Below are 55,822 nucleotides of genomic sequence, written 5' to 3' on the forward strand. Positions count from 1 at the left end.
CTCCCCCCAGTTCACCCCCCGTTCAGCCCCGGATTGCCGGATGTCACCGGGGGTGGCGGTGGCGCTCTGGTAGATTGGTCTATACCACACGACCACTCTCCAGATCGGCAGGCTCAGCGTGGAAGTTGTCATCGTCCCGGACGCCAAGGCAGGCGGCGAGCTGATCGCGGAGGCCATCGCCGCCCTGGTCCGTCGCAAGCCCGAGGCGCTGTTGGGTGTGGCCACCGGCTCGACTCCGCTGCCCGTCTACGAAGCGCTGGCGGCCAAGGTCCGCGGTGGGGACGTAGATGTCTCGCGTGCCCGCATCTGCCAGCTCGACGAGTACGTGGGGCTGCCCGCCGGGCACCCCGAGTCGTACCGGTCCGTGGTGCTCCGCGAGGTCGTGGAGCCGCTGGGGCTCGGCGAGGACGCGTTCATGGGGCCGGACGGCACCGCCGAGGACGTCCAGGCGGCCTGTGAGGCGTACGACCGCGCGCTGGGCGAGGCCGGCGGGGTGGATCTCCAGCTGCTGGGCATCGGCACCGACGGGCACATCGGCTTCAACGAGCCGTGCTCCTCGCTCGCGTCCCGTACCCGGATCAAGACGCTGACGCAGCAGACCCGGGAGGACAACGCCCGGTTCTTCGACAGCCTGGACGAGGTGCCCCACCACGTCATCACCCAGGGCATCGGCACCATTCTGGAGGCCCGCCACCTGGTGCTGCTGGCCACCGGCGAGGGCAAGGCGGACGCCGTCGCGCAGTCCGTCGAGGGCCCGGTCTCGGCGCTCGTACCCGCCTCCGCCCTGCAGCTGCACCCGCACGCCACGGTCGTCGTCGACGAGGCCGCCGCGTCCAAGCTCAAGCTGGCCGACTACTTCCGCGCCACGTACGCGGCCAAGCCGGAGTGGCAGGGCCTGTAGGGGGCAGCCGGACGGCCACCCCGTACGGCCACCCCGTACGGCACAAGCACGCACACGACCCGGGTGGGGCGCCTCCGCAAAGACGCCCCACCCGGGTCGTTTCGTCCATGGGCCGTTCAGCCCACCCACCGTTCAGCCCACCGCCATTCAACCCACCGACCATCCACCCCACTGGCCGTTCAACCCACCGGCCATCCATCCCACTGGCCGTTCAACCCACCGGCCGAGCCGTCCGCACCGCGCCATCCGCACCCGCACCGCCCACACCCGTGGCGCCGTCCACAACCGCTCTGCCACCACCCGCACCATCCGCCCCCCACTCATGCCCCCCACCGGACCACCGGCTCCCCTCCGCGGCCCGGTGGGGGATTCATCCACCCGCGATGACCTCGGCGGCGGCGCGTCCGCAGACGCGGGCCGCGCCGTGGGTGGCGATGTGCAGGGCCCCGCGCGGGGGCGCCTGGGGCAGGCCCATTTCGACGACGACCGTGTCGGGCCGGGCGTCGAGCAGGGCGTCGAGGGCATCCGTCATCCAGGTGTGCCGATGTGCGTCGCGGACGACGGCGACGATCCGCCGCTCCCCCGCCGCCCGCAGGATCTCCTCCGTCCGGGCGGACGTGTCGGCAGCGACGGCTCCGGCGTTTCCGTACGTGCCCGTCTCCGTCCCCGGCAGCAGCCGCCCCAGTTCCGCGGCGACCCCCCACGGCGTCTCGTCGCCGACGGCGATATTCGCGACGGGCGTGAAGGCCGCGACGTACGCGGGCGCGCGGAGCGGCTCGTACGGGCCGTTGCGGGTGATCCGCAGCGCGCGGCGGGCCGCCACCAGGCCGGCCTCGGGTGCGGGCGCGACCCCTCGCTCCCCAGAGAGGGTTCCCTGCGCCGCGCCCGCACTCCGGGTCCACCGTGCCAGGGCGCGGACCCGCGCCGCGGCGTCGGCGAGCCGCTTCTCCGACAGCTCGCCGTCGCGTACCGCCCTCACCAGGGCGTCGCGCAGCCGCAGCACGGTGGCTTCGTCGGCCAGTCCGCCGCCGACGCAGATGGCGTCGGCACCGGCGGCGATGGCCAGGACGCTGCCCCGCTCGATGCCGTACGTCGCGGAGATGGCCCGCATCTCCATGCCGTCGGTGACGATCAGGCCCTCGAAGCCGAGGCCGCCGTCGGCGACGGGGGCGCGCAGCAGGCCGGTGAGCACATCGCGGCTGAGGGTGGCGGGCAGCGTGCCGTCCAGGGCCGGGAGCAGGATGTGCGCGCTCATCACGGCCTTGGTGCCGGCGGCGATCGCGGCCCGGAAGGGCACCAGTTCGCGTTCCTGGAGGGTACGCAGGTCGGCGGCGATGCGCGGCAGGTCGTGGTGGGAGTCGACGGCGGTGTCGCCGTGGCCCGGGAAGTGCTTGGCGCAGGCGGCGACGCCGGCGGACTGGAGCCCTTGGACGTACGCGGCGGTGTGCCGGGCGACCAGCTGCGGGTCGGCGCCGAAGGACCGTACGCCGATGACCGGGTTGGACGGGTTGGAGTTGACGTCGGCGGACGGCGCCCAGTTGAGGTTGACGCCACACTCGGCCAGCCGGCGGCCCAGTTCGCGGGCCACGTCGTGGGTGAGCTGCGTGTCGTCGACGGCGCCCAGGGCGAGGTTGCCGGGGAAGGACGAGCCGCCGCGCACTTCGAGGCGGGTGACGTCGCCGCCCTCCTCGTCGATGGCGACGAGGATGTCCTCCCGTTCGGCCCGCAGCTCGGCGGTGAGCGCCGCGAGCTGGTCCGGCGAGGCGATGTTGCGGCCGAACAGGCCCACCGAGGTCAGCCCCTCGCCGAGCCGGCGCAGCAGCCAGTCGGGCGCCGAGGTGCCGGTGAAGCCGGGCTGGAGAACGGTGAGCGCGTCGCGGGTGAGGGTGCCGGACGGGCGTACGAGTGTCGTCATGGCGCGCGTCATCCCTTCACTGCGCCGGCGGTCAGTCCGCCGACCGCCTTGCGTTGCAGGAACAGGAACAGGACGAGGATCGGCAGGGCGAAGAGCGAGGCGGCGGCCATCGTGGCGCCCCAGTCGTCGCCGAACTGGCTCTGGAACTGGGAGAGCCACAGCGGCAGCGTGCCCTTGTCCGGCTCCTTGTTGAGAACCAGCACGAGCGGGAATTCGTTCCAGGCGGTGATGAAGCCGAACAGCGAGGTGGCCATCAGGCCGGGTGCCAGCAGCGGGAAGATGATCTTCACGAACGCCTGGGTGCGGGTGCAGCCGTCGACCATCGCGGACTCCTCCAGCTCCTTGGGCACGGCGGCGACGTAGCCGCGCAGCGTCAGGAGGGTGAAGGGCAGCACCATCAGCATGTAGAAGAAGGTCAGCGGCACCAGGCTGTTGAGCATGTCGGCGTCGCGCACGATCATGTAGATCGAGATGACCAGGACCTCCCAGGGCGCCATCTGGGCGACCATGAAGGTCAGGATGATCCCCTTGCGGCCCTTGAAGCGCATCCGCGCGACGGCGAAGGACCCGCACAGCGCGATCAGCAGGGAGAGCCCGACGGCCAGCACGGTGACGGTGACCGAGTTGCCCACCAGGGACCAGAAGTTCGGCGCGCTGACGGCGGTCGAGAAGTGCTCGAAGGTGCCGTTCAGCGGGAACCACACCGGGTCCTCGGTGATGATGTCGCCGTTCGGCTTGAAGGCCGTGGTGAACATCCAGTACACGGGGAAGACGAATCCGAGGGCGAGCACGAGCGCCGCCGCGTTGGGCCAGATGCGGCCGAGCAGGGAGCGCTTCACGCCTCGTCCTCCTCTTGCTTGAGGGTCAGTCGCAGGTAGTACGCGGTCATGGCGAGCAGTACGACGATCGTCAGCAGCGAGATGGCCGCGCCCATGCCGAAGTGGAGGTTGCCGACGCCCTCGGTGAAGGCGTAGATCGGCAGGGTCTCGGTGAGCCGGTCCGGGCCGCCCTCGTTGATGGCGAAGATCTGCGGGAACGCCTTGAAGACCCAGATGATCTCCAGGAACGTGGTCGCCAGGAAGAACGGCTTGAGGAACGGGAAGGTGACGCTGGTGAAGACCTTCCAGGTGCCGGCGCCGTCCATCCGGGCCGCCTCGTACAGCTCCTTGGGGATGGTGGTGGTCGCGGCGTAGAGGTTCAGCGCCACGAACGGCAGGGACTGCCACACGATCAGTACGGTGATGACGAAGAATGTGGACAGCTGGCTGCCGACCCAGTCGTAGTGGGCCATCGAGTGCCAGCCCAGCTGGTCCAGGACCCAGTTGACGATGCCGTAGCGGGAGTCGAAGAGCCACTGGAAGACGGTGGTGGCGGCGATGACGGGCATCGCCCAGGCCAGCACCAGCGCGACCGACAGCACCAGGCGCATCTTCTTGCCGAGCCGGGCCAGCAGCAGGCCGATCAGCACGCCCAGCACCATGATCAGGACGACGTTGACGGCGGTGAAGACGATGGTGCGGACGGTGACCCGCCAGAACTGCTCGCCGCCCAGGATGTCCGCGTAGTTGCCGAACCCGCGCCACTCGGTGAGGTGCTGGATCAGCTGCTTCATGTTCAGGTTCTGGAACGAGAGGATCAGGTTCCGCACCATGGGCCAGCCCAGGAAGACCGCGGTGGCGGCCAGGGCCGGGATCAGCAGCAGGTAGGGGGCCTTCCCGGCGGCCCGGCCGGTTGCGCGGCGGCGACCGGGCGGCGGGGCGCCGCCCTTGCCGATCCGTGGCGCGGAATTCTGCACCGCGTCCTCGATCTGCACTGACATGTCCCGCTTCTCCCCATCACCCGGTCGTGCTCGTGCTGGTGGTTCCGTACGGGGGCCGGGACGGCCGGCTCCCGTACGGAACCCGTTGGTGGCGGTCCCCCGCGGCTAGGTCGCGCCTTTCGGATCATCCTGGGCCCGCGACGCTCCCCCAGCTGCCGCTGGGAGGTGCCCCCAGGCACGGCACCTCGCGGCGTTGTCGCATCACCCACGGACACCGCGGGCTGCTCCAGGCTGATCCAAAAGACACGACCCGCCGCCACGGAGGACCGCGGTCACTGGTGCCGGCGCGCGCCGCGCGGTTCCGTACGGGCCGGACCGCCGGACGCGCCGCCGGTCACTGCTTCTGCGCCAGCCGCTTGTTGATCTCGGCCTCGACGTCCTTGGCGGCGTCCGCGGGGGCCTTCCCGCCCAGAACCGCGGTCATGTAGTTCTTGATCGGGTTCGGGGTGTTCTCGACCTGGGCCCACTCGGGGATCAGCGGCGTGGTGCCGCTGGACTTGGCGGCGCCGGGCGCGGCGGCCTCGGCGGCCGGGTTGCCCTTGGCGGCGTCCGCGAGGTCGGGGGACTTCGGGCTCCAGCCGACCTCCTTGACCATCTGTCCGTCGTTCTTCTTGGACAGCGCGACCTTCAGGAATTCCTTGGCCAGCTCCTGGTTCTGGCCGCCGCCGGCGACGGCGAAGTTGGAGCCGCCGAGGAAGACGCCCTCGGGCTTGTCGGCGGTCTCGCCCGGGATGGGGAAGAAGCCGATGTCGTCCTTGATGGCCGGGTTGGCCTTGACGGCGGTGGGGCCCTCGTAGCCCATGGCAATGATGGCGCCGGTCTTGCCCTTGGAGAAGATCTCCGCCTGCTGCGGGGTGGCCTCGTCCTTGTTCTTCGGGGCGGTGCTGAACGCCTGGTACTGCTTGTAGATGTCCATGGCCTTGGAGACCTTGGGGTCGCCGAGGTTGGAGACCCACTTGTCGCCCTGCTTCTTGACCAGGTCGGCACCGGTGCCGATGGTCAGGCCGTCGAAGAAGTACCAGTTCTGGCCGGGCAGATAGAGCGGCTCGGCGTCGGTCTTCTGCTTGATGGTGTCGAACGCCTTGAAGAGTTCCGAGCGGGTCTTGGGCAGTTCCTTGATGCCCGCCTGGGCCCAGATCTTCTTGTTGTACATCACCACACGGTTGCCGGCGTACCAGGGGAGCGCGTACTGCTTGCCGTCGACGAGGGACGCCTTGTTGAAGGAGTCGTTCCAGTCCTTGCCGATTTCCTTCTTCAGGTCGCCCAGCTCCGCGAGCGCGCCGGCCTTGGCGTACGCGGCGGTCTGGGTGTTGCCGATCTCGACGACGTCCGGCGGGCTGTCCTCCGACAGGGCGGTGGTCAGCTTCTGCTGGATGCCGTTCCACTGCTGGACGCGGAATTCGACCGTGGCGCCGGTCTTGGCCTTGAAGTCCTCGGCGACCTGCTTGGTCCACTGCGCCGGGTTGGAGCCGTCCATCACCCAGACGATCAGCTTCTTGCCCTTGAAGCTCTCGGCCCCCGCCGAGCCGCTGCCGCTGGACCCACAGGCAGCGACACTCACCAACATTCCCGCGACTGCCGTCGCCGCTATGAGTCCACGCTTCATTGCGCTCTCCCCTAAAGGCTGGCTGGTGGTCTTTAATGGTTTAGACCAGTGCCCGCAGCTTGGCCTAGACCTTTTGGGGTGTCAAGGGTGTATAAGAGTCGCTGTCAGGTCCGTTACCGGACCGACATCTGGGGCCTGTCGCCGCGGTAGCGGCGTGTGCCCGCGAGGCAGACGCTACGTTGGCGTCGGGCCCCGCGAGCGGGCACGGACCAGCAAGGGAGCATCGGGACCCCACCCGTGCCACGATGTGAGCCGCTACGTACGGAGGAGCCGGTGACGGCAGCGCGACAGGAGTCGGAGAGGCGGGTCATGGAGACCGACGGGGGCAGCGCGGACAACGGCGGCGGCGCACGCACCGCCCGCGTGCCGAAGTACTACCGCCTCAAGCGCCACTTGCTGGAGATCACCGAAACGCTGCCGCCGGGCACCCCGGTACCGCCCGAGCGGACCCTGGCCGCGGAGTTCGACACCTCCCGCACGACCGTTCGCCAGGCCCTCCAGGAACTGGTCGTCGAAGGACGGCTGGAACGCATCCAGGGCAAGGGCACGTTCGTCGCCAAGCCCAAGGTCTCGCAGGCCCTGCAACTGACCTCCTACACCGAGGACATGCGGGCCCAGGGCCTGGAGCCCGCCTCGCAGCTGCTGGACATCGGCTATGTCACCGCCGACGACCGGCTGGCCGGGCTGCTGGACATCGCGGCCGGCGGCCGGGTGCTGCGCATCGAGCGGCTGCGCCTGGCCAGCGGGGAGCCGATGGCCATCGAGACGACCCACCTGTCCGCGAAGCGCTTTCCCGCGCTGCGCCGCAACCTCGTCAAGTACACCTCGCTGTACACGGCGCTGTCCGAGGTCTACGACGTCCGCCCGGCGGAGGCCGAGGAGACCATCGAGACCTCGCTGGCCACCCCGCGCGAGGCCGGGCTGCTCGGTACGGACGTGGGCCTGCCGATGCTGATGCTCTCCCGGCACTCGCTCGACGCCGAGGGCGCCCCGGTGGAGTGGGTGCGCTCGGTCTACCGCGGCGACCGCTACAAGTTCGTGGCCCGGCTGCGGCGTCCGGCGGACTGAGGGCCCCGGCGGCGGGCCTCCCCTTCCGGCGCCCCGCCGCCCGGTCGCGTCGCGGTATGGCGCGATCCGCCCCGCTGCCTCTACGGTCCTTCCGTCGTCGCGTCGACGGGAGGACGTACCGGTGCGCCCAGCAGGCCAGCCCCGAACCACCGCCAGCCCCCGCAAGATCGCCGTGTGGACGGCCGTGGCACTGGTCGGCGCCGCCGGCTGGACGCTGCTCGCCCTCTCCCGCGGGGAGGAGGTCTCGGCCGCCTGGATGGTCGCCGCCGCGCTCGGCTCGTACGCCATCGGCTACCGCTTCTACGCGCGCTTCATCGCCACCCGCGTGCTGCGCGTCGACCGGACCCGGGCCACCCCCGCCGAACGGCTCAACGACGGCGTGGACTTCCACCCCACCGACCGCCGGGTGCTGCTCGGCCACCACTTCGCGGCCATCGCGGGCGCCGGGCCGCTGGTCGGGCCGGTGCTCGCCGCCCAGATGGGGTATCTGCCCGGCACCATCTGGATCATCGTCGGCGTCGTCTTCGCGGGCGCCGTGCAGGACATGGTCGTACTGTTCTTCTCCACCCGGCGCGACGGCCGGTCGCTGGGGCAGATGGCCCGCGAGGAGATCGGCGTGTTCGGCGGGGCCGCCGCGCTGCTCGCCGCCTTCGCCATCATGATCATCCTGCTCGGTGTGCTGGCGCTGATCATCGTCAACGCGCTGGCGCAGTCCCCCTGGGGCACCTTCTCCATCGGCATGACCATCCCCATCGCCCTGCTGATGGGCTTCTACCTGCGGGTGCTGCGCCCGGGACGGGTCACCGAGGTCTCGCTGATCGGCGTCGCGCTGCTGGTGCTCGCGCTGGTCGCGGGCCGCTGGGTCGCCGACTCGTCCTGGGCCGACACCTTCACGCTGGAGCCGAAGACGCTGGTCATCTGGCTGGTGGCGTACGGGTTCATCGCGTCCGTACTGCCGGTGTGGACACTGCTGGCGCCGCGCGACTACCTCTCCACCTTCATGAAGATCGGCACGATCGGACTGCTGGCGGTCGGCGTGCTGGTCACCCTGCCGAACCTGAAGATGGACGCGGTCACCCGCTTCGCCGGGCGCGGCGACGGCCCGGTCTTCGCGGGCTCGCTCTTCCCGTTCGTCTTCATCACCATCGCCTGCGGCGCGCTCTCCGGCTTCCACGCCCTGATCTCCTCCGGCACCACGCCCAAGATGGTGCAGAAGGAGACCCAGATCCGCATGATCGGCTACGGCTCGATGCTCATGGAGTCGTTCGTCGCGGTGATGGCGCTGGTCGCGGCGTCGATCATCGACCCGGGGCTGTACTTCGCGATGAACGCGCCGGCCGGCGTCATCGGCGACACCGTGCAGTCGGCCTCGCAGGCCGTCGCGCACTTCGGATACAGCATCTCCCCCGACCAGTTGGCCGCCGCGGCGAAGGCCGTCGAGGAGCACACGCTGCTGTCCCGTACGGGCGGCGCGCCCACCCTCGCCGTGGGGGTGGCGGACATCTTCTCGCAGGTGTTCGGCGGGGCCGGGATGAAGGCGTTCTGGTACCACTTCGCGATCATGTTCGAAGCGCTGTTCATCCTCACCGCGCTGGACGCGGGCACCCGGGTGGGCCGCTTCATGCTCCAGGACATGCTGGGCAACGTCTACAAGCCGTTCCGCAGGGTGAGTTGGAAGCCGGGGCTGGTGCTGTGCAGCGCGGCCGTGGTGGCGCTGTGGGGGTACTTCCTGTGGGTCGGCGTCCATGAACCGCTCGGCGGCATCAACCAGCTCTTCCCGGTCTTCGGCATCGCGAACCAGCTGCTGGCGGCGGTCGCGCTGACCGTCTGCACGACGCTGCTGGTGAAGTCCGGGCGGGTGAAGTGGGCCTGGATCACGGGCGTTCCGCTCGCCTGGGACGCCGTCGTCACCCTCACCGCGAGCTGGCAGAAGGTCTTCTCCGGGGACCCCAAGGTCGGTTTCTTCACCCAGCGTTCGGTCTATCAGGACGCCATCGACGCCGGGAAGGTGCTGCCGCCCGCCAAGACCATGGACGACATGCACACGGTCGTCACCAACTCGACGGTGGACGGCGTGCTGTCGGCGGTCCTCGCGCTGCTGATCATCGTGGTGATCGCGGACGCGGCCCGGGTGTGCGTACGGCATCTGCGCAACCCGTCCGCGACCCGGCTCAGCGAGGCCCCGTACGTGAAGTCGGCGATCGTCGCGCCCGCCGGGCTGGTGGCCTCCAAGGAGGAGAAGGCGGAGCTGGCGACGGCGGAACGGAGCGGGCCGTGAACGCGGTACGACGGGTTCTGGGCTGGATCCGCTGGTACGTACGGGAATTGACCGGCGAGAGCACGTACGAACGCTACGTCGCGCATGTCCGGCAGCACACGCCCGGCGCGCCGGTCCCCAGCCGCCGGGAATTCGAGCGGCGGCGCGCCGCGGAGCGCGAGGGCGACCCCCGCTCGGGCTTCCGCTGCTGCTGAGGGGCCGGTTCGTTGCCGTACCGATATGCGGACAGGTAGTGACGCGTACAACTTCCGTGGCTTAAATTTCCTGCCCACCACCCGCGTGATCACCGGGGACCGCCAGGGAACGGAGCCGCGCCCATGCCAGAGCCGTCCGCATCAGCCGGAACACCAGCGGGCAGAGCCGCGCCGGTCGTCACTCCCACCCGTGTGATCGCCGGGCTCTGCCTGGTCGCGCCCTTCGTGGCGATGCTGTGGGTCGGCTCCTACGCCAAGATCGAGCCGACGCTCATCGGCATCCCGTTCTTCTACTGGTACCAGATGCTGTGGGTGCTGATCTCGACGGCGCTCACCATGGTCGCGTACAAGCTGGTCCAGCGTGAGCAGCGGCTGCGCAAGGGGGGTGCGTCCCGGTGAAGGACGGCGTGAACGGCGTGGCGCTCGCCGTCTTCATCTTCTTCTTCGTGGCCGTGACGGTCATGGGCTTCCTGGCGGCACGCTGGCGCAAGGCCGAGCAGTCCGCCAACCTCGACGAGTGGGGGCTGGGCGGGCGCAGCTTCGGCACCTGGGTGACCTGGTTCCTGCTGGGCGGCGACCTCTACACGGCGTACACCTTCGTGGCCGTGCCGGCAGCGATCTACGCGGCGGGCGCGGCCGGGTTCTTCGCCGTCCCGTACACGATCCTCGTCTACCCGCTGATCTTCACCTTCCTGCCCCGCCTGTGGTCGGTCTCGCACAAGCACGGATACGTGACCACCTCGGACTTCGTGCGCGGCCGGTTCGGCTCCAAGGGCCTGTCGCTGGCCGTGGCGCTCACCGGCATCCTCGCCACGATGCCGTACATCGCGCTGCAACTCGTCGGCATCCAGGCCGTGCTGGACGTGATGGGCGTCGGCGGCGGCGAGGACACGAACTGGTTCGTCAAGGACCTGCCGCTGCTGATCGCCTTCGGTGTGCTGGCGGCGTACACCTACAGCTCCGGGCTGCGGGCGCCCGCGCTGATCGCGTTCGTCAAGGACGGGCTGATCTATCTGGTCATCGCCGTCGCGATCATCTACATCCCGATCAAGCTGGGCGGCTTCGACCACATCTTCGCGGTGGCGAAGGACGCCTTCGCGCAGAAGAATCCGGCGACCGGCAAACCGCGCGGGGAACTGGCCAGCGGGCCGAACGCGCAGTGGGCGTACGCGACGCTCGCGCTCGGTTCGGCGCTCGCGCTGTTCATGTACCCGCACTCGATCACCGCGACGCTGTCCTCGCGCAACCGCAATGTGATCCGCCGCAACACCACCATCCTGCCGCTGTACTCCCTGATGCTGGGGCTGCTGGCGCTGCTCGGGTTCATGGCGGTGGCGGCCGGGATCAAGGTGCAGAACGGGCAGCTGGCGATTCCGCAGCTGTTCGAGAACATGTTCCCGGACTGGTTCACGGGCGTGGCGTTCGCCGCGATCGGCATCGGCGCACTGGTGCCCGCCGCGATCATGTCCATCGCCGCGGCGAACCTTTTCACCCGCAACATCTACAAGGACTTCCTCAAGCCGGGCGCCACGCCCGAGCAGGAGCACAAGGTCGCCAAGCTGGTGTCGCTGCTGGTGAAGGTCGGCGCGCTGGTCTTCGTGCTGACGATGGACAAGACCGTCGCCATCAACTTCCAGCTGCTGGGCGGCATCTGGATCCTGCAGACCATGCCGGCCCTGGTGGGCGGCCTGTTCACCCGCTGGTTCCACCGGTGGGCGCTGCTGGCCGGCTGGGCGGCGGGCATGATCTACGGCACGCTCGCGGCGTACGGGGTGGCCAGTCCCACGCAGAAGCACTTCGGCGGCTCCAGTGCGCAGATCCCCGGCATCGGGGAGATCGGCTACATCGGGCTGACCGCGTTCGTGCTGAACGTCCTGGTCACGGTGGTCCTGACGGTGGTACTGCGCGCGGTCAAGGCCCCCGACGGCGTTGACGAGACGTCCCCCGAGGACTACACGGCGGACGCCGGTGACAAGGGCGTCCAGGTCGAGCTGCCGCCGGCCACGGCGGGGGTTCCGGCGGGGCACTGAGGGAGCCGGAGGAATTGTCAGACCCCCGGTGCACACTGGGCCCATGGACATCACGATCAGGCCCGCGCGGCAGAAGGAGTTCGAGGAGATCGGCGAAATCCTCGTGGCGGCCTACGCGGCGGACGGACTGCTGCAGCTCGGCCACGACGACCCGTATGTGCACGAGCTGCGCAAGGTGGCCGAGCGGGCGGAGCGGGCCGAGGTACTGACGGCGGTCGACGCCGACGGGACGGTGCTGGGGGCGGTGACCTTCGCCGCCCCCGGCAGTCCGTACGCCGAGATAGCCGGGCCCGACGAGGGCGAGTTCCGGATGCTGGCCGTCGTCCCCGCCGGCCGCGGGCGCGGCATCGGCGAGGCGCTGGTGCGCGCCTGCATGGACCGCGCCCGCTCCCTGGGCCTGCACCGCATGGTGCTCTCCGCCCTGCCGCACATAAAGAACGCCCACCGCGTGTATGAGCGCATCGGTTTCACGCGCATACCGGAGCGGGACTGGGAGCCCGTGCCGGACATCACGCTGCTGGCGTTCACCTGCGATCTCGACGAGGCGGCATAGCGGCGGCCGGGCCCGTGCGCCCGGCCCGGCACGCCCGGTCACGGCATCGGGTTACGGCAGCATTCGCCGCACGAACACATCCGTGACCCCATTCGTGTCCCCCGGAACCAGGTTCGCCGCGTCCGAGTCGAAGGCCGCGGTCAGGCCCGTGGCGTCGGTGGAGACGTTGGAGGACCAGCCCTGGTCGGGTGTGCTGTCGGCGGGGCGGCTGACGCGGTCGATGACGCCGGTGCGCATGTCGCGGACGAAGATGTCCGTCGCGTTGTTGGTGTCGTCCCGTACGAGGTCCGGCGCCGAGGACTGGAAGTACAGACGGCCGTTGTCGGCGGACAGTACGCCCAGGCCGGAGGAGCCGGTCTGCGGCTGCTTGCCGTCGTAGGTGTACGACATCTGCTCCGTCGTGCCCTTGAGAAGGTCCCGTACGAACAGGTCCGCCCGGCCGGTCGGGTGGCCGGGCACCACTTCCCCGTACTGGCTGGAGAAGACCGCGTAGCGGCCGTCGGGGCTGAGCGAGGCGTTCCAGGCGCCGACCGTCTCGCCGGTGGAGGAGAGGCTGCCCACGCCGGTGCGGCCGGTGTCCAGGTCGTGCACGTAGAACGGGTAGCTGTGCGGTCTGCGCAGATCGGCCCGGTCGCGGGCAGCCGCGGCCGGGTCCGGGCGCAGGTTGGCGGCCTTGGAGATGAAGCCGACCGTACGGCCGTCGTAGGTGATCACCGGGTTGGCGGAGGGGCCGTTGGCCTGCTCTCCGGTGGCGGTGACGCTCACCCGCTTGACCGTGCCCGTCTTCCGGTCGCGGACGAAGATGTCCTGGGCCTTGTTGGTGTCCCCGGGCACCAGGTCCTCACGGCTGGAGGCGAACGCCACGTACCGGCCGTTGGCGCTGATCACCGGCATCTGGGAGCCCTGCTTGCCCTGCGGGGGCCGCCCGTCGAGGGTGACGCTCTCGGTGCGCCCGGTCCTGCGGTCGTGCACGAAGATGTCGGTGGCGGCGTTGGTGTCGCCCGGCACGAGGTGGGCGGCGTCGGAGGCGAAGGCGACGTAGCGGCCGTCGGCGCTGATGGTGGGCGTGGACGACCAGGAGTCGGCCTGGGTGCCGTCGCTCGCGACGTTGACCCGTTCGACGGCGCCGGTGCGCAGGTCCTTCACGAAGATGTCCGGCTGCCCGTTGGTGTCGCCGGGCACCAGGTTCGTCGCGTCGGAGTCGAAGACGGCGAACCGGCCGTCGGCGCTGATCATCGAACCGGACGAGCCGCCGTTGCCCTGCGTGCCGTCGGCGGCGACGCTGGCCCGCTCGGTGCCGGACGGCGGCGCGGGCTGCGCGGCGGCCGTCGTTGCGGGCAGCAGCGCGGCGAGTGCGCACACCCCCGTGACGGCGGCGAGTCTTCGTACGGTGCTGCGGGTGGACCTCATGGCGGGTTCTCCTCCTGGTGGGTACGTGGATGCGTCGCCGTTGCGTCAGCGCGGGAGCCGGCGGACGAAGACATCGCCCGTCCCGTTCGTGTCACCGGGCACCAGTCCGTCGTCGCGCGAGTCGAAGACCGCGAGCCGGCCGGTGGCGTCGGGCACCGCGACGTTGGTCCAGGAGGACGACTGGCCGCCGTCCGCGGTGACGTTGATCCGCTCGACCCGCCCGGTGCGCAGGTCGCGGACGAAGGCGTCCACCTGGCCGTTGGTGTCGCCGGGCACCAGGTTCGTCGCCGTGGAGGTGAAGAAGAGCCGCCGGTTGTCCGCGCTGAGCCGCCCGTCGGAGGACCAGCCGTTGCCCTGCGCCCCGTCGTGCGCGCGGGACACCAGCCGGGTGGTGCCCTTCTCCAGGTCGCGGTCGAAGATGTCGTACGTGCCATTGGTGTCGCCCGGCACCACGTCGTCGGCAACCGAGGTGAAGACCGCGTGCCGGCCGTCGGGGCTGAGCCGCGGGAACGGCGACACGCCGACCACGGCGCCGGTCGAGCCGAGGCTCGCCACGCTCGTCCGGCCGGTGTCCAGGTCGTGGACGTACATGGGGTCCTGCGGCGGCGGGCGGCGGAAGCCGGGACCGGCGGGGGTGAGATTCGTCGCCTTGGAGGTGAACGCCACCCGGCGGCCGTCGGCGCTGATCGACGGGAAGCCGGAGGGGCCGTCGGGCTGGGTGCCGTCGCTCGCCACACTGACGCGTTGCGTCGTTTTCTTCTGCACATCGTGGACGAAGACGTCCAGGCGCTCGTTGGTGTCGCCGGGCACCAGGTCCGCGCGGTACGAGCCGAAGGCGAGGTGGCGGCCGCTGCCGCTGAGGGCGAAGTTCTGGACCCCGTAGCCGTACGGGGACGTGCCCGCGCCCGCGGTGGGGCTCGTGGTGCGGCCGGTCAGCCGGTCGTGGACGAACACGTCGCCCTCGCCGTTGGTGTCGCCGGGCACCAGGTTCGACGCCGAGGAGTAGAAGGCCACGTACCGCCCGTCGGCACTGATCTCGGGTGATCCGGACAGGGCGTTGCCGCTGGTGCCGTCACCGGCGACGCTGACCAGGTCGACCTTTCCCGTCCGTAAATCCTTGACGTAGACGTCCTGTTGGCCGTTGGCGTCGGCAGGTCCCAGATTGGTGGCTTCCGAGGTGAATGCCACGAACCGCCCGTTCGCGCTGAGCGTCGGACCGCCCGAGAAACCGTTTCCCTGCGTCCCGTCGGCAGCGACGCTGACCCGTTCGGTCGCCGGGGCGGCCGGCCGCGCGGCAGCGGCCGTCGCGGGCAGCCCCCCCGCCACGGCACACGCTCCGGCCAGCAGCCCCACGGTCCTGGCCACGCCACGCGCAGCACCGTTTCTTCGCATGTTTCCCCCCTCACATCACGTCCCCCACCCGCCCCGCCGGGCGACGGAGCAGACAAGGAGCCAATACGCTTCAGGAGTCCCGGTCAACGCATCAGGGACATTCCGCGCCACCAATACGCCCCCTGCATCAGCCCCCGTCCAGGAGGGCCGTCAGCCCCCGGCCGCAAGGCCCGCAACGGCTCCAGGAAGCCTTCGCAGGGGCGCCGCAGAGCCTCTGCGAACGACGCCGGAACGGCTGCCGAATACCACGGCTCGGGACAACCCCGTTACAACGCGACACAAGATATGGGGGTGGGTGCACGAGGCAGCACAAGATGTATGCTCGTGCTCGCTGTCGTCGCAGGGGAATCCGGTGCGAATCCGGAACTGTCCCGCAACGGTGTACGAAGTGCGGCAATCCGCACCCGTGAGTCCGAAGACCTGCCCGCAGTACGCCCGCGCCACCCCCGGCGCGGTCGTCGATACGTCCGGGCCTCGCGGGTTGGGCCGGTGGACGCTGCGCGGTGTGCCCGCGCGCCCCTCGCCGTGCCAGGGGTGCCGCACGCCCGTACGCGGCCGTCGCGCTCCTCCCCCGGCCCCCGCCGAGTGAGGGAGAGCAGCACGTGACCATCGCGCCAACGGAGCCCGCGTCAACCCAGCAGGTCGTGCAGCCCGCGAAGGACACGAAGCCCCGGCAGGACGCCGGCGGCCGGGCCGAGGACGGCCCCGGCGCCGCGCTGCTGCGCACGCTGACCGACCTCACCGCCGACCTGGACGCCACCGACCCCGGCAAGATCGCCGCCGCCGCGCTGCGCGGCCGCCACGCCGGCTCCGACGAGGCCGAACTGCGCTCGCTGGCCATGGAGGCCGCCGCCGGCCTGATCGGCGACGAGCCGCAGTACTCCAAGCTGGCCGCCCGCCTGCTGACCCGCGCCATCGCGGAGGAGGCGGCCGCGGAGGGGGCGACCGCCTTCTCCGCCTCCGTCGCCACCGGCCACCGCGAGGGCCTGATCGCCGACGACACGGCGGAGTTCGTACGGACCCACGCGGCGCGCCTGGACGCGCTGGTCGACCGGGCCCTGGCGGATGGCGCCGACGACCGGTTCGGCTACTTCGGCCTGCGCACCCTGCACTCCCGCTACCTGCTGCGCCACCCGATCTCCCGGCAGGTCATCGAGACCCCGCAGCACTTCCTGCTGCGCGTGGCCTGCGGCCTGGCCGAGGGCCACAGCGAGCGGGCCGTGGACGACGTCGCCGAGCTGTACCGGCTGACCAGCACGCTGTCGTACCTGCCGTCCTCCCCCACCCTCTTCAACTCCGGCACCCGGCACCCGCAGATGTCCTCCTGCTACCTGCTGGACTCCCCGCTGGACGAGCTGGACTCGATCTACGACCGCTACCACCAGGTCGCGCGCCTGTCCAAGCACGCCGGCGGCATCGGCCTGTCGTACTCCCGGGTGCGTGCCCGCGGCTCGCTGATCCGCGGCACCAACGGCCACTCCAACGGCATCGTGCCGTTCCTGCGCACCCTGGACGCCTCGGTCGCGGCCGTGAACCAGGGCGGCCGGCGCAAGGGCGCGGCCTGCGTCTACCTGGAGACCTGGCACGCGGACCTGGAGGAGTTCCTGGAGCTGCGCGACAACACGGGCGAGGACGCCCGGCGCACCCACAACCTGAACATCGCGCACTGGATCCCCGACGAGTTCATGCGCCGCGTCGAGGCCGACGCCGACTGGTCGCTGTTCTCCCCCAGCGACGTGCCGGAGCTGGTGGACCTGTACGGCGACGAGTTCGACGCGGCGTACCGCAAGGCGGAGGCCGCGGGCCTGGCCGTCAAGCAGGTCCCGGCGCGCATCCTGTACGCGCGGATGATGCGCACCCTCGCCCAGACCGGCAACGGCTGGATGACCTTCAAGGACGCCGCCAACCGCACCGCCAACCAGACCGCCGAGCCCGGCAAGGTGGTGCACTCCTCGAACCTGTGCACCGAGATCCTGGAGGTCACCGACGACGGTGAGACCGCGGTCTGCAACCTCGGCTCGGTCAACCTTGCCGCTCACCTGGGTGACAACGGCGAGATGGACTGGGAGCGGCTGGACGCCACGGTCCGTACGGCCGTGACCTTCCTGGACCGCGTGGTGGACATCAACTTCTACCCGACCGAGCAGGCCGGCGCCTCCAACTCGCGCTGGCGGCCGGTGGGGCTGGGCCTGATGGGCCTCCAGGACGTCTTCTTCCGGCTGCGGCTCGGCTTCGACTCGCCCGAGGCGCGGGAGCTGTCCACCCGTATCTCCGAGCGGATCATGCTGGCCGCCTACGAGGCGTCCGCCGACCTCGCCGAGCGGCACGGCCCGCACCCGGCCTGGTCCGCGACCCGTACGGCCCGCGGCGTGCTGCACCCCGACCACTACCCGAACGCCGAGCCGCGCTGGGCGGACCGGTGGGCGGCGCTGCGCACCCGTATCGCGGCGACCGGCATGCGCAACTCGCTGCTGCTGGCCATCGCGCCGACCGCGACCATCGCCTCGATCGCGGGCGTGTACGAGTGCATCGAGCCGCAGGTCTCCAACCTGTTCAAGCGCGAGACGCTGAGCGGCGAGTTCCTCCAGGTCAACGCGTACCTGATCGAGGAGCTGAAGGCGCTGGGCCTGTGGGACGAGCGGACCCGTGACGCGCTGCGCGAGGGCAACGGCTCGGTGCAGGAGCTGGACTGGATTCCCGCGGAGACCCGCGAGCTGTACCGGACGGCCTGGGAGATCCCGCAGCGCGCGCTGATCGACATGGCGGCGGACCGTACGCCCTACCTCGACCAGAGCCAGTCGCTGAACCTGTTCATGGCGTCGCCGACCATCGGCAAGCTCAGCTCGATGTACGCCTACGCCTGGAAGCGCGGCATCAAGACCACGTACTACCTGCGCTCGCGGCCGGCGACCCGGATCGCCCAGTCCGCGCGCGGCACGGGCGGGGGCGCGCAGACCGCTCCCGTACCCGCCCAGGCGGCCGACCCCGAGGCCGTCGCCTGCTCCCTGGAAAACCCCGAGTCCTGCGAGGCATGTCAGTGACCACCGCACCCGAAAAGAGCGCCGCAGCCGCGCACACCGCCACCACCGGCAAGAAGAACCTCCTCGACCCGGGCTTCGAGCTGACCCTGCGTCCGATGCGCTACCCGGACTTCTACGAGCGCTACCGCGACGCGATCAAGAACACCTGGACGGTGGAGGAGGTCGACCTCCACTCCGACGTCGCCGACCTCGCCAAGCTCTCGCCGGGCGAGCAGCACCTGATCGGGCGACTGGTGGCGTTCTTCGCGACCGGTGACTCGATCGTGGCGAACAACCTCGTGCTGACGCTCTACAAGCACATCAACTCCCCCGAGGCGCGGCTCTACCTGAGCCGGCAGCTCTTCGAGGAGGCCGTGCACGTCCAGTTCTATCTGACGCTGCTGGACACCTATCTGCCCGACCCGGACGACCGCGCCGCCGCGTTCGCCGCGGTGGAGAACATTCCCTCCATCCGGGAAAAGGCCGAGTTCTGCTTCAAGTGGATGGATTCGGTCGAGACCATCGACCGCCTGGAGTCGAAGGCCGACCGCCGCCGCTTCCTGCTGAACCTGATCTGCTTCGCGGCCTGCATCGAGGGCCTGTTCTTCTACGGCGCCTTCGCGTACGTGTACTGGTTCCGTTCGCGCGGCCTGCTGCACGGTCTGGCCACCGGCACCAACTGGGTCTTCCGCGACGAGACCATGCACATGAACTTCGCGTTCTCGGTCGTGGACACGGTGCGCGAGGAGGAGCCGGACCTCTTCGACGAGGAGCTGGAGCGCCAGGTCACCGACATGCTCAAGGAGGCCGTCGAGGCGGAGCTCCAGTTCGGCCGGGACCTGTGCGGTGACGGGCTGCCGGGCATGAACACCGAGTCGATGCGCGAATACCTCCAGTGCGTGGCCGACCAGCGCCTCCAGCGCCTGGGCTTCGCGCCGGTGTACGGCTCGGAGAACCCGTTCTCCTTCATGGAGCTGCAGAACGTCCAGGAGCTGACCAACTTCTTCGAGCGGCGCGCCTCGGCCTACCAGGTCGCCGTCGAAGGCTCGGTCTCCTTCGACGACGAGTTCTGATCCGAGGCGTCCCGAGCAGTCGGACGGGGCCGGTCCGCACGTGCGGACCGGCCCCGTCCGTTTCTTTATGTCCGACGAATCCGGACCGGATTTGATGAGTCGATGACAACGCGCCGACGACGGCAACCCTGCCGTATGCCGTCGGCTCTCCCGTTGTATGAAGGGCAGCGAGCAACCGAAAAAGCGGTTCATCGACTATCCCCGCCGGGGCCGCAGCGGCTGGCGCCGGTGGCTGCCGTCCTGGAGACAGCAGCTCGGCGTCACGGCCGTCGGCGCGGCCGGTTGCGCCGGGCTCTTCGCCTTCGTGTACGCCCAGGTCGACATCCCGGACGAGAACGCCGCCGCACGCCAGGAAGCCACCGTCTTCTACTGGGCGGACGGCAGTCAGATGGTGACCGAGGGTGCCGTCAACCGGCAGAACGTGACCCTCGACCAGGTGCCCGACCCGGTGGAACACGCCGTGATCGCCGCCGAGAACGCGAGTTTCTACTCCGATTCCGGTGTCTCCCTCTCCGGTATCGCGCGGGCCGCGGTGAACATGGCCCAGGGCCAGGACGCGCAGGGCGGCTCCACCATCACCCAGCAGTACGTGAAGAACACCTACCTCTCGCAGGACCAGACGCTCAAGCGCAAGGTGAAGGAGTTCTTCATCGCGCTGAAGCTGGACAACCGGAAGTCCAAGTCGGAGATACTCCAGGGGTATCTCAACACCAGTTATTTCGGGCGGCATTCGTTCGGCATCCAGGCCGCCGCGAACGCGTACTACGGCATTCCGGCCAAGGATCTGGACCCCAGCCAGGGGGCGGCGCTGGCCGCGCTGCTCAAAGGAGCCGAGCAGTACGATCCGGCGCTGAGCGAGGCGAATCACCGGCGTGCGGTGGCGCGGTGGAAGTGGATTCTGGACCGCGAGGTGGAAACCGGTCGGATGAGCCGGGAGGAGCGCGCCCGGTACACGCAATTCCCCGAGCCGCGCAAACCTGTCACCCCGACCAGTCAGAGGGGCCAGACCGGCTATCTCGTCGACGCCGCGAAGAAGTACCTCAAGAGCCGTACCGGACTGACCGACCGCGATCTCGCGCGCGGCGGCTACCGCGTTCACACCACCTTCGAGAAGGACAAGGTGGCGCGGCTGACGGAAGCGGTGGAGGACGAGCGGCGCCGCAGTATCGACCCGAAGAAGCGGGCCGCCGACACACACGTGGAATTCGGTGCCGCGTCGGTGCGGCCCAAGGACGGCGCGCTCGTCGCGCTCTACGGGGGCCCGGACGCGACGCAGCACTTCGCGAACAACGCGGACACCGCGGGCGTACCGGCCGGCTCGGCCTTCAAGCCGTTCGTGATGGCCGCCGCGCTCCGCGACACCGCGCCCGAGAAGGCCGCCGCGCCCGCTGACGCACCCGCCGCGGGCGCGGCCACCGTGCAGGCCGCCGTACCGCCGGACCTGTACGAGGGCCTGGTGACCTCCACCCATCCGCCGTTCGTCGCCGCCGGCCGGCGCCTGGGCCTGGAGAAGGTGCGGGACCTGGCGATCGACGCGGGCCTGCACAAGGCGAGCCTGGCGCGCCTGGAGCCCACGTTCCCGCTCGGCACCTCCACGCCCAGCGCGATCCGGCTGGCCGGCGCGTACTCGCTCTTCGGCAACGACGGCAGCCGGACCGAGCCGTACTCGGTGACCAGGGTGGAACACGGCGGCAAGCCGCTGCCGGGCCTCACGCCGCCCGCACCGCACCGCGTATTGACGCCCGGGGCGGCGCGCGGCATCAACTGGGCGCTCCGGGCGTACGCCGAGAAGACGCTGCCCCCGGAGACCGCGGCGAAGCTGCCGCGGGGCATCTGGGCGGGCGGCACCGGGCCGCGGGACCGCATGCGGTCGGCGTGGTTCATCGGCAACGACGGCACCGGCGGCGGCGGGCTGACCACCGCCGTCACCGTCTTCCGCGCCGAGCCGGGGGCGGCGCGCCTGCTGCCCATGGAGGGCGTGGGCGGCGACACGCGGTTCGGCAACGGCATACCGCCCCGCGTATGGGCGGCGTACGCCAAGGGGTGAGGCGGCGGCCGGGCGCGGGTCAGTCGTTGGCGACGACCGGGTACCGCGGCTCGCGCTCGGCCATCTGCTTCAGCGCGTCCTTGCGGTCGCGCTTGGAGAGCCGGTCGATGTACAGGTAGCCGTACAGGTGGTCGGTCTCGTGCTGGAGGCAGCGCGCGAAGTAGCCGGTGCCCGCGACCTTGATCGGGTTGCCCTCGGCGTCCTGGCCGCTGACGACCGCGTAATCGGGGCGGGCCAGCTCCGCGTAGGCGCCGGGCACCGACAGGCAGCCCTCGTTGGAGTCGTCCAGCACCCGCCGCTCGACCGGCAGGTCCTCCAGGACCGGGTTGCAGACCGCGCCGACGTGGCGTACGCCCTCGTCGTCCAGGCAGTCGTACACGAAGACCTTCAGGTCCACGCCGATCTGGTTGGCGGCCAGGCCGACGCCCTCGGCCGTGCGCTGGCTGGCGAACATGTCGTCGATGAGCTGAGCCAGCTTGTCGTCGAACTCGGTGACGTCCTTGCACTCCTTGTGCAGCACCGGGTTGCCGACGACGGTGATCGGGCGGGACGTACCGCGCTCGCGGTGCGCCTTCTCCCGCTCGTCCGCGCCGGTGACGTCGTCGACGAAGCCCTCCGCCGCCCGCTCCTCGTTGTGGTCAAAAACAGGCTGTTGCGCCATCTCCGCCGTACGCCTTCCTGGAAACCCGAAATTCTTCGTCCACCAGCCTACGGGGCGGCCCGACGGCCCTCAGCAGACCTCTTCGAGATCGCGCCACTCCCGGGTGTCCGGGCTGTCCGCGACCCAGCCGTCCAGCAGGCCGCGCACCAGGCCGGCGGGCGCGGCGATGCCGCACTCGCGCTCCGGCACCCACAGCGAGCCGGAGCCCGCCGTGCGGTGGCCCAGCGGCCCCGGGTGGCCCGGTTCGCTGTGGTCGTGCGGGTCCAGGTGCTCGCCCTCGCCCTCGTCGCTGGGCATCCGGCTCTCGGAGCACGTACGGCACAGCAGGCGGACGGAGGACGACCAGTCCTCCGCGGCAAAGCCCGCGTCGGCGGCCAGCCGCTCCAGGGCGTCGCGGTCGGCCTCCGTGGCGGCCTCCAGGAGCACCACCCAGGTGGGGACCGGGGAGGGTGCCCACAGCTCGATCTCGTCGAACACCGGGAAGGACGGTCCGGCGGCGGTGGTGCGCTCGCCGTTCGGTACGCCGTCGTGCAGCACGACCTCGCCCCAGCGCCGCCCGGAGGACGGCAGCGGGATGGAGAGCACCTCGATACGGGCCGGGTCCAGGCGGCGGCCCCAGACCACCTCGGCCTCGCCCTCGGGCGACAGGCGCACGGCGGCGCTGCCCAGCTCCATGCCGACCGGTTCGGCGGACGGCGATCCCTCGCCGGGGACCTTGAGGCCGTATGCCTGCCAGGCGCGCCGGGCCAGCGGCCAGTCCTGGAGGGCGGTGGCCGCGATGCCCACGTTCCACCAGTCGGGGGCCCCGGCCTCGCGGTCCAGCAGGGCGACCGCGCGGAGCCCGGCGGCGCGCGCCTGCTCCCAGTCGTGCCGGAACTTGTGCAGCAGCGCGAGGTTGAACCAGGACTCCGACAGCCACGGCTCCATGTCCGCCGCCCGGGTCAGCAGCGCGCCCGCGTCCTCGTAACGGCCGTCACCGATCAGCGTGAAAGCGCGGTCGGTCGCCTGTCGCCACGAGGCGGAGGGCCGGTGCCGTACCTTGCCGAAGATCCTCACGATTCCCGCCTGCTGGTTGCTTCCTGGATGCCGCCCCGGACAAAGGCCGGGGGCCGTTCGAGGGCCCACTCGACAACCTGCCACAGATTGCCGCCGGGCTCAGCCCGGTTGCCGCGCCGGCCGCGGCCCGCCACCGACCCCCTCATCGGCTCCTTGCCTTTCGCCGACCCCCTGAATCCCCGTTCGTGGGGGTTCCTTCGCATCCAACCATGCCCATCTCCGGGGCCGCTCATTACCCATCGGTTCCGTGACCTTGCGCGGGTGTTTGTGGCGATCTGGGCGGGGCGTGCGACGCGAACGTCCGTACGCAATGCGCAACAGGACGGCCGTCGGCAACATGGCCGGGCGGTACGTCGGATGAGGCCCCGGGGACCGCGCTCGTGCCCCGCTCCGGGGATCGCGCGAGGTGCGCTCGCCGACGGGGGCGAGGGCGGCGCCCGGCAGCGGGGCGCACGGGAACGCCGAACCGCTGTGCGGGAGTTGGTGCCCTGCGGGCGGGGAAACTGTGAAGATCCGGGCGGGACGCATCGTCCCGCCCCTCACCCCTTCGGGTGATGCGCCGCGCTATTCGGCGCGCGCGGTCTCACCCCGCGCGTCGAGCGTGCCGTCCGGGCCGGACCCGGACGCCTGCTCGGGGGCCTTGGCGGCCGCGGCGGCACGGGCCTCCGCCTGCTCCTGCTTGGCCTGCTCCAGCACGCTCTGCTCGGGCACCGCCTCGCCGGCGCGGATCAGGTCGATCCGGCCCATGACCTTCGAGCGCAGGTCGGTCGGTACGTCGTCATGGCCGCAGCAGCGCTTGACGAGCTTCTTGACGGCCTGCTCCAGCCCGTACTTCTCCAGGCACGGCGAGCACTCGTCGAAGTGCTCCTGGAACTTCTCGCATTCACCGGCCGGCATCTCGCGGTCGAGATACTCGTACAGATGGTCGAGGACCTCTGAGCAGTCCTTCTCGTGCGGCTCTCCGCAGCTCATGATCCCGAGCCTTTCCGATCGTGCGGCTGCGACGACTGCGCGGTCGCAGCGCCCGCCCCGGCGGGGACCAGCCCGCGCTCACGGGCGTAATCCTCCAGCATGCCGCGCAGTTGGCGCCGGCCGCGGTGCAGACGGGACATCACCGTGCCGATGGGTGTACCCATGATGTCGGCGATCTCCTTGTACGCAAAGCCCTCGACGTCCGCGAGGTAGACCGCGATGCGGAATTCCTCCGGAATGGCCTGGAGGGCGGCCTTCACGTCGGAGTCCGGCAGATGGTCCAGCGCCTGCGACTCGGCCGAGCGCAGGCCGGTCGACATATGCGACTCCGCGCGCGCCAGCTGCCAGTCCTCGATCTCCTCGGCGGCGCTGCGCTGGGGTTCGCGCTGCTTCTTGCGGTAGGAGTTGATGAAGGTGTTCGTGAGGATGCGGTACAGCCACGCCTTGAGGTTCGTTCCCTCACGGAACTGGTGGAAGGACGCATACGCCTTCGCATACGTCTCCTGAACCAGGTCCTCCGCATCGGCCGGGTTGCGCGTCATGCGCAGCGCGGCCGAATACATCTGGTCCAGGAAGGTGAGCGCGTCCCGCTCGAAGCGCGCGTTGCGCTCGGCGTCCGTCTCCCGCGTCCCGTTGCCAGCGTGTTCCTCTGCCGTGCCGTCGGTCCCTGCGTCGGTACCGGTGACCGGACCCACCTCCTCCAACACCGTGACGGGTCCGGATGCTGACCCGCTCGAATCGGAGAATAGACGACGATCCGGTACCGCCGCCGCTCCAGCCAGGGCGGTCTGGGTGCCGCGCAGCTGTGTCCACTGCAGGTCAGCGGCCTGCGGGCGGGCTGGGCAAGCGATTCCCATGCGGCGGGCTCCCATTCTTCGAAGATTCCTTCAACGTTCCTGCAACCCGCACAACAGCCGCACCCCGCACGTCATTCCCGCACCGCGCGCGTGGTACGTGACCATGGTCACGCGGCCCGGCGGGCGCCGCCGGAACGCCCGGGAACCCTTGACAAACGCGCTTGCCGGTTCGGCAATGAAGACATGGACGACAAGGCGTACGAACGGGTGCTGTCCGATGTGGGGCCGCGGCTGCGGCGGCTGCGGCAGGAGAGGGGGGTGACGCTCGCCGCGCTCTCGGAAACGACGGGCATCTCGGTGAGCACCCTCTCCCGCCTGGAGTCGGGCGGGCGCAAGGCCACCCTGGAACTGCTGCTGCCGCTCGCCCAGGCCCATCAGGTGCCGCTGGACGAGCTGGTCGGCGCGCCGGAGGTGGGCGATCCGCGGGTGCGCGCGGTGCCGCAGCGCCGCAAGCACATGACGTTCGTGCCGCTGACCCGGCAGCCCGGCGGCCTCCAGGCGTACAAGCTGGTGATCGATCCGGTGCCGGGCACGCCCGAACAGCGCACCCACGAGGGCTACGAGTGGCTGTACGTGCTGTCCGGGCGGCTGCGGCTGCTGCTCGCGGACCGGGACGTGGTGCTGCGCTCCGGCGAAGCGGCCGAGTTCGACACCCGGCTGCCGCACTGGTTCGGCCCGGCGGACGACAAGCCGGTGGAGATCCTCAGCCTCTTCGGGCGGCAGGGCGAGCGGATGCACGTACGCGCCAAACCGCGTTCCAAGAAGGACGACGACTGAGCCGCGGACAACCAGGCGGTCAGGCGAAGAGGCCGTCCAGCCACTCCCCCACCGCGTCCGTGAGCAGGGCCATCGCCGCCGGCTCGTCGAGGTCCGCCTTCTTCGGTACGGCGAACCCGTGGTCCCCGTGCGGCACCTCGACGATCCGGGTGCCCCCGGGGAACTCCGGCGGCCGCCCGAACGGGTCACGGCCGCCCTGCACCACCAGCGTCGGCAGCCCGGCCCCGGTCAGTTCGTCCGCGCGCGACTTCTCCGGCTTGCCCGGCGGGTGCAGCGGGAAGCTCAGCGCCAGTACGGCGTGCGCGCCCAGGCCGCGCGCCGTGCGGCAGGCCACCCGCGCCCCCGCGCTGCGCCCGCCCGCGACCACCGGCAGTCCGGGTTTCTCCAGGGCAGGCCACAGCGCGGTCCACGCGGCGTCCAGAGTCTTGGGAGCCGGTGCCAGCTTCTTGCCGGCCACCCGCCACGGCTGCTCGACCAGTGCGACGGTGTAGCCGCGCGCGGGCAGCGCGGCGGCCAGCGCGCGCAGGTCCCGGGCCTCGATGCCGCCGCCCGCGCCGTGGCTGACGGCGAGGACGGCCCGCGCGTCCTCCGCCGGGTGCCAGGTGACGCGCGCCTCACCCACAGGAGTCTCGACTGTTTCGCTCACGTCCTCATCCTGCCGCCTCGCGGGCCCCGGAACGTGCGGGCACTGGTCAGAACAGCATTTCCTCCTCGGGCGCCGGCAGCTCCTTGACCAGCTCGGGCCCGTTGTTGCGGACGTTGCTCACGTCGGTCGACACCGGGTAGGCGCGCATCAGCCCGGCGGGCGGCGGCGCGAGCAGCGGCAGCAGGTCGTCCACGTCCGTACGGGCCGGGTCGAGCCAGGCGTCCCACTTGTCGGGCGTCAGGATCAGCGGCATCCGCGGGTGGATGTCGGCGAGCGCCTGCGGGCCCGCGCCGCCGTCCGCGTTCGCCAGCGGGGTGGTCTCGGCCTCGGTGGTGACGACCGTGCAGGTCACCCACCACGCCTGCGGGTGGTCGTCGGGCAGCGTACGGTCGCGCCAGAACTCGTACAGCCCGGCCAGCGCCATCACCTGACCGTCCGCGGGGGTGACGAAGTACGGCTGCTTGCGGGGGCGCTTCCTCTTGCCCTGCTCCTCCAGCTGCCGCTCGGCGGCGGCCGTGACCCACTCGTAGTAGCCGTCGCCGGGCAGCAGGCAGCGGCGGGCCGCGAACGGCCGCTTGAACGACGGCTTCTCGTGCACCGTCTCCGCGCGGGCGTTGATCATCTTCACCCCGACATCGGGCGATTTCGCCCAGGACGGGACCAGTCCCCAGGTCAGTCTGCGCAGCTGGCGAACCGGACGGCGGTCTTCCGCGTCTTTCAGGGGACGTTCGAGCACCGCGTGGACGTTCTTCGTCGGGGCGACGTTCCAGTCGGGCGCCAGGGCCTCCTCCGGTTCCCACTTCTCGACCTCGAAGAGCCCCACCAGATCCTCGGGGCTGCGACTCGCTGCATACCGTCCGCACATGCATGCCACAGTGCCACGCCAGACCAAGGGGAGAGATGGACACCGGTCATATCACCGACGTATGGGACAGGGTTTTCGGCATCCAGCCCGACCCGCCGCCCTGGCTCGTCGTCGTCACGGCGGTGGTCGCGCTGGCCGTGATCACCCCGTACCGCGCCTGGCGGCTGTCCCGTAACGCCATCACCATCGCCCACGAGGGCGGCCACGGCCTCGTCGCGCTGCTCAGCGGGCGCCGGCTGTCCGGCATCCGGCTGCACTCCGACACGTCGGGGCTGACCGTCTCGCGCGGCAAGCCGACCGGCCTCGGCATGATCCTCACCGCCGCCGCCGGATATGTGACGCCGTCCCTGCTCGGGCTGCTCGGCGCCTGGCTGCTGGCCTCCGGGCACATCACGGCGCTGCTGTGGGGCGCCACCGCGCTGCTCGCCGCGATGCTGCTGATGATCCGCAACGCGTACGGCGTACTGACCGTGGTGCTGGCCGGCGCCGCCTTCTTCCTCGTCTCCTGGCTGACCGCCCCCGAGGTGCAGGCGGCGTTCGCGTACGCGGTCGTGTGGTTCCTGCTGCTGGGCGGCGTACGGCCGCCCTTCGAGCTCCAGGGCAAGCGGCGCCGCGGCCGGGCCGGGGACTCCGACCCCGACCAGCTGGCCCGGCTCACCCGGGTACCGGCAGCCGTCTGGCTGGGACTTTTCCATGTGGTGACGCTGTGCTCGCTGGCCGGCGGCGGCCGCTGGCTGCTGGACGTCTGAGCCCGTACGGCCCGTACCCCCGGGCCGGTACGGCCGTACGCGGGCGCCCGCCGGACGCGCTCCGGAGCGCGCCTCCGGGAGCGCGGTCCCGCACAGTGACTCCGCCTGCACTATCAGTGCTGTGTTTCCCGCAGGTTGCGCCGCTTTTGATCAAGATCTGCACACCGGTCCAGCCATTAAAGTGAAGGGCATGACCGAGAGCCCCGTGCATCCCGCCCTCTGGCCCGCCCCCGTAGCTGCCGGGGCGGTCGACGCGACCGTCACCGTGCCCGGCTCCAAATCGGTCACCAACCGTGGCCTCGTCCTCGCCGCCCTGTCCTCCGAGCCCGGCTGGCTGCGCCGTCCGCTGCGCTCCCGGGACACCCTGCTGATGGCCGAGGCGCTGCGCACGATGGGCGTCGGCATCGAGGAGACCGCCTCCTCCAACGCCGCCTCGACGGCCGGCGCGGACGGCGGCGGAGGCGAGTCGTGGCGGGTGATCCCGGCCGGTCTGCACGGCCCGGCAACCGTCGACGTCGGCAACGCCGGCACGGTCATGCGCTTCCTGCCCCCGGTCGCGGCCCTCGCCGACGGCGCCATCCGCTTCGACGGCGACCCGCGCTCCTACGAGCGCCCGCTCGACGGCGTGATCAACGCGCTGCGCTCGCTCGGCGCCCGGATCGACGACGACGGCCGCGGCGCGCTGCCGATGACCGTCTTCGGCGGCGGCGCGCTGGAGGGCGGCGCCGTGGAGATCGACGCCTCCTCCTCGTCGCAGTTCGTCAGCGCGCTGCTGCTGTCGGCGCCGCGCTTCAACCAGGGCGTCGAGGTACGGCACGTCGGCGCGGCGCTGCCCTCGATGCCGCACATCCGGATGACCGTCGACATGCTGCGCAGCGTCGGCGCCCAGGTGGACACCCCGGAGTCGGGCGGCGAGCCGAACGTCTGGCGCGTCACCCCCGGCGCCCTGCTGGGCCGCGACCTGATCGTCGAGCCGGACCTGTCCAACGCCCAGCCGTTCCTGGCGGCGGCCCTGGTCACCGGCGGCCGGGTGACCATCCCCGACTGGCCCGAGCGCACCACCCAGCCCGGTGACGCGCTGCGCGAGATCTTCACCGCCATGGGCGGTTCCTGCGAGCTGACCGAACAGGGGCTGACCTTCACCGGCAGCGGCCGCATCCACGGCATCGACGTCGACCTGAGCGAGGTCGGCGAGCTGACCCCGGGCATCGCCGCGGTGGCCGCCCTCGCCGACTCCCCCTCCACCCTGCGCGGCGTCGCCCACCTGCGCCTCCACGAGACCGACCGGCTGGCGGCGCTCACCAAGGAGATCAACGAGCTGGGCGGCGACGTCACGGAGACCGAGGACGGCCTGCACATCCGGCCGCGCGCGCTGCACGGCGGCATCTTCCACACGTACGAGGACCACCGGCTGGCCACCGCCGCCGCGGTCATCGGACTGGCCGTGCCGGGCGTGCAGGTCGAGAACGTCGCGACGACCGCCAAGACGCTCCCCGACTTCCCCGCCCTGTGGACCGGGATGCTCGGCGAAGCGACGGCCCCCGCCCGGAGAGGCTGAGGCCCGTACGACCATGCGCCGCTACGGCAAGAACCCCGACGAGGACGACATCCGCGTCCGTCCCAACCGCAAGGGCAACCGCCCCCGTACGAACATCCGGCCCAAGCACGAGGACGCCAGCGAGGGCCTGGTGCTGACCGTCGACCGCGGCCGGATCACCTGCCTGATCGAGGACCGCACGGTCATCGCGATGAAGGCCCGCGAACTGGGCCGCAAGTCCGTCGTGGTCGGCGACCGGGTCGCGGTCGTCGGCGACCTGTCCGGCGCCAAGGACACCCTCGCGCGGATCGTCCGCGTCGAGCCGCGCAGCTCCACCCTGCGGCGGACGGCGGACGACGACGACCCGTTCGAGCGGGTGGTCGTCGCCAACGCCGACCAGCTCGCCATCGTCACCGCGCTGGCCGACCCGGAACCGCGGCCGCGGCTGATCGACCGCTGCCTGGTCGCCGCGTACGACGCCGGGCTCGACCCGTTGCTGGTCCTCACCAAGTCCGACCTGGCCTCCCCCGACACGCTCCTGGAGTCGTACGGCACGATCGGCGTCCCGTACGTCGTCACCAACCGCACCGAACTGGCCGACGGCACCGCCGCCGAGCAGGTGCGCGAGCGGCTGCGCGGGCACATGACCGCCTTCGTCGGGCACTCCGGCGTCGGCAAGACCACCCTCGTCAACGCGCTGGTCCCGGACCGCAAGCGGGCCACCGGACACGTCAACGCGGTGACCGGTCGCGGCCGGCACACCACGACCTCCGCCCTCGCGCTCCCCCTGCCCGACGACTCGGGCTGGGTCATCGACACCCCGGGCGTACGCTCCTTCGGCCTCCACCACGTGGACCCGTCCCGCGTCGTCCTCGCCTTCCCCGACCTGGTCCCCGGCACCGCCGACTGCCCCCGCGCCTGCAGCCACGACGAACCGGACTGCGCCCTCGACCAGTGGGTCGCCGACGGCCACGCGGACCCGGCCCGCCTGTACTCGCTACGTCGGCTGCTGGCCACGCGGGAGCGACGCGAAGGGGACTGAGCGCTCAAGTTTGCTGCCCCACCGCCGAGGTAAATGCATAATCACACCAAGGCTGGCGAAGCGGTCACGGACCGTACGGAGGCAATGGACATGGCGTGGCTGCTCGTCGTGGTGGCAGGGCTCCTGGAGACGGGGTTCGCGGTCTGCCTCAAGCTCTCCCACGGGTTCACCCGGCTGTGGCCCACCATCGCCTTCGCCTGCTTCGCGCTCGGCAGCTTCGGTCTGCTGACGCTCTCGCTGAAGAAGCTCGACGTCGGCCCGGCCTACGCGGTGTGGACCGGTATCGGGGCCGCCGGCACCGCCATCTACGGCATGGTCTTCCTCGGCGACATCACCTCGGTCCTCAAGATCGTGTCGATCTCGCTGGTGATCATAGGGGTCATCGGGCTGCAGCTGTCGGGGTCGGCACACTAGGCACGCACGGAGCACGCCCCGCGCTCACGCGCGGTGCGCGGCGTGTGCGAACGCGTTGTGCAGCTGGCGGGTCAGGTCCTCCGGTTCGGCGGGGGCCACGACGTACGACAGGGTGAGGCGGGCCGCGGTCGCGCAGGCGGTGCCCAGTTCGGGGAGGTCCTCCTTGGGCCAGTCGGCCTCCAGCGCGGCCATCGCGCGGTCGCAGAAGCGGCCCACCAGCTCCGTCGGGCCCGGCGGGGGCCCGTCCGCGTACGCCCCCGCGCCCCCGGAGCGCGCCCCGCGCTGGCCCGGGACCCCGCCCGCCGGCGCGGGCAGGCGCTCGCTCCAGCAGCCCGTCAGCGCGGCCCGTATCAGCGGATTGGTCCGCGCCGCCCGTACGGTCCACGCGGCGGCCGCCACCACGCGGGCCTCCACGCCGCCGCCCGCGGTGGGCCCCGGCTCCTCCAGAGCGCGGCTCACCCCGGCGAGATAGCCCTCCGTCTCCCGCCGCACCAGCGCCCGTGCCAGCCCTTCCTTGCTGCCGAACTCGTTGTAGAGGGTCTGCCGGGACACCCCGGCCTCGGCCGCGACATCGACCATCCGGACGCCCGCCCACGGCCTGGCCGCGAGCGCCGCGTAGGCGGCGTCCAGCAGGGATTCACGCGCTGTAGGCATCGTCGCCTCCCAGGCCGCCCGGCCCAGATGGCCGGTGTGCGCCACAGGATTGACTCACCACCAGGGGCTGTCAAGGGTCCGTACGCGCCGGGCAACCGTGGTCATGTGGCTCGTCCGGTATACCAATCGATACTGTTCGCACATGCCCGACTATCACGATGACCTCCGCCTCGGCCACGTCCTGGCGGACGCCGCCGACGCCGCGACCATGGAGCGGTTCAAGGCACTCGACCTCAAGGTCGAGACCAAACCGGACATGACTCCGGTGAGCGAGGCCGACAAGGCGGCCGAGGAACTGATCCGTGGTCATCTGCAGCGCGCCCGTCCGCGGGACGCCGTACTGGGCGAGGAGTTCGGCAGCGAGGGCTCCGGCCCGCGCCGCTGGATCGTCGACCCCATCGACGGTACGAAGAACTATGTGCGCGGGGTGCCGGTCTGGGCCACGCTCATCGCCCTGATGGAGCGCGGCGAGGGCGGCGACCGCCCGGTGGTCGGCGTCGTCTCCGCGCCCGCGCTCAACCGCCGCTGGTGGGCGGCCGAGGGCCTGGGCGCGTACACGGGCCGCAGCCTGACCTCCGCGAGCCGCCTCCAGGTGTCACAGGTGGGCCGCATCCAGGACGCCTCGTTCGCGTACTCCTCGCTGACCGGCTGGGAGGAGCAGGGCCGCCTCCCGGGCTTCCTGGAGCTGTCCCGGGACTGCTGGCGCACCCGCGGCTACGGGGACTTCTGGCCGTACATGATGGTCGCCGAGGGCTCGGTGGACATCTGCGCGGAGCCGGAGCTGTCGCTGTGGGACATGGCGGCCTGCGCCGTCGTCGTGCAGGAGGCGGGCGGCCGGTTCACCGGTCTGGACGGCGTGCCGGGCCCGCACAGCGGCAACGCCGCGGCCTCCAACGGCCTGCTGCACGAGGAACTGCTCAACTACATCGGCGACGGGCGCCGCTGAGACACCGGGCGCGCTCGTACGTCCGTACGGGCGCGCACCCGGGGCGCGGAAACGGCAATCGTCCGTTCCGCGCCCCTTGTTGCCTCTCCGTACGCATGTGAACATGAGAACACCGAAGCTTGTGAACTTGTGAAACCCTTCGCAAGGTGCCCAGCAAGCCTCAAGGAGGTGGCTCCATTCCATGCCCATGTACGTGCGCAACGCCATGAGCACGGTGGTCCTCACCATCGGGCCCGCCCACACCCTGCGCCAGGCGGCCCGCCTGATGTCGGCCCGCCGCGTCGGCGCGGCCGTCGTCCTCGACACCGACACCAGCGGGCTCGGCATCCTCACCGAGCGCGACATCCTCAACTCCCTGGGCGCGGGCGAGGACCCGGACCGGGAGACCGCGCAGGCCCACACGACCTCAAGCGTGGTCTTCGCCGCGCCCGAATGGACGCTCGACGAGGCGGCGGGCGCCATGGTGCACGGCGGCTTCCGCCACCTCATCGTGCTCGACGGCCAGGAGCCGGAGCCGGTGGGCATCGTGTCGGTCCGCGACATCATCCGGTGCTGGTCCAGGGTTCCTGAGCAGTCCCCGGCCCCCGAGCGGGAGCGGGTCGGCGCCGTACCGGCGTGAGCGCACCCGCGCCCCGTGTACGCGAAGAGGCCGGAGCCCATTGGCGTCCGGCCTCTTCGGTGTTACGGCAAGGGACGGGTCAGCCGCGCAGGGCCTGGACCGCGGCCTCCAGCCGCTTGCCGTAGTCGGGGTCCGCCTTGCGGAAGTTCTCGATCGCGCGCTGGGCGATGTCGTCGCGCGAGACCTTGGAGATGAAGCCCGCCAGGTTGTCGATCAGGCGCTCCTTCTCCTCTTCCGTCATCAGGCGGTACAGGTTGCCGGCCTGCACGAAGTCGTTGTCCTCGGCGTGCGAGGGCGCGGGCTCCTCACCGGTCGTGCCGGTCACCGCGATCGGCTGCCACAGCGGGCGGTCGGTCTGCACCGGGCCGCCGAAGCTGTTCGGCTCGTAGTTCTTCGCGCGGCCGTGGCGGCCGTCGTAGAGGTAGCCGTCGCGGCTGTGCGAGCGGGCCTCGGTGGCGTGCGGGCGGTTGACCGGCAGGTGGTCGGCGTTGATGCCGACGCGGTAGCGGTGGGCGTCGGCGTACGCGAACAGCCGGCCCTGGAGCATCTTGTCGGGCGAGGGGCCGATGCCCGGCACGAAGTGGTGCGGGGAGAAGATCGACTGCTCGACCTCGGCGAAGATGTTCTCCGGGTTGCGGTTGAGCTCCAGCTTGCCGATCTCGATCGGCGGGTAGTCCGCGTGCGGCCAGACCTTGGTCAGGTCGAACGGGTTGAAGCGGTACGTCGCGGCCTCGGCGGCCGGCATGATCTGCACCTGGACGGTCCAGCTCGGGAACTCGCCGCGCTCGATCGCCTCGCGCAGGTCGCGCTGGTGGCTGTCGGGGTCCTCACCGGCGAGCTTGGCGGCCTCGGCCGCGGTGAGGTTCTTGATGCCCTGGTCGGTCTTGAAGTGGTACTTGACCCAGAAGACCTCGCCGGCCTCGTTGTTCCACTGGTAGGTGTGCGAGCCGAAGCCGTCCATGTGGCGGTACGAGGCCGGGATGCCGCGGTCGCCGAACAGCCAGGTCACCTGGTGGGTGGACTCGGGCGACAGACCCCAGAAGTCCCAGACGTTGTCCGCCTCCTGGGAGCCGGTGTACGGGTCGCGCTTCTGGGTGTGGATGAAGTCGGGGAACTTGATGGCGTCCTTGATGAAGAACACCGGGGTGTTGTTGCCGACGAGGTCGTAGTTGCCCTCTTCGGTGTAGAACTTCAGCGCGAAGCCGCGCGGGTCGCGCACCGCGTCGGCGGAGCCGAGGTTGCCGGCGACGGTGGAGAACCGCAGGAAGGTCTCGGTCTGCTTGCCGGCCTCGGAGAGGAACTTGGCGCGGGTGTAGCGCGACATGTCGGCGGTGGCCGTGAAGGTGCCGTACGCGCCGGCGCCGCGGGCGTGCACCACGCGCTCCGGGATGCGCTCGCGGTTGAAGTGCGCGAGCTTCTCGATCAGGAGCTGGTCCTGGATGAGCCCGGGGCCGCCGACGCCGGCCGTCTCGCTGTTCTGGTTGTCCGCGACCGGTGCCCCGGCCTCCGTGGTCAGCGGTCCGGTGCTGCTCTGTACCGACACGTGCGCCTCCTGAGTCATGAACCTGCCCTTGGCTTGCGCCGCATCCGATCCTACATTGGACATTGTCTAAGTCAAGATGATCCCGAAACTCGTACCGAATCCGGTGATGGACGGACCACTGCTACCCTTGGCCTTATCTGACTGATAGGTGATTGGCATGAGTGACCTGCTGGAACGGCTCCGGGGACGCGGCTGGCGGCTGACCGCGCAGCGACGCGTCGTCGCCGAGGTCCTCGACGGGGACCACGTCCACTACACCGCTGACGAGGTGCACGCGAAGGCGACCGAACGGCTGCCGGAGATCTCGCGTGCGACCGTCTACAACACGCTGGGCGAGCTGGTCTCGCTCGGCGAGGTGCTGGAGGTCAGCACGGACGGCCGCGCCAAGCGGTACGACCCCAACGCCCACCACGACCACCAGCACCTGGTGTGCTCGCGGTGCGGGACGATAAGGGACGTACACCTGGACAGCGACCCGCTCGCCGCGCTGCCGGTGCCGGAACGCTTCGGCTTCCAGGTCTCCGAGGTGTCGGTGACGTACCGCGGCATCTGCCCGAACTGCCACTCGCACAGCTGACCCCGGCGGCGGCCGCCACCTCGCGCGGCCGCGCCGACCGCAGAAGGAGCCCGCCCTGACATGGCGCGGGCTCTTCGGCGTGCACACCTTCCGTACCACCGGCACCGGGGATTACGTCCCGCACCTCGGGTACCCGGCCTGGAGCCGTATCCCGACCAGGAAGGGACCGTACTGATGGTGCGCAAGAAGGTCGAAGGCGACGAAGAACAGCGCCGCGCGGCGGCCCGTGAGGCCCGTGCGGCCGGCGAGGCCCCCAGCGCCCGGCAGGCGACCACCGGCGCCTCCAAGCAGCGCACGTACGAGCCGGAGAAGGCGGCGCACGAGGAGCGGATCGCCACACGGCACCGCGGCAAGCAGGACGAGCCGCACGAGCCGACGCTCCCGCCTCCCGAGCGCGCCGCACCGCTGCCCTCGCACGGGGACGGCGGGCGCTACACCTCGGCCCATGAGGAGACCCTCCGGGCGCTCACCGAGGCGCAGGCGGAACACGGCGGCGACGGCGTGTATCTCCAGGACATCGCGCGGCGCTCCGGGAGGGAGCCGGAGGAGACCCGCCTCCTGGTGCACGATCTGGTCGACAAGTTCCGGGTGGCCAGCGAGCTGCAAGGGGTCGAGGACCCCGACCTGGGGCAGCGGTACGAGGTCAAGCCGCGGGGACAGTGACCGCTTGATGGCGTTTTCGCCGTAATTACCGGGGTACCCAGGCCCCAGGAGGTGGTGACCGTGCCCGAGCCCGGCAGCAAGAGTTACGACACCCGCCGCGCCCGGCTCCGCAAGGACGCCGAGGACAGCGGGATCAGCGATCAGCAGGCCAACCAGGAGGCGAACGAGACCCTCCAGGAAAAAGAGGGGCAGCGCAGCAGGGGCCCGCGCACCGAGCGCGGCCGGGGCCCGAAAGGTGAACGCCGCGGCGAGTGACCACGCCCGGGCCCCGCGCCACACCATGAAGAAGGCCCGGATCCTGGAGGATCCGGGCCTTCTTCATCAGTAGCGGGGACAGGATTTGAACCTGCGACCTCTGGGTTATGAGCCCAGCGAGCTACCGAGCTGCTCCACCCCGCGCCGTTGTGTGTCCAGTCTACGCACACCCCGCCGACCAGCGCAAATCACTGTCCGTTGTGCTGAGGCCGACGGCGCCCGTGCGGACCGGGTGGTGCCGGGGCGCCCCGGCACCACCCGGCACCACCCGTCCTACGCGGTCAGCTCCTCCTGAAGCGCCTCGCGCAGCCGCGCCGCGCGCTCCGCCACCTCCGGCGGCCCGAGCTCGACCGCCCGCCGGCACCACTGGTGGCCCTCGGCGAGCGCGCCGCGCCGGGCGGCGAGCAGAGCCAGGCGCAGGGCGGCGCGCCCGTGGCCGTCCTCGGCCGCGCGGGTCCACCACAGCTTGGCCTCGGGCAGGCTGCCCTCGCGCGCCAGGAGCAGGCCGAGGTTGAAGGCGCCGTTGCGGCTGCCCGCCTCGGCCGCCGCGCGGTACCAGCGCGCCGCCTCGGCCACATCGCCCCGCGCCGCCGCGAACATGCCAACCCGGACCTGGGCGCGCCGGTGCCCCTGCCGGGCGGCGTGTTCGTACCACCGGGTGCACTCGTCGTTCTGCCGTCGCTCGACCGCGCCGCCGTCCCGGCGGTCCAGCAGGTCGGCGAGGCGGAACGCGGCCTCGGCGCTGCCGCCCTCCGCCGCGCAGCGCAGGTTCCGCTCGGCGGCCTCCGTGTCGCCTTCGCGCAGTTGGACGATGGCGACCTGGAGGGCGGCCTCGGTGTGGCCGGCCGCCGCGGCGCGCTCGTACCACTCGTGCGCCATCCGCTCCGCGCCGCGCTCCGCGTACAGGATGCCGAGGTTGAAGGCGGCGTCCACGCTGCCCGCCTCGGCGGCCTTGGAGAACCACGGCTCGGCGCCCGCCGAGTCGCCGCGCTGGAGCAGCATGATGGCGAGCGCGTTGGCGGCCTCGCGGTGCCCGGCGTAGGCGGCGCGGCGGTACCACTGCTCGCCGCGGCCGTCCCGGCCCTGCTCGGCACAGAGCAGGCCGATGTTGTACGCGCCGTTCACATCGCCGGCGTCGAGCGCGGCGCGGTACCAGCGCTCGGCGGTCTGCGTCTCGCCGCGGTCGGCGTGCAGCGCGCCCAGCGCGTTGGCGGCGTTGCCGTCGCCGTCCTGGGCGGCGCGGCGCCACCATTCGGCGGCGCTCTCCTCGTCGCCCGCGTCGCGCAGCAGGAAGCCGAGCGCGCAGGCGGCCCGCGCCTCACCGCCCTTGGCGGCGGTCAGATACCAGCGGCCGGCCTCCTGGGTGTCGCCGCGCTCCTCCAGAAGCGTGCCCAGGTGCAGGGCGGCGCGGCGGTGGCCGCGGGCCGCGGCCTGGCGGAACCACTGCTCGGCCTCGGCCTCCACGGCGGCGTCGCGCCCGCCCACGGTCTGCGCGCGGTCCTCCAGGAGGCGCGCGAGGCGGTACGCGGCCTCGCGGTGCCCGCGCTCGGCGGCGGTACGGAACCAGCGCTCGGCACCCACGTCACCGCGGTGCTCCAGGAGGTCGGCGAGGGCGTACGCGCCCAGGCAGTGGCCCGACTCGGCGGACTGGCGCAGCCAGTACTCGGCGGCGGGCTCGTCGCCGCGCTCGCGGTAGTAACGGCCCAGCGCGTGCGCCGCCGCGGCGGACCCGGCGACGGCCGCGATACGCCACCAGCCCGCCGCCTCGTCCGCGTAACCCCGCTGGTGCAGCAGGACGCCCAGGTTGTTGGCGGCGGCGCGGTCGCCGGCGGCGGTGGCGGAGCGCAGGTACGGTTCGGCGCCGTCGAGGTCGCCGCGGCGCAGCAGCAGCGCGCCCAGCACGCTCATGGCTCCGGTGTCGCCGGCGTCGGCGGCCCGGCGGTGGTTCGCTTCGATCACGGCTTCGGACGCCTCGGCCGGGGCGTCGGCCTCGATGGCGTCCAGCGGCAGCCGGTCGTCACGCTGGTCCGGAAGCACGGTCTCCCGTCCGTCCGGCGTCTCGGATGCGCGCCCGTCGTCGGGCGCGTGCACAAACCGGCCTGTCTCCAACAACCTTGCCTTGTCCCCCATGAGGGCCATCGTCGCACCACCCGCAACCCGCGTACACCTGGTATACCGCAGCCAGTGAGGTCACTACAGCGTTTTGTCGACTTCCCGATACAGAGACATGCCAAACTCCGTTCCCTCCAGTTCCGTTCACACGTGAAGACGGCGCGTCCCGCCGGGCGTGTCGCCCGGGGTGTCGTCCGGGGGGTCACCCCGCACATGACGAAGGCCCGGATCCCAAGGATCCGGGCCTTCGTTTCCAGTAGCGGGGACAGGATTTGAACCTGCGACCTCTGGGTTATGAGCCCAGCGAGCTACCGAGCTGCTCCACCCCGCGCCGTTGTGCCTCCACGGTACCACGGCACGGAGGTGGTGCCCGGCCCCCGCGGGGCCGGGCCGGCGTTGTCAGCCGCCGTTCTTGCCGGTGTTGCCCTTCTGCGCCTTCTTCTCCGCCTCGGCCGCCCGGTCCAGGGCCGCCTTCAGCTTCTTCTGCGCCTCGCCGTAGCCGCCCCAGTCGCCTTCCCTGCGGGCCTTCTCGCCCTCCTCGTACGCCTTCACGGCGTCGTCGAGGGCCTGCTGCACCGTCTGGTCGGCCGGCGGCTGCTGACCCGTGTCACCGCCGCCCGGCGGGTTCTGATTGCCGGTGCCCGGCGGCTTCTTGCCGAAGACGACATCGAGCGCCTCGGCCAGGTTGTTGCCCAGCACGGGGTCGTTCTCTCCGTAACTGACCAGCACCTTCTTCAGCAGCGGGTAGTTGGTGCCCGCGCCGCGCAGATAGACCGGTTCGACGTACAGCAGGCCGCCGTTCATCGGGACCGTGAGCAGGTTGCCGTACTCGATCTCGGAGTCGCCGAGTTTCTTCAGGATGTTCAGCTCATTGGCGATCTTCGGATCGGAGTTGAACTTCGACTGGACCTGCTGCGGTCCCGGCACCGGCGTCTGCGACGGCAGTTTCAGCACTCTGATCTTGCCGTAGTCGGCGCTGGTGGCATTGGCGTCGACCGCCATGAACGCGCCTAGGTTGTCCCGCTTGTTGGGCGTGAACGTCGTGGTCAGCGCGAACGTCTGGGCCTTCTGGTCGGGCATCTTCAGGCTCTGGTAGTACGGCGGCACCGAGTTGCCCGACTTGTTCGTCGGGTCGTTCGGGACCTGCCAGCGCTCGCTGCCCGTGTAGAAGGTGTTCGGGTCGGTGACGTGGTACGTCGTCAGCAGCTGGCGCTGCACCTTGAAGAGGTCCTGCGGGTAGCGCATGTGCTCCATCAGGGACTTGCTGATGGCGCTCTTCTTCTCGACCGTCCCGGGGAAGGACTTCATCCAGGTCTTCAGGACCGGGTCCTTGGTGTCCCACTGATAGAGCTTGACCGAACCGTCGTAGGCGTCAACCGTCGCCTTGACCGAGTTGCGGATGTAGTTGACCTGATTCTGCTGGGCGACGACCGCCCGCTGACCGTCGGTGAGCGAGTCGGCGGTGGTGTCACCGAGCGTGGTGCGCGAGGCGTACGGATAGCCGTTGCTCGTCGTGTAGGCGTCCACGATCCACTTGATCCGGCCGTCGATGACCGCCGGGTAGGCGTCGCCGTCGATGGTCAGCCAGGGGGCGACCGCCTCCACGCGCTCCTTGGGCGTGCGGTTGTACAGAATCCGCGAGCCCTCGCCGATGGCGCCCGAGTAGAGGATCTGCGGCTCGCCGAACGCCACCGCGTAGGCGGCGCGGTTGATCGGGTTGGCGAGGTTCACCCCGCTCTTGCCGGTGTAGCTGTAGCTCTTCTCGCCGCTCTTGTCGGAGGAGTAGTCCAGCTCCTTCTGCGGCCCGCCCACGATCGAGTACTGGGTAGTCTTCTCGCCGTAGTAGACGCGCTGCTCGTACGGCCCGAACTGGCCCTTCGAGGGCAGCTCGCTCTCGGTGTAGTCCGGCTCGCCGCCCTCGGCGAACGTGGTGCCCTTGGCGGCCACCGCGCCGAACCCGTGGGTGTACTTGAAGTGGTCGTTGATCCAGTTCCGCTCGGAGACGCCGTTGAGGTTCAGCTCGCGCAGACCGATGACGGTGTCCTGGTCCTTGCCGTCCTTGTCCTTGTACCGGTCGACGTCGAGGGTGGACGGGAACTGGTAGTAGCTGCGGACCTGCTGGCGCTGCTGGAAGGACGGGGAGACCACGTTCGGGTCGAGCAGCCGGACGCTGGCCGTGGTGTCGGCGGCGTCCCGCAGCTTCTGCCGCTCCGCGTCGTTCTGCGGCTTGTAGTTGCCGTCGTACCCCTGCACGTCGACACCGTTGATGTCGTACGCGTCCCGCGTCGCCTTGATGTTCTGCTTGATGTACGGCGCTTCCTTGGCCTGCTCGTTCGGCTGGACCTGGAACTTCTGCACGATGGCCGGGTACAGGCCGCCGATGAGGACCGCGGAGAGCACCATCAGGCCGAAGCCGATGACCGGCAGCTGCCAGGTGCGGCGCCACAGCGTCGCGAAGAAGAGCACCGCGCAGATCGCCGCGATGAAGAACAGGATCGTCTTCGCCGGGAGGTAGGCGTTGGCGTCCACGTAGCGCAGGCCCGTCCAGCCGTCGGCGGACTTCAGGCCGCTGGACTTGACCGCCAGGCCGTACCGGTCGAGCCAGTACGCGATGGCCTTCAGGGAGACGAAGATGCCGAGCACCACAGACAGGTGACCGGTGGCGGCGGCCGTCGCGCGCGAGCCGGGGCTCGTCAGGCGCAGCCCGCCGTACAGGTAGTGGGTCAGCGCCGCGGCGATCAGGCACAGCACCGCGCAGGCGAAGCCGAAGCTGAGCAGGAAGCGGTACCAGGGCAGGTCGAAGGCGTAGAACGAGACGTCCTGGCCGAACTGCGGGTCCTTCTGGCCGAACGGCACGCCGTTCACCCACTGGAGCCACGTACGCCACTGGCCGGAGGCCGAGGCACCGGCGATCAGGCCCACCACGGCGGTGACCGCGATCAGCGCCCACTTCTTGTACGGCGCGATGCCCATCCGGTAGCGGTCCAGGCTCTGCTGCTCCATGGACATCGCGCTCAGCGGCGGCCGCAGGCGGTGCGCCAGCCAGATGTTGACCCCGACCGCGGCGGCCATCAGCGCACCGAAGGCGAAGAACAGGCCGATCTTCGTCCACAGGGTGGTGGTGAAGACCGAGGAGTAATCGACCGACCGGTACCAGAGCCAGTCGGTCCAGAACCCGGAGAACATGACGAAGAGCATGGCCAGCACGGCCAGCACGCCCAGTGTCATGAACAGGGTCCGGACCCGCCGGGACGGTCGGCCGACTCTGATCCGTGGCCCTGTCGGGCCTCCGCCGCGGTCCGGCATCTGGAAAGCCAAGGTGCGCACCTCGAAGTTCGCTGTCGTGTTGAGCAGGCCCGGCGATAGTAGGACCCACTGTTGCAACTTACTAAGGCTTTACTCGGTTCCCGATTTCCGGGGTCCGCAGGGCACGATATTGGGCATGGACAACCTTCCCGTCGACGGCACCCCCCTCGCCGCCAGCCCGCTGACCCGTGCCGTACTCGAAATCGACGAGTACGCCGCCGGGCTCGGCTGGGACCAGCCCGCCCGCCTCTTCGCCCTCGTGGACACCGCCCGGCTCCGCGAACAGGAACCCTCGCTCGCCGAACAGCTCGGCATCGACGCCGCCACCACCGCCTCGCTGACCCCCGTCGAGCAGGACGAGATCCCGGCCGATGTGCCGCTGGACGAGTTCCTGGCCACCATCGGCTGGCCGGAGGCGGTGGCCGGCTGCGCGATGACGGTGGAGCGGCTGATGCTGCCGCCGACCGCCGAGGACTCCGTGCCGGAGGGCATGGACGAGGCCCAGCTCGCGAAGTGGGTCGCCGAGCACCCGGACCGCCAGGAGGTGCGGATGACGGTGGCCGTGCTGCGCGACGGCGAGCGCGAGTCGGCGCTGCGGCTGCGCGAGAAGGATGCCACCTCCGAGGTGCTGACCGGCTCGCAGCTGGTGCCGGGCCTGGCGGACGCGCTGGCCGCGACCTTCGAGGGCTGACACGGGGCCGACCGGGGCCGGGCTCCGTGCCCGGCCCCCGGCCGTGCCGTGACCGGCCCGGCTACTTGTGCGCGGGGCAGCTCGGCAGGCTCGCCGTGTCGCCCTTGCGGATCTTCTCCAGGGACGTCAGCGCGTCGCGGATGGTGTCCACCTTGACCAGGCGGAGGCCGTCCGGGTGGTCGTCGACCACGGCCGAGCAGTTGTCCTTGGGGGTGAGGAAGTACTCCGCCCCCTTGTTGCGCGCGCCGACGACCTTCATGGCGATGCCGCCGATCGGGCCGACCTTGCCATCGGCGTCGATCGTGCCCGTACCGGCCACGAACTTCCCGCCGGTCAGGTCCTCGGGCGTGAGCTTGTCGATGATCCCGAGGGCGAACATCAGCCCGGCGCTGGGCCCGCTGACGTCGGCCAGCTTGATGTCCACGTTGAACGGGAACGTGTAGTCGATGCCGGCCTGGATCCCGACTATGGACCGGCCGTCCTTCGCCTTCGCGGTCGTGACGGCGATGTCCTTCGTGGGGCCCTCGGGCTTCTTGCCCTTCTTCTGGGCCGCGGCCGCCTCCTTGGCCGGGATGACCGTGAAGACCGCCCGCTCGCCCGGCTTGTGCTTGGTCACCAGCTTGGCAACGTCCGTGTTGGCCTTGATCTCCGTGCCGTCCACGGCCTTGATCACGTCGCCGGCGTGCAGCTTGCCGTCCGCGGGGGCGTCCTTGACGACGGACGCCACGACCGTCTGGGAGCCGACCGGGATGTCCAGCTGCCTGAACGCCGCGACCTTGGCGCTCTCCAGGGACTGGGTGAACTCCTCGGCGTTCTGCTGGTCGGACTGCTCGGCCGTCTGGCCCTCCGGGTAGAGGATCTTGTGGGGCACCACGATGCTGTCGTGCTTGAGCCAGCCGTAGACCGCTTCGAGGAGGTTCATGTGGTACTCGGCGCCGGTGACACGGACGGTGACCATGTTCAGGTTGCCGGAGGTGGGATACGTCTTGTGGCCGGAGATCTGCAGCACCGGCTCGCCCTTGTCCTCACCCAGCGTGTTGGTCGTGGGCCCCGGATACATCTCCGAATACGGGACGGGGATCACCAACCCGGCGCAGATCAGCGCAATCAGCATCACGAGGGAGGCGAGCAGCGTCGCGGTGCGGCGTGGCATGGAACGACAGTACGGGACGCCTCTGACACCCGGTCCCCGGGGCCGTCCGTCCGGGGGCCCGCCGGGCCACGCGGGGGCGGCGGACAACCGGAGCCGTGGCGGCCGCTTGCGGCTGCGTACGCCCGCCACGGCCCCGGCTCATTCCGTCATGCTCATGCCGCGTCGGAACCGGAATGCGCCTTCTCGGGCTTTTCCATCGCTGCCCGGAAGCGCGCGTACCCCGCCAGTTCCGCGACATCCCCGGTCCTGCGGTTGCGTGATGCCCAACTGCTCCACACGACGGCGGCGATGGCGGCGAGAACCGGAATCAGCAACCAGAGGAGCGCTCCCATAGCGGCCTCCCGACCCCTTGTAACAACCGCAACGACGAATAAGCAGATTAACCATCTGCCAGGTCAACGCTTACGCCAGGGGCCGGGTTACGCAACTGGAGCGCACGTAAAGGCTTTACCGGAAACCGCCCGGAACGGGCGCCACCGCCGGAAACCGGCCGTCAGCAGGCACCGACCCATTCCTCGGTGCCGTCCGAAAAGCGCTGGTGCTTCCAGATCGGCACCTCGTGCTTGAGGTCGTCGATCAGCCGCCGGCAGGCCGCGAACGCCTCCGCGCGGTGCGGGCAGGAGACGGCGACGACGACGGCCAGGTCACCGACGGTCAGGTCGCCCACCCGGTGCACCGCGGCCATGGCGCGTACGGGGAAGTCGGCGGCCACCTTCTCGGCGACGCGGCGCAGTTCGGCCTCGGCGCTCGGGTGCGCGGAGTACCCGAGGGTGTCCACGTCCGCGCCGCTGTCGTGGTTGCGGACCGTGCCGACGAACAGGGCCGTCCCGCCGGCCGCCGGGTCGCCGACGGCCGCGAAGACCTCGTCCAGGGAGAGCGGGGTGTCACGGACGGCGAGCAGGCGGATCGGGTCCGCCGCGCTCAGCTCACCGGGGTGGTCATACGTGCCTGGCATGCCTCCATCGTGCCGTACCGGGAGGCGCCGCGTGGCATGGCCGTTCCACCGGTCCCGCGGAAGGCCGTATGGAGGCTTCTACAGGCTGACGGCCGGACGCGGCCGTCGGACCGTACGAAGGCCGCCCGCGACCGTACGGAGGCACCTCGCAGCCGACCACAGAGGCATCCCGGCCGCGACCGGCACCTCAGATACGGCGGCGGGCCTTGCGGGCGCGGCGGACCAGGGCGGCGGTGCCCAGGAGGGCGACGGTCGCGCCCGCCGCACCGGCCGCGGTGGCGTCCTTGCGGCCCAGCCGGCGGCCCGCGACGGTGTGCCGGCCCGCGACCTCCTCCAGCAGCTCGGCCAGCACCTCCTCGTTCGTCCACCGCGGGCGCCAGCCCGCCTCGTGCAGCCGGCTGCCGCTGACGACCCACGGGTGCATCGTGTACGCCAGGTCACCGGCGGGCGACGGTGTGAGGCCGATGCGGTGCAGCCGGGCGGCGGCGCCGAGCGCCACGGAGGACGGCAGCTCCATGCGCCGGATCCCGGACAGCTCCTCGACCTCCTCCTGCTCCAGCCAGCCGTCGCAGCCCACCGCCAGCTCGCCCTCGACCTTCTCCAGCGCGGCGTACATCAGGGCGCTGACCAGGTCCTCCACGTGGCAGAACTGCCAGGCGGGGCGGGACCCCGCGACGACCAGCAGGCGCGGCGACTCGAAGTAGCGGGTCAGCGCGGTGTCCGTACCGCCCACCAGGACGGTGGGACGCAGGACGGTGACGTTCAGGCCGGGGTGCGCGCGGGGCGCGCGGTGCGCCAGGCGCTCGATCTCCAGGAGGTCGCCGACCCCGGTGGCGTCGGCGGTGGCCCGCAGCTCGGCGTCCTCGGCCAGCGGCACGTCGTTGTCCGGGAGCGCGCCGTAGACCATGGCGGAGGTGCACAGCACGACGCGGTGCACGCCGGCGGCCGCGGCGGCCGTGAGGACCGTCTGCGTGCCGCGGACGTTGTACGCCGTACGGGCCGCGGCGTCGGTCTCCAGGTCGAGGTCGACGGCCAGGTGCACGACGACGTCCGCGCCGCGCAGCTTGTCGGCGATGGCCGGGTCCCGGACGTCCAGGACGTGCCAGTGCGCCTCGGCGGCCTCGCCGCGCCGCTCGTCGATGGCCACCACCCGCTTGACCTCGTCGGACTCGGTCAGCGCCTGGGTCAGCAGGGCGCCCACGCCGGAGGCGGCGCCGGTGACCGCGACGACGGGGCGGCGCAGCGGCCTGGCAGGCGCGTCGCCCGCCTGCTCGGCTGCGCTCTCGGTCTCGGCAGCGGCGTTTCGCGCTGCGCGAACGGTCGGATCTGGGGAACTCACCGGGCGTCTCCAGCGGTTGTCTTCAGTACGTGGGCGTGCTGACGCGTACGTACCAGGTGGCGTCCATCCTGCCGCAGGCACCGGGGCGGCGAAGCACCGAGCCCCGATGCGGGCGGGGTGTCTAGGCTGGAAGAGAATGTCGGGCAGCCGCCGCCGGCCCGGGGCCGGCGGCCCTACGAGCCGAGGAAACCCGTGAGTGACACCCCATTTGGATTCGGCCTTCCGCCGGAGGAGCCGGAGGACGGCGACAACGGCAAGAAGAAGGGCGGCCAGGGAGGTAGCCAGGGCCCCGCGAACCCGTTCGGATTCGGCGGCGGGAGCGGCGGCGCGGACAACCCGTTCGCGGCGCTCTTCGGCGGCATGGGCGGTCCTGGCGGCGAGATGAACCCTGGCGACCTCGGTGCCGCCTTCCAGAAGCTGGGCCAGATGCTCTCCTACGAGGGCGGCCCGGTGAACTGGGACATGGCCAAGGACATCGCGCGCCAGACGGTCGCGCAGGGCGCCGAGGACGGCACCAAGGACGCCAGCGTCTCCCCCGGTGAGCGGGCGGCCGTCGAAGAGGCCGTACGCCTGGCCGACCTCTGGCTGGACGGCGTGACGTCGCTGCCCTCGGGAGCGGGCACGGTGCTGTCCTGGAGCCGCGCCGAGTGGGTCGAGGAGACCCTGCCGGTGTGGAAGGACCTGGTGGACCCGGTCGCCGAGCGCGTCGGCGCGGCCATGGGCGACGTCCTGCCCGAGGAGATGCAGGCCATGGCGGGCCCGCTGCTCGGCATGATGCGCTCCATGGGCGGCGCGATGTTCGGTACGCAGATCGGGCAGGCGCTGGGCGTACTGGCCGGCGAGGTCGTCGGCTCGACGGACGTCGGGCTGCCGCTGGGGCCGGCCGGAAAGGCCGCGCTGCTGCCGGGCAACATCGCCAACTTCGGCTCCGGCCTCGGCGTCCCCGAGGAGGAGGTCCGGCTCTACCTGGCCCTGCGCGAGGCCGCCCACCAGCGCCTCTTCGCCCATGTGCCGTGGCTGCGCTCGCATCTGTTCGGCGCGGTCGAGGGCTACGCCCGCGGGATCAAGGTCGACACGACCAAGCTGGAGGACGTGGTCGGCCAGCTCGACCCGCAGCACCCCGAGGAGCTGCAGAACGCCCTTCAGCAGGGCATGTTCCAGCCCGAGGACACCCCGGAGCAGAAGGCGGCGCTGGCCCGCCTGGAGACCGCGCTGGCCCTCGTCGAGGGCTGGGTGGACGCGGTGGTGCACGCCGCCGCCTCCCCGCACCTGCCCTCGGCGGACGCGCTGCGCGAGACGCTGCGGCGGCGCCGGGCGACCGGCGGCCCCGCCGAGCAGACCTTCGCCACCCTGATCGGCCTGGAGCTGCGTCCGCGGCGCCTGCGGGACGCCTCGCGGCTGTGGGCCCTGCTGACGGACGCGCGCGGCCTGGACGGCCGGGACGCCCTGTGGGAGCACCCGGACATGCTTCCGACGGCCGCCGACCTGGACGACCCGGACGGCTTCGTCCACCACGAGCAGCTGGACTTCTCCGAGCTGGACAAGATGCTCGGCGAGGCCGCGAGCGGCGGCACGGCGAAGCCGGACCTGACCAAGGAGACCGGCGAGGACGGCCCCGAGGAGGGCGGCAAGCCCGGGGGCGACGGCGAGAAGTGAGTCTTCACGACGACGCGGCGCGGGTCCTCAAGGAGTGGCCCGCGCCGTCCCCTGAGCAGGACCGGCTGCGGCTGGCCTACCTGGACCACCTGGCCGCCCACCCGGACGGCATGGGCAAGCCGTGCAAGGACGGGCACATCACCGCCAGTGCGCTGGTGATCGACCCGGAGCGCGGGCAGGTGCTGCTGACGCTGCACCGCAAGCTCAAGATGTGGCTCCAGATGGGCGGGCACTGCGAGCCGGAGGACGCCACGCTCGCGGACGCGGCGCTGCGCGAGGCGCGCGAGGAGTCCGGGATCACGTCCGGTCTGACGCTGCTGGGCGGCCCGGTGCGCCTGGACCGGCATCTGACGCCGTGCGCGTGGCATCTGGACGTGCAGTACGCGGCGCTGGCGCCCGAGGGGGCCGAGGCGGCGATCAGCGACGAGTCGCTGGATCTGCGCTGGTTCCCGTACGACGAGGTGGCGGACGTGGCGGACGACTCGGTCGTACGCCTCGTGGAGCGCACGCGCGCGCTGCTGTAGAGCGCGCCGGTCTGCCGCGCGCCCCGGGGTGAGGGGCGCGCGGCAGGCGGGCACACAGGCGCGCGGCCGGTGGGCCTCAGTTGGTGAAGATGTTGCCCTGGTTCTGCCCGTGGGCGCCCTGCTGGCCCATGCCGAACTGGGCGGCCAGGCCGGACCCGATGACGGCGTTCTGCGGCGGCAGCAGCTCGCTGGGCTGGACGAGCGCGTAGCCCTGTCCCAGGAAGCTCAGCTCCCAGCCCTCGCCCGTGTTGCCGCGGCGCCGCCACACGCCCGAGGAGTGCGTCTGCGCCTGCATCTGCACGCGGAGCGAGGCGGACCAGGCGACCACCGCGTCGGCGTCGGCGTTGACGTACTTGTCCGGGGTGACCTGCATCATCAGCGGCTGGCCCGAGGTCATCAGGACGACCTTGCCGCGGCCGGAGATGTTGAGCTGGTACTTGCCGGTGCCGGAGATCCCGTACTGGCTGTCCACCGAGATGACCTCCCAGTGGAGGCCGGAGTCCAGCGCCAGCACGTAGTTGCTGTCCACGGTCAGGCCGTCGTGGTCGACGTCCATGATGTGCACGTACTGGGCGAGGTTGGCCAGGTAGACCGTGCCCTGTCCGGAGACGCGCATCAGGTCCAGGCCCTCGCCCGACATCGCGCGGGCGTGCTGCTGCCCCGGCGTCTGGTAGTTCCCGTCGAACTCCAGCAGCCCTTGATAGGCGACCATGGTGCCCTTACGGGCGAGCAGGTCCTCGTGGCCCTGTAGGGCGACCCGCAGCAACTGCGGGTTCTGGAGGGCGAACCGCTCCTGGGTCTGCGCCTCGGTGTAGGCGAAAAGCGGACTCTGCATGATGGCTTGACGTCCTCCCCCTCAGCCCCGGGCCCGGAGCCGGTCGGTGCTGTCCTCACTGGGCTGTACGACGACGAAGCCCTGGCCGGAGAAGCCGAGCTGGTACGCCTCGCCGCTGCCGCGCCCGATCATCGAGGACGCCTTGAAGCTGCGCTTGCCCTTCATCTTCAGATTGGTCGACCAGGCGACCAGCGCGTCGGGGTCGACGTACGTCTCGTCCTCGCCGCGCCCGCAGTCCACCACGATCGGGGTGCCGCGGGAGGTCAGCGCGACCCAGCCGGTGCCCGAGATGCCGACGTTGAACAGCCCCTGACCGGCGAACTTGGCCATGCCCTTGACCCGCTGCACACCCCACTGGAGGTGCGCGTCGAAGGCCAGGAGGTTGGTGCCGTTGACGGACAGCGCGTCGCCGTCGAGGTTGATGCAGACCACGTCCGCCCCGTAGTCGGCGAGGTAGAGCAGGCCGTCACCGGAGCACTTCATCAGGGGCGCGCCCTCGCCGGTCAGCCACTGGGAGGCCATCTGGCGGACCGCGGGCGGGTTCGGCTCGTACTGGACGAAGCCCTCGTAGGCGACCATCGAGCCGGTGCGGGCGAAGACGTCCTGGCCGCTCTGCATGGCGATCTTGACCATCGCGCTGCCGTGGTTCTCCATACGGGCCACGGGCGCGGCCGGGGCGTAGCCCGGGACTTGCTGTTCGTACATGGCGGGCTCCCTCAGACCTCGTAGGGCTGGACGACGATGAAATTGCCGGGCGCGCCGCGGAACTGGAGGTTCACGGTCTCGCCGGAGTGGCCCGGGTACGCGTGGCGGCGCAGGCTCACCTGGCTGGAGATGATCACCTGGGAGGCGGCCGACCAGGCGACGATGGCGTTGGCGTCCGCGAAGGTCGTCGGGGTGACCGGGAGGACGACCGGGGTGCCCTGGGTCTTGACCACGACCGTGCCGGTGCCCTGGAACTGCATGGTGAACAGCGCGCCGCCCGGGATGCCGTGGCCCTCGATGCGGCGGACCTCGTGCTGGAGCGACTCGTCGAAGGCGAGCACGCTCTCGGACGACACGCAGATCGCGTCGCCCTGGAGCTCGATCGGGTGCACATGGGCGCTGTTGTCCGCGAAGAACACCTGGCCCTGGCCCGTGCAGCGCATCAGCTGCATCTCCTGGCCGGTGGCGTTGCCCACGATGCGGCCCCGTATGCCGGCGCCCTTGTAGCTGAAGTCGACCTTGCCCTGGTAGAGGACCATGCTGCCCTGGCGGGCGAGCACGGGCTGCCCGTCGATGCCGAGGTCGGCGCGGATCAGCTTCTCGTTCTGCGGGGTCCACCGCCGGCCGGTCGGCGCCTCGCGGTACTTGTCCAGGACGACACCGAGGCCTGGTCCCTGGGCGGACGGCTGTCCGTACGGTGACGGCTGGCCCTGGGGAGCGCCGTACGGGGCCGGAGCCTGCTGGCCGGGGAACTGGCCGCCCGGCTGGCCGTACGGGGCCTGAGGCGGCGCCTGGGGCGGTGCCTGCGGGGCTGCCTGGGGCGGCTGGCCATACGGAGCGGGCGGTGCCTGCTGGTACGGGTCCTGGCCGAACGGCGGCTGCTGGCCGGGCGGTGCCATCGGGGCCGCGATGGTCGGGGCGCTGTGCACCGGCGGGGCCGGGGGCTGCGCCTGCGGCGGAACCTGCGGCTCCGGCTGGGGCGGCGCCGGGGGCTGCGGCGCTCCGTAGGGCTGCCGGTCCTGCGGGGCGCCCTGGGGCGTGCTCGGGGGCGCGCCGAAGGCCGGGGCGGGCGGCTGCGGTGCGGCAGGCGCCGGGGCGGGCTGCCCCTGCGCCGTCGGGACCGCGAAGCCCGGCGCGGGCTCGGAGGCGGCGGGCGGCGCGAAGCCCGGCACGCCGCCCTGCGGCGCGGGCTCGGGCGCGGGCTCCTCCTCGGCGACCTCGCCGCCGAAGTTCTTCAGCAGCGCTTCCAGACCGCCGTCGAAGCCCTGCCCGACCGCGGCGAAGCGCCACTCGCCCTTCAGGTAGAAGTCGCCGAGCATGACGGCGCGCTCGGTGGTGAACTCGCCGCCGTTGAACGCGTAACGGGCGACCTCCTCACCGCCGGCGACGATGCGCAGATAGCCGGGCCCGACCTGGGACATCTGGCCCGCGCCGTCCAGGGTGGCGGTGAAGGAGAGCTTCTGGATGTGCTGCGGGATCCGGTCGAGCGTGACCCGGAAGGACTCGGTGTCGCCCGCCTGGGGGCCGAGCTGCTGGATCGCGCCCTCGGGCGACGCGGGCTGGTTGAAGAAGACGAAGTACCGGTCGTCGGAGAGCCGCTCGTCCGCGTCGAGTCCGAAGCAGCTGATGTCGAAGGTCAGGCCGGAACCCGCGATCTGCACACCCACGTACAGATCCGTCCCGGCCGTCAGATCACTGATCCTGGCCTTGTGGCCCCGCTGGAATTCCCTGGCCATACGTAACGACCGTCCCCCGCTCCCGCTCCGCGCTCTGATTGACGTCGCGCCAGGCTAACCGCTGCCGCTGACGGCGGGCGATGCCGGGGCACGGCACGAATCGTGCGGAACCGGCCCTATTCCGTACGGGCGGCGGGCAGATGCGGCAGCCGCTGCGCCGCGACCACGCCTTCGAGATAGCCGCGCGCCCGCTCCGTGCGTGGGTATGACTCCAGGAGCTGCCAGAAACGCTGCCCGTGACCGGGGACGAGAAGATGCGCCAGCTCATGGAGGAGCACATAGTCGATGACGTACTCGGGCATGCCCTGGAGCCGGTGCGAGAGGCGGATGCTGCCCTCGGCGGGCGTGCAGGAACCCCAGCGGGTGTTCTGGTTGGTCACCCAGCGCACCGTGTCGGGCCGGGCGCGGCCGTCCAGGTACTGGAGCGACAGGCGCTCCGCGCGCTCGGCCAGCTCGCCGTCGCCGAGCACCCGCTTGCTCTCCTGCGCGGCCAGCTTGTCCAGCATCACCGTCACCCAGCGCCGTTCCTCCGCCTCGGACATCCGGGCCGGGATCAGCACGATGGTGCGGTCGCCCTCGCGGTAGGCGGAGACCGTACGGCGGCGCCGCGAGCTTCTGCGCACCTCGACCGCGCTCGTCGCGGAGCCGCCGGTCGCGGGGCGCGCGGCGGTCCTGCGTTGGGGGTCTGCGGCTCGGCGCAAAGGGTCGGCGGGCACGCCCCGACGTTACCCGCTGCCCGCGCGGGAAGTCCCGCCTCCCGGTTCTGCCGTGCGGCCGAAACACCCAGAGGTGGTCATGGCTTGTACGACTATTGCCCGCCGGCTGTGGACAACTTCCGATGCCCGTCCGGCGGCCGGGGCATGCTGACGGTGCTGGACGAGATCCGATCGACGGGGGACGGATTCATGCATCCGATGTTGAAGCCCGCGCTGCGGCGCGGCTGGCGGGACCGGGAGACGGTGCGGTTCGGGGTGACCCCGGCGCACGCGGTGGAACTGGGGCCTGTGGACACCGCGACGGGCAGCTTTCTGGCCTTGATCGACGGCACGCGCAGCCTCGGTCAGCTGGCGGAAGCGGCCGAGTCGCTGGGGCTGTCCGCCGAGCGTGCGCGGCGGACGGTGGAGCGGCTGGGGCGGGCGGGGCTGTTGGACACGCCGTCGGCGGGCGGTCCGGCGGCCGAGGCGGTGCGGTCGGACGCCGCGGCCTTCGGGCGGCTGCGGGCGGATCTCGCGTCGCTGTCGGTGCGGCATCCCGAGGCCGCGGGCGGACTGGAGCGCATGGGAGCGCGCCGCGCCGTACGAGCGCGGGTGCGCGGCGCGGGGCGGGTGGGGGCCTCGGTCGCGGCGCTGCTCTCGGCGGCGGGCATCGGGCGGGTGGAGGTGCAGGACGGCGGGAAGGTCGAGCCGTGGGACGCGCTGCCGGGCGGCGTGCGAGCGGAGCACATCGGCATACGGCGCGACACCGCCGCGCGCAGCGTGGTGCACCGTGCCTCGCCCTGGTCGCGCGGGAACCGCGCCGGCGAGACGCCCTCGGAAGCGGGCGAGCCGGGTCTCGCGCTCGTCGTGATCACACCGCGCGACGGCCTCGCCGCCTATGCTCCCGACCCGGTCCTGGTCGAGCCCTTCCTGTCCGCGGGCATCCCGCACCTGTTCGCCGGAGTGATCGAAGGCACGGGTGTGGTGGGCCCGCTGGTCCTGCCGGGCGGCTCCTCCTGCGCGGGCTGCCTGGAGCTGCGGCGTACGGACGCGGAACCCGCCTGGCCGCGGCTGCTCGCCCAGTGGCGCTCGGGGCGCGGGGCGCCGGCCGTGCCGGCGTGCGACGCTGCGCTGGCGACGACGGTGGCGGGGCTGGCGGCCGTACAGGCGCTGGCGTTCCTGGACGGCCAGTTGCCACCCTGCACCGGGGCCCGGATGGAGATCGCGCTGCCGTGCGCGGACTGGCGGACGACCCGGATCGCGCCGCATCCGGAGTGCGGCTGCGGTGCGGCGGGACCGGCCGGCGCCACGGGTGCCTCGGAACCGCGTCGGCGACACGTAACAATGGCGGAGTAACCCCGGTTGGGGACAGTGTGAGTTGGAGGGGCGAATGTCAGATCTTCCCCGCAAGGCGGTCACCCGCACCGCCAAGCTGGCCGCGCTGCCACTGGGATTCGCCGGCCGTGCCACCTGGGGGCTGGGCAAGCGGATCGGGGGCAGGTCGGCGGACCTCGTCGGCCGTGAGCTCCAGCAGCGGACCGCCGAACAGCTCTTCCGGGTGCTCGGCGAGCTGAAGGGCGGCGCCATGAAGTTCGGGCAGGCGCTGTCCGTCTTCGAGTCGGCGCTGCCGGAGGAGATCGCCGGCCCGTACCGCGCCGCGCTCACCAAACTCCAGGAAGCCGCGCCGCCGATGCCCACGGACACGGTGCACAAGGTGCTGGCGGAGCGGCTCGGCGAGGACTGGCGCGAGCTGTTCACGGAGTTCGACGACAAGCCGTCGGCCGCCGCCTCGATCGGGCAGGTGCACCGCGCGGTCTGGCACGACGGCCGCGAGGTGGCCGTCAAGGTCCAGTATCCGGGGGCGGGCGCGGCCCTGCTCTCCGATCTGTCCCAACTCGGCCGGTTCGCCCGGCTGCTCGGTCCGCTGATCCCCGGCATGGACATCAAGCCGCTGATCTCCGAGCTGCGCGACCGGGTCTCCGAGGAGCTGGACTACGCCCTGGAGGCCGAGGCCCAGCAGGCGCACGCCGAGGAGTTCGCCGACGATCCGGACGTCCTGGTGCCCGCGGTGATCCACCAGGGCGACCAGGTGCTGGTGACCGAGTGGATGGACGGCGTCCCCCTGTCGGAGGTCATCGCCGACGGCACCGAGGAGGAGCGCGACCGGGCCGGGCAGCTCCTGGCCCGCTTCCTCTTCTCGGGCACCGCGCGTACGGGCCTGCTGCACGCCGACCCACACCCGGGGAACTTCCGCCTGCTGACCGGTGACGCCCCCGAAGGGCCGCCGGAGAAGTGGCGGCTGGGCGTGCTGGACTTCGGCACGGTCGACCGCCTGCCGGACGGCCTGCCGTCCACGATCGGCACCTCACTGCGGATGACGCTCGACGGCGAGGCCGAGGCGGTCTACGAGCTGCTGTGCGAGGAGGGCTTCGTCAAGGAGTCCATCGAGCTGGACCCCGATGCGGTGCTGGACTATCTGCTCCCGATCATCGAACCGGCCCAGGCGGACGCCTTCACCTTCACCCGCTCCTGGATGCGCACCCAGGCCGCGCGCATCGCCGATCCCCGCTCCCCCGCCTACCAGCTCGGCCGCCAGCTCAATCTGCCCCCGTCCTACCTCCTCATACACCGCGTGACGCTGAGCACGATCGGTGTCCTGTGCCAGCTCGGCGCCACCGTCCGACTGCGCGACGAGCTGGAGTCCTGGCTCCCGGGCTTCACCCCGGCCGACACCGCGCCGTCCGTACCGGAACAGCCCCGGTCCACGGCGGAGGAGACCACGGCCTGACGCGACCGTGCCGCCCCTCCGCACCGCGCGGCGAGCCGCTCATCTCGCGGCGACCGGGTCCAGGTGGGACTCGATGGTGCGGAGGCAGGCGCGGGTGCAGGTGTCGCAGAGGTGCTGGCGGGTGCCGTTGACGATGGTGCAGGTCCAGGTCGGCGCGGCGCCCTCGGCCACGGCACCGCACCGGACGCACACCGTGTCACCGGTCGCCAACTCCGCCTGTTCATACGTCTTCTGGTTCATCAGCCGACAATATCCCCGGCACCGCCGGTAAAGGGGGCACAACGCCCTCAGGGGCCGCCCAGTTGGACAGCCCCTGAGGTGCGTGTTATCGCGGTGGCCGCGTGATGCGGTGGTGACACCGCCGGGCGGCCCGGCACGGTACGCGCGCCGGGCCGCCGGTGGCTCACTGCATCACGGCCATGGCCAAGGCGCGCCGGGCGCGCAGCGACGCCCGCTCGGCACGGCGCTGCATGCGCCGGGCCGCGGCGAGGCGCTGGGCCCTGCGTTCGGACTCGGCCTCCTGCAAGCGCTCTTGCATTTGCGCACGAGCCAGGGCTTCTGGGATGAGTTGCATTTCGAGGGTCCTGTTCTGGCGCGACTCGATCGCGCCGGAGTTCGCGGGTGCGGTGGTGTCGGTGAGGGTGGGGTTCATCGGGTCCTGCTTCTGGGGGTCCCGCTGGGCGGGACGGTCGATCGTTCCGGTGCCGCTGGTGTACGCGCCGCTGAGGTTCATGCCGCGACCGGGTTCTTGCGCGGACGGCCACGCGGACGCTTGCGGGGCACCACGACGCCCTGGACGAAGAGTTCGCCGCCCCAGACGCCCCACGGCTCACGACGGTCCTTGGCGCCGGCGAGACACGCCTCGCGCACCGGACAGGTCTGGCACAGGGACTTGGCGTACTCCACGTCGGCCGGGGTCTCGGCGAAGAAGACCTCCGGGTCGTAGGTACGGCACGGCACGGCGGCGCCGAGGCGGTCGATCTCGTCGTCGAGCTCGGTGAGGGGCAGCAAAGGGTTCTCCTGGGAGTCGGGCGGAGGGATCAGGTCGGTGGCGACGGACGGGGTGTGCGTCTGGAGTTGCACGGTGGTGTGTTCCTCGTCTGTTCGGCCCGGCTGGTGGCCGGGCGCTTGGGTAAAACAAAAGGGCCGCGGATCCCGGTGTGGGTTCCGCGGCCCTGGAAGGTGCCG

At 71.3% G+C, this 55,822-nt stretch carries 52 protein-coding genes, 2 tRNA genes and 1 riboswitch; of the genes, 25 read left to right on the forward strand and 29 right to left on the reverse strand.

The features are described 5' to 3' along the window. Positions 1-118: 118 nt before the first annotated feature. Entirely contained in the window at positions 119-901 is a 783-nt protein-coding gene (gene nagB / locus ADK86_RS18880) for a glucosamine-6-phosphate deaminase (protein ID WP_030587453.1), read from the forward strand. A gap of 370 nt (positions 902-1,271) precedes the next feature. Here the strand turns inward: nagB and ADK86_RS18885 are convergent, their stop codons facing one another. From ADK86_RS18885 to ADK86_RS18900, 4 genes are all read right to left on the reverse strand, one after another. Beyond that, on the reverse strand, positions 1,272-2,816 hold the full coding sequence (locus tag ADK86_RS18885) for a glycoside hydrolase family 3 protein (RefSeq protein WP_053697628.1): 1,545 nt from the start codon (positions 2,814-2,816) through the stop codon (positions 1,272-1,274). 8 nt (positions 2,817-2,824) lie between these two features. Next, positions 2,825-3,655: a carbohydrate ABC transporter permease gene (locus ADK86_RS18890; protein WP_053697629.1), complete on the reverse strand. Its 831-nt coding sequence runs from the start codon at positions 3,653-3,655 to the stop codon at positions 2,825-2,827. Beyond that, positions 3,652-4,635, reverse strand: coding sequence for a carbohydrate ABC transporter permease (locus ADK86_RS18895; protein ID WP_078952106.1), 984 nt, complete (start codon positions 4,633-4,635; stop codon positions 3,652-3,654). Before ADK86_RS18895 ends, ADK86_RS18890 begins: the two co-directional genes overlap by 4 nt. Positions 4,636-4,969: 334 nt before the next feature. Next, positions 4,970-6,202 (reverse strand): extracellular solute-binding protein, encoded by a 1,233-nt coding sequence (locus ADK86_RS18900; RefSeq protein ID WP_324611402.1) that lies wholly within the window; start codon positions 6,200-6,202, stop codon positions 4,970-4,972. Positions 6,203-6,550: 348 nt separating this feature from the next. Between ADK86_RS18900 and ADK86_RS18905 the strand changes: the two genes are divergently transcribed. The 6 genes from ADK86_RS18905 to ADK86_RS18930 all read left to right on the forward strand — a co-directional run bounded on the left by ADK86_RS18905 (position 6,551) and on the right by ADK86_RS18930 (position 12,364). Continuing rightward, on the forward strand, positions 6,551-7,309 hold the full coding sequence (locus ADK86_RS18905; RefSeq protein ID WP_030587435.1) for a GntR family transcriptional regulator: 759 nt from the start codon (positions 6,551-6,553) through the stop codon (positions 7,307-7,309). A gap of 121 nt (positions 7,310-7,430) precedes the next feature. Next, positions 7,431-9,587, forward strand: a complete 2,157-nt coding sequence (locus tag ADK86_RS18910; RefSeq protein ID WP_053697631.1) for a carbon starvation CstA family protein — start codon at positions 7,431-7,433, stop codon at positions 9,585-9,587. Further along, entirely contained in the window at positions 9,584-9,781 is a 198-nt protein-coding gene (locus ADK86_RS18915) for a YbdD/YjiX family protein (RefSeq protein ID WP_053697632.1), read from the forward strand. The genes ADK86_RS18910 and ADK86_RS18915 overlap by 4 nt, the downstream gene beginning before the upstream one ends. A gap of 123 nt (positions 9,782-9,904) precedes the next feature. After that, a complete protein-coding gene (locus ADK86_RS18920) occupies positions 9,905-10,180 on the forward strand; it encodes a DUF3311 domain-containing protein (RefSeq protein ID WP_078952107.1) in 276 nt (91 codons plus the stop codon). Beyond that, positions 10,177-11,811, forward strand: coding sequence for a monocarboxylate uptake permease MctP (gene mctP / locus ADK86_RS18925; RefSeq protein ID WP_053697634.1), 1,635 nt, complete (start codon positions 10,177-10,179; stop codon positions 11,809-11,811). Before ADK86_RS18920 ends, mctP begins: the two co-directional genes overlap by 4 nt. A gap of 43 nt (positions 11,812-11,854) precedes the next feature. Continuing rightward, positions 11,855-12,364 carry a GNAT family N-acetyltransferase gene (locus tag ADK86_RS18930; protein WP_053697635.1) on the forward strand — a complete coding sequence of 170 codons (510 nt, stop codon included), beginning with the start codon at positions 11,855-11,857 and terminating at the stop codon, positions 12,362-12,364. 51 nt (positions 12,365-12,415) lie between these two features. Here ADK86_RS18930 and ADK86_RS18935 read toward each other — a convergent pair whose 3' ends face one another. Then, on the reverse strand, positions 12,416-13,774 hold the full coding sequence (locus ADK86_RS18935; RefSeq protein ID WP_053697636.1) for a TolB family protein: 1,359 nt from the start codon (positions 13,772-13,774) through the stop codon (positions 12,416-12,418). A gap of 45 nt (positions 13,775-13,819) precedes the next feature. Beyond that, positions 13,820-15,139: a TolB family protein gene (locus ADK86_RS18940; RefSeq protein ID WP_159393886.1), complete on the reverse strand. Its 1,320-nt coding sequence runs from the start codon at positions 15,137-15,139 to the stop codon at positions 13,820-13,822. 332 nt (positions 15,140-15,471) lie between these two features. Beyond that, positions 15,472-15,609: riboswitch (cobalamin riboswitch) on the forward strand. A 159-nt stretch (positions 15,610-15,768) separates the two neighbouring features. On the opposite strand from ADK86_RS18940, the gene ADK86_RS18945 reads away from it, so the two are divergent. From ADK86_RS18945 to ADK86_RS18955, 3 genes are all read left to right on the forward strand, one after another. Then, positions 15,769-18,207 (forward strand): ribonucleoside-diphosphate reductase subunit alpha, encoded by a 2,439-nt coding sequence (locus ADK86_RS18945; protein ID WP_078952108.1) that lies wholly within the window; start codon positions 15,769-15,771, stop codon positions 18,205-18,207. Beyond that, positions 18,198-19,259: a ribonucleotide-diphosphate reductase subunit beta gene (locus tag ADK86_RS18950; protein WP_053697639.1), complete on the forward strand. Its 1,062-nt coding sequence runs from the start codon at positions 18,198-18,200 to the stop codon at positions 19,257-19,259. Before ADK86_RS18945 ends, ADK86_RS18950 begins: the two co-directional genes overlap by 10 nt. Positions 19,260-19,416: 157 nt before the next feature. Then, the gene (locus ADK86_RS18955) at positions 19,417-21,306 is read left to right on the forward strand and encodes a transglycosylase domain-containing protein (RefSeq protein WP_053697640.1); all 1,890 of its coding nucleotides are present in this window, start codon (positions 19,417-19,419) and stop codon (positions 21,304-21,306) included. A gap of 19 nt (positions 21,307-21,325) precedes the next feature. Here ADK86_RS18955 and def read toward each other — a convergent pair whose 3' ends face one another. From def to ADK86_RS18975, 4 genes are all read right to left on the reverse strand, one after another. Beyond that, positions 21,326-21,967 carry a peptide deformylase gene (gene def / locus ADK86_RS18960; protein WP_003983252.1) on the reverse strand — a complete coding sequence of 214 codons (642 nt, stop codon included), beginning with the start codon at positions 21,965-21,967 and terminating at the stop codon, positions 21,326-21,328. Positions 21,968-22,036: 69 nt separating this feature from the next. Further along, positions 22,037-23,023 carry a tetratricopeptide repeat protein gene (locus ADK86_RS18965; protein WP_030370727.1) on the reverse strand — a complete coding sequence of 329 codons (987 nt, stop codon included), beginning with the start codon at positions 23,021-23,023 and terminating at the stop codon, positions 22,037-22,039. A gap of 564 nt (positions 23,024-23,587) precedes the next feature. Beyond that, complete coding sequence (gene rsrA, locus ADK86_RS18970) at positions 23,588-23,995, reverse strand: mycothiol system anti-sigma-R factor (RefSeq protein WP_030370726.1); 408 nt, start codon at positions 23,993-23,995, stop codon at positions 23,588-23,590. After that, positions 23,992-24,690: a sigma-70 family RNA polymerase sigma factor gene (locus tag ADK86_RS18975; protein ID WP_030587398.1), complete on the reverse strand. Its 699-nt coding sequence runs from the start codon at positions 24,688-24,690 to the stop codon at positions 23,992-23,994. Before ADK86_RS18975 ends, rsrA begins: the two co-directional genes overlap by 4 nt. Before the next feature lie 345 nt (positions 24,691-25,035). Between ADK86_RS18975 and ADK86_RS18980 the strand changes: the two genes are divergently transcribed. After that, a complete protein-coding gene (locus ADK86_RS18980; protein ID WP_053697641.1) occupies positions 25,036-25,629 on the forward strand; it encodes a helix-turn-helix domain-containing protein in 594 nt (197 codons plus the stop codon). A 19-nt stretch (positions 25,630-25,648) separates the two neighbouring features. Here ADK86_RS18980 and ADK86_RS18985 read toward each other — a convergent pair whose 3' ends face one another. Together ADK86_RS18985 and ADK86_RS18990 are read right to left on the reverse strand one after the other, a co-directional pair. Beyond that, positions 25,649-26,275 (reverse strand): alpha/beta family hydrolase, encoded by a 627-nt coding sequence (locus tag ADK86_RS18985; RefSeq protein ID WP_053697642.1) that lies wholly within the window; start codon positions 26,273-26,275, stop codon positions 25,649-25,651. Positions 26,276-26,321: 46 nt separating this feature from the next. Further along, entirely contained in the window at positions 26,322-27,140 is an 819-nt protein-coding gene (locus ADK86_RS18990; protein ID WP_053697643.1) for an SOS response-associated peptidase, read from the reverse strand. Between the two features lie 35 nt (positions 27,141-27,175). Between ADK86_RS18990 and ADK86_RS18995 the strand changes: the two genes are divergently transcribed. The 4 genes from ADK86_RS18995 (at position 27,176) to ADK86_RS19010 (ending at position 30,882) form a co-directional block, all read left to right on the forward strand. Then, positions 27,176-27,889, forward strand: coding sequence for a M50 family metallopeptidase (locus ADK86_RS18995; RefSeq protein WP_003983259.1), 714 nt, complete (start codon positions 27,176-27,178; stop codon positions 27,887-27,889). 190 nt (positions 27,890-28,079) lie between these two features. After that, on the forward strand, positions 28,080-29,447 hold the full coding sequence (gene aroA / locus ADK86_RS19000) for a 3-phosphoshikimate 1-carboxyvinyltransferase (protein WP_053697644.1): 1,368 nt from the start codon (positions 28,080-28,082) through the stop codon (positions 29,445-29,447). A 13-nt stretch (positions 29,448-29,460) separates the two neighbouring features. After that, on the forward strand, positions 29,461-30,468 hold the full coding sequence (gene rsgA, locus ADK86_RS19005) for a ribosome small subunit-dependent GTPase A (RefSeq protein WP_003983261.1): 1,008 nt from the start codon (positions 29,461-29,463) through the stop codon (positions 30,466-30,468). A 90-nt stretch (positions 30,469-30,558) separates the two neighbouring features. After that, a complete protein-coding gene (locus tag ADK86_RS19010) occupies positions 30,559-30,882 on the forward strand; it encodes a DMT family transporter (RefSeq protein ID WP_003987099.1) in 324 nt (107 codons plus the stop codon). Positions 30,883-30,906: 24 nt separating this feature from the next. Here ADK86_RS19010 and ADK86_RS19015 read toward each other — a convergent pair whose 3' ends face one another. Next, a complete protein-coding gene (locus tag ADK86_RS19015; protein ID WP_053697667.1) occupies positions 30,907-31,536 on the reverse strand; it encodes a TetR/AcrR family transcriptional regulator in 630 nt (209 codons plus the stop codon). Positions 31,537-31,678: 142 nt separating this feature from the next. Between ADK86_RS19015 and hisN the strand changes: the two genes are divergently transcribed. Then, positions 31,679-32,482 carry a histidinol-phosphatase gene (gene hisN, locus ADK86_RS19020; protein WP_003987101.1) on the forward strand — a complete coding sequence of 268 codons (804 nt, stop codon included), beginning with the start codon at positions 31,679-31,681 and terminating at the stop codon, positions 32,480-32,482. Positions 32,483-32,669: 187 nt separating this feature from the next. Beyond that, entirely contained in the window at positions 32,670-33,101 is a 432-nt protein-coding gene (locus ADK86_RS19025) for a cyclic nucleotide-binding/CBS domain-containing protein (protein WP_030587375.1), read from the forward strand. A gap of 79 nt (positions 33,102-33,180) precedes the next feature. Here ADK86_RS19025 and ADK86_RS19030 read toward each other — a convergent pair whose 3' ends face one another. Further along, a complete protein-coding gene (locus ADK86_RS19030; protein WP_053697645.1) occupies positions 33,181-34,662 on the reverse strand; it encodes a catalase in 1,482 nt (493 codons plus the stop codon). Between the two features lie 139 nt (positions 34,663-34,801). On the opposite strand from ADK86_RS19030, the gene ADK86_RS19035 reads away from it, so the two are divergent. From ADK86_RS19035 to ADK86_RS19045, 3 genes are all read left to right on the forward strand, one after another. Continuing rightward, complete coding sequence (locus tag ADK86_RS19035; RefSeq protein ID WP_003987106.1) at positions 34,802-35,221, forward strand: Fur family transcriptional regulator; 420 nt, start codon at positions 34,802-34,804, stop codon at positions 35,219-35,221. A gap of 174 nt (positions 35,222-35,395) precedes the next feature. Continuing rightward, entirely contained in the window at positions 35,396-35,884 is a 489-nt protein-coding gene (locus tag ADK86_RS42385) for a hypothetical protein (protein ID WP_063789035.1), read from the forward strand. A gap of 54 nt (positions 35,885-35,938) precedes the next feature. Beyond that, positions 35,939-36,139 (forward strand): hypothetical protein, encoded by a 201-nt coding sequence (locus ADK86_RS19045; protein WP_106982240.1) that lies wholly within the window; start codon positions 35,939-35,941, stop codon positions 36,137-36,139. A 70-nt stretch (positions 36,140-36,209) separates the two neighbouring features. Here the strand turns inward: ADK86_RS19045 and ADK86_RS19050 are convergent. The 4 genes from ADK86_RS19050 to ADK86_RS19065 all read right to left on the reverse strand — a co-directional run bounded on the left by ADK86_RS19050 (position 36,210) and on the right by ADK86_RS19065 (position 41,557). After that, positions 36,210-36,283: transfer RNA gene (locus tag ADK86_RS19050), tRNA-Met, on the reverse strand. Positions 36,284-36,412: 129 nt separating this feature from the next. Beyond that, the gene (locus tag ADK86_RS19055) at positions 36,413-38,269 is read right to left on the reverse strand and encodes a tetratricopeptide repeat protein (RefSeq protein WP_078952112.1); all 1,857 of its coding nucleotides are present in this window, start codon (positions 38,267-38,269) and stop codon (positions 36,413-36,415) included. A 239-nt stretch (positions 38,270-38,508) separates the two neighbouring features. Further along, positions 38,509-38,582: transfer RNA gene (locus tag ADK86_RS19060), tRNA-Met, on the reverse strand. A gap of 68 nt (positions 38,583-38,650) precedes the next feature. Continuing rightward, positions 38,651-41,557, reverse strand: coding sequence for a UPF0182 family protein (locus ADK86_RS19065; protein ID WP_078952109.1), 2,907 nt, complete (start codon positions 41,555-41,557; stop codon positions 38,651-38,653). Between the two features lie 136 nt (positions 41,558-41,693). On the opposite strand from ADK86_RS19065, the gene ADK86_RS19070 reads away from it, so the two are divergent. Continuing rightward, entirely contained in the window at positions 41,694-42,248 is a 555-nt protein-coding gene (locus tag ADK86_RS19070) for a PPA1309 family protein (protein ID WP_030587360.1), read from the forward strand. A 61-nt stretch (positions 42,249-42,309) separates the two neighbouring features. On the opposite strand, the gene ADK86_RS19075 is transcribed toward ADK86_RS19070, so the two are convergent. The 4 genes from ADK86_RS19075 to ADK86_RS19085 form a co-directional block, all read right to left on the reverse strand. After that, positions 42,310-43,401: a PDZ domain-containing protein gene (locus tag ADK86_RS19075; protein ID WP_053697647.1), complete on the reverse strand. Its 1,092-nt coding sequence runs from the start codon at positions 43,399-43,401 to the stop codon at positions 42,310-42,312. Positions 43,402-43,553: 152 nt separating this feature from the next. Then, a complete protein-coding gene (locus tag ADK86_RS41010; protein ID WP_003986145.1) occupies positions 43,554-43,733 on the reverse strand; it encodes a hypothetical protein in 180 nt (59 codons plus the stop codon). A gap of 161 nt (positions 43,734-43,894) precedes the next feature. Beyond that, complete coding sequence (locus tag ADK86_RS19080) at positions 43,895-44,356, reverse strand: molybdenum cofactor biosynthesis protein MoaE (RefSeq protein WP_030587354.1); 462 nt, start codon at positions 44,354-44,356, stop codon at positions 43,895-43,897. Positions 44,357-44,543: 187 nt separating this feature from the next. Continuing rightward, complete coding sequence (locus ADK86_RS19085) at positions 44,544-45,695, reverse strand: SDR family oxidoreductase (RefSeq protein ID WP_030184439.1); 1,152 nt, start codon at positions 45,693-45,695, stop codon at positions 44,544-44,546. A 192-nt stretch (positions 45,696-45,887) separates the two neighbouring features. Here ADK86_RS19085 and ADK86_RS19090 point away from each other — a divergent pair, with 192 nt between their 5' ends. Next, positions 45,888-47,351 (forward strand): zinc-dependent metalloprotease, encoded by a 1,464-nt coding sequence (locus ADK86_RS19090; RefSeq protein ID WP_053697648.1) that lies wholly within the window; start codon positions 45,888-45,890, stop codon positions 47,349-47,351. After that, entirely contained in the window at positions 47,348-47,875 is a 528-nt protein-coding gene (locus ADK86_RS19095) for an NUDIX hydrolase (RefSeq protein WP_053697649.1), read from the forward strand. Before ADK86_RS19090 ends, ADK86_RS19095 begins: the two co-directional genes overlap by 4 nt. A gap of 76 nt (positions 47,876-47,951) precedes the next feature. Here the strand turns inward: ADK86_RS19095 and ADK86_RS19100 are convergent, their stop codons facing one another. The 4 genes from ADK86_RS19100 to ADK86_RS19115 all read right to left on the reverse strand — a co-directional run bounded on the left by ADK86_RS19100 (position 47,952) and on the right by ADK86_RS19115 (position 51,867). After that, positions 47,952-48,710: an AIM24 family protein gene (locus ADK86_RS19100; protein WP_053697650.1), complete on the reverse strand. Its 759-nt coding sequence runs from the start codon at positions 48,708-48,710 to the stop codon at positions 47,952-47,954. 21 nt (positions 48,711-48,731) lie between these two features. Beyond that, on the reverse strand, positions 48,732-49,415 hold the full coding sequence (locus ADK86_RS19105; RefSeq protein ID WP_030587340.1) for an AIM24 family protein: 684 nt from the start codon (positions 49,413-49,415) through the stop codon (positions 48,732-48,734). An 11-nt stretch (positions 49,416-49,426) separates the two neighbouring features. After that, on the reverse strand, positions 49,427-51,151 hold the full coding sequence (locus ADK86_RS19110; protein ID WP_053697651.1) for a TerD family protein: 1,725 nt from the start codon (positions 51,149-51,151) through the stop codon (positions 49,427-49,429). A 116-nt stretch (positions 51,152-51,267) separates the two neighbouring features. Beyond that, positions 51,268-51,867 (reverse strand): M48 family metallopeptidase, encoded by a 600-nt coding sequence (locus ADK86_RS19115; protein ID WP_053697652.1) that lies wholly within the window; start codon positions 51,865-51,867, stop codon positions 51,268-51,270. Between the two features lie 189 nt (positions 51,868-52,056). Here ADK86_RS19115 and ADK86_RS19120 point away from each other — a divergent pair, with 189 nt between their 5' ends. Further along, entirely contained in the window at positions 52,057-53,202 is a 1,146-nt protein-coding gene (locus ADK86_RS19120) for a TOMM precursor leader peptide-binding protein (RefSeq protein ID WP_159393887.1), read from the forward strand. A gap of 34 nt (positions 53,203-53,236) precedes the next feature. Continuing rightward, positions 53,237-54,634 (forward strand): ABC1 kinase family protein, encoded by a 1,398-nt coding sequence (locus ADK86_RS19125; protein WP_053697653.1) that lies wholly within the window; start codon positions 53,237-53,239, stop codon positions 54,632-54,634. 39 nt (positions 54,635-54,673) lie between these two features. Here ADK86_RS19125 and ADK86_RS19130 read toward each other — a convergent pair whose 3' ends face one another. The 3 genes from ADK86_RS19130 to ADK86_RS19140 form a co-directional block, all read right to left on the reverse strand. After that, positions 54,674-54,874: a hypothetical protein gene (locus ADK86_RS19130; RefSeq protein WP_053697654.1), complete on the reverse strand. Its 201-nt coding sequence runs from the start codon at positions 54,872-54,874 to the stop codon at positions 54,674-54,676. Positions 54,875-55,037: 163 nt separating this feature from the next. Beyond that, entirely contained in the window at positions 55,038-55,367 is a 330-nt protein-coding gene (locus ADK86_RS19135) for a hypothetical protein (RefSeq protein WP_003984432.1), read from the reverse strand. After that, positions 55,364-55,717, reverse strand: coding sequence for a WhiB family transcriptional regulator (locus ADK86_RS19140; protein WP_030587324.1), 354 nt, complete (start codon positions 55,715-55,717; stop codon positions 55,364-55,366). The genes ADK86_RS19135 and ADK86_RS19140 overlap by 4 nt, the downstream gene beginning before the upstream one ends. Positions 55,718-55,822: the final 105 nt, after the last annotated feature.

Source organism: Streptomyces sp. NRRL F-5755, from assembly GCF_001279365.1.
GTDB lineage: Bacteria > Actinomycetota > Actinomycetes > Streptomycetales > Streptomycetaceae > Streptomyces > Streptomyces rimosus.

Excerpts from the sequence above, each read along its gene's own strand:
- ADK86_RS19130 (WP_053697654.1), bottom strand. The coding sequence starts at position 54,874 with ATGAACCAGAAGACGTATGAACAGGCGGAGTTGGCGACCGGTGACACG.
- ADK86_RS19135 (WP_003984432.1), bottom strand. The coding sequence starts at position 55,367 with ATGAACCTCAGCGGCGCGTACACCAGCGGCACCGGAACGATCGACCGT.
- ADK86_RS18990 (WP_053697643.1), bottom strand. The coding sequence starts at position 27,140 with ATGTGCGGACGGTATGCAGCGAGTCGCAGCCCCGAGGATCTGGTGGGG.
- ADK86_RS18995 (WP_003983259.1), top strand. The coding sequence starts at position 27,176 with ATGGACACCGGTCATATCACCGACGTATGGGACAGGGTTTTCGGCATC.
- ADK86_RS42385 (WP_063789035.1), top strand. The coding sequence starts at position 35,396 with ATGGTGCGCAAGAAGGTCGAAGGCGACGAAGAACAGCGCCGCGCGGCG.
- ADK86_RS19125 (WP_053697653.1), top strand. The coding sequence starts at position 53,237 with ATGTCAGATCTTCCCCGCAAGGCGGTCACCCGCACCGCCAAGCTGGCC.
- ADK86_RS19075 (WP_053697647.1), bottom strand. The coding sequence starts at position 43,401 with ATGCCACGCCGCACCGCGACGCTGCTCGCCTCCCTCGTGATGCTGATT.
- ADK86_RS19030 (WP_053697645.1), bottom strand. The coding sequence starts at position 34,662 with ATGACTCAGGAGGCGCACGTGTCGGTACAGAGCAGCACCGGACCGCTG.
- ADK86_RS19100 (WP_053697650.1), bottom strand. The coding sequence starts at position 48,710 with ATGCAGAGTCCGCTTTTCGCCTACACCGAGGCGCAGACCCAGGAGCGG.
- ADK86_RS18980 (WP_053697641.1), top strand. The coding sequence starts at position 25,036 with ATGGACGACAAGGCGTACGAACGGGTGCTGTCCGATGTGGGGCCGCGG.
- ADK86_RS19070 (WP_030587360.1), top strand. The coding sequence starts at position 41,694 with ATGGACAACCTTCCCGTCGACGGCACCCCCCTCGCCGCCAGCCCGCTG.
- ADK86_RS19065 (WP_078952109.1), bottom strand. The coding sequence starts at position 41,557 with ATGCCGGACCGCGGCGGAGGCCCGACAGGGCCACGGATCAGAGTCGGC.
- ADK86_RS18920 (WP_078952107.1), top strand. The coding sequence starts at position 9,905 with ATGCCAGAGCCGTCCGCATCAGCCGGAACACCAGCGGGCAGAGCCGCG.
- ADK86_RS19055 (WP_078952112.1), bottom strand. The coding sequence starts at position 38,269 with ATGGGGGACAAGGCAAGGTTGTTGGAGACAGGCCGGTTTGTGCACGCG.
- ADK86_RS19110 (WP_053697651.1), bottom strand. The coding sequence starts at position 51,151 with ATGGCCAGGGAATTCCAGCGGGGCCACAAGGCCAGGATCAGTGATCTG.
- ADK86_RS19015 (WP_053697667.1), bottom strand. The coding sequence starts at position 31,536 with ATGCCTACAGCGCGTGAATCCCTGCTGGACGCCGCCTACGCGGCGCTC.
- ADK86_RS18900 (WP_324611402.1), bottom strand. The coding sequence starts at position 6,202 with ATGTTGGTGAGTGTCGCTGCCTGTGGGTCCAGCGGCAGCGGCTCGGCG.
- ADK86_RS18950 (WP_053697639.1), top strand. The coding sequence starts at position 18,198 with ATGTCAGTGACCACCGCACCCGAAAAGAGCGCCGCAGCCGCGCACACC.
- ADK86_RS18935 (WP_053697636.1), bottom strand. The coding sequence starts at position 13,774 with ATGAGGTCCACCCGCAGCACCGTACGAAGACTCGCCGCCGTCACGGGG.
- ADK86_RS19025 (WP_030587375.1), top strand. The coding sequence starts at position 32,670 with ATGTACGTGCGCAACGCCATGAGCACGGTGGTCCTCACCATCGGGCCC.
- ADK86_RS19010 (WP_003987099.1), top strand. The coding sequence starts at position 30,559 with ATGGCGTGGCTGCTCGTCGTGGTGGCAGGGCTCCTGGAGACGGGGTTC.
- ADK86_RS18905 (WP_030587435.1), top strand. The coding sequence starts at position 6,551 with ATGGAGACCGACGGGGGCAGCGCGGACAACGGCGGCGGCGCACGCACC.
- ADK86_RS41010 (WP_003986145.1), bottom strand. The coding sequence starts at position 43,733 with ATGGGAGCGCTCCTCTGGTTGCTGATTCCGGTTCTCGCCGCCATCGCC.
- hisN (WP_003987101.1), top strand. The coding sequence starts at position 31,679 with ATGCCCGACTATCACGATGACCTCCGCCTCGGCCACGTCCTGGCGGAC.
- ADK86_RS18885 (WP_053697628.1), bottom strand. The coding sequence starts at position 2,816 with ATGACGACACTCGTACGCCCGTCCGGCACCCTCACCCGCGACGCGCTC.
- ADK86_RS19035 (WP_003987106.1), top strand. The coding sequence starts at position 34,802 with ATGAGTGACCTGCTGGAACGGCTCCGGGGACGCGGCTGGCGGCTGACC.
- ADK86_RS19105 (WP_030587340.1), bottom strand. The coding sequence starts at position 49,415 with ATGTACGAACAGCAAGTCCCGGGCTACGCCCCGGCCGCGCCCGTGGCC.
- rsrA (WP_030370726.1), bottom strand. The coding sequence starts at position 23,995 with ATGAGCTGCGGAGAGCCGCACGAGAAGGACTGCTCAGAGGTCCTCGAC.
- def (WP_003983252.1), bottom strand. The coding sequence starts at position 21,967 with ATGGCGCAACAGCCTGTTTTTGACCACAACGAGGAGCGGGCGGCGGAG.
- aroA (WP_053697644.1), top strand. The coding sequence starts at position 28,080 with ATGACCGAGAGCCCCGTGCATCCCGCCCTCTGGCCCGCCCCCGTAGCT.
- ADK86_RS18955 (WP_053697640.1), top strand. The coding sequence starts at position 19,417 with ATGAAGGGCAGCGAGCAACCGAAAAAGCGGTTCATCGACTATCCCCGC.
- ADK86_RS18895 (WP_078952106.1), bottom strand. The coding sequence starts at position 4,635 with ATGTCAGTGCAGATCGAGGACGCGGTGCAGAATTCCGCGCCACGGATC.
- ADK86_RS19120 (WP_159393887.1), top strand. The coding sequence starts at position 52,057 with ATGCATCCGATGTTGAAGCCCGCGCTGCGGCGCGGCTGGCGGGACCGG.
- ADK86_RS18930 (WP_053697635.1), top strand. The coding sequence starts at position 11,855 with ATGGACATCACGATCAGGCCCGCGCGGCAGAAGGAGTTCGAGGAGATC.
- ADK86_RS19080 (WP_030587354.1), bottom strand. The coding sequence starts at position 44,356 with ATGCCAGGCACGTATGACCACCCCGGTGAGCTGAGCGCGGCGGACCCG.
- rsgA (WP_003983261.1), top strand. The coding sequence starts at position 29,461 with ATGCGCCGCTACGGCAAGAACCCCGACGAGGACGACATCCGCGTCCGT.